Annotated in this window: 31 protein-coding genes; 10 read left to right on the forward strand and 21 right to left on the reverse strand. The window is 45.8% G+C overall.

Annotated elements, in window-relative coordinates:
- The first annotated feature begins 124 nt into the window (after positions 1–124).
- Positions 125–1,609, forward strand: coding sequence for a serine/threonine protein kinase (locus tag QUA62_RS22735; RefSeq protein WP_445301701.1), 1,485 nt, complete (start codon positions 125–127; stop codon positions 1,607–1,609).
- Positions 1,610–1,641: 32 nt separating this feature from the next.
- Positions 1,642–2,916, forward strand: coding sequence for a serine/threonine-protein kinase (locus QUA62_RS22740; protein ID WP_333406901.1), 1,275 nt, complete (start codon positions 1,642–1,644; stop codon positions 2,914–2,916).
- Here QUA62_RS22740 and QUA62_RS22745 read toward each other — a convergent pair.
- The 3 genes from QUA62_RS22745 to cynS form a co-directional block, all read right to left on the reverse strand.
- The gene (locus tag QUA62_RS22745) at positions 2,908–3,498 is read right to left on the reverse strand and encodes a type IV pilin-like G/H family protein (protein WP_333406903.1); all 591 of its coding nucleotides are present in this window, start codon (positions 3,496–3,498) and stop codon (positions 2,908–2,910) included. The two genes, QUA62_RS22740 and QUA62_RS22745, sit on opposite strands and share 9 nt — an antisense overlap.
- Before the next feature lie 55 nt (positions 3,499–3,553).
- Positions 3,554–4,936 (reverse strand): ATP-dependent protease ATP-binding subunit ClpX, encoded by a 1,383-nt coding sequence (clpX, locus tag QUA62_RS22750; RefSeq protein ID WP_333285050.1) that lies wholly within the window; start codon positions 4,934–4,936, stop codon positions 3,554–3,556.
- 227 nt (positions 4,937–5,163) lie between these two features.
- The gene (cynS, locus tag QUA62_RS22755) at positions 5,164–5,607 is read right to left on the reverse strand and encodes a cyanase (RefSeq protein WP_190662463.1); all 444 of its coding nucleotides are present in this window, start codon (positions 5,605–5,607) and stop codon (positions 5,164–5,166) included.
- Between the two features lie 454 nt (positions 5,608–6,061).
- Between cynS and QUA62_RS22760 the strand changes: the two genes are divergently transcribed.
- The 4 genes from QUA62_RS22760 (at position 6,062) to QUA62_RS22775 (ending at position 12,228) form a co-directional block, all read left to right on the forward strand.
- Positions 6,062–6,409, forward strand: coding sequence for a slr1659 superfamily regulator (locus QUA62_RS22760; RefSeq protein WP_333406905.1), 348 nt, complete (start codon positions 6,062–6,064; stop codon positions 6,407–6,409).
- 144 nt (positions 6,410–6,553) lie between these two features.
- Positions 6,554–8,692 (forward strand): ATP-binding protein, encoded by a 2,139-nt coding sequence (locus QUA62_RS22765; RefSeq protein WP_333406949.1) that lies wholly within the window; start codon positions 6,554–6,556, stop codon positions 8,690–8,692.
- Between the two features lie 543 nt (positions 8,693–9,235).
- Positions 9,236–9,511: a hypothetical protein gene (locus tag QUA62_RS22770; RefSeq protein WP_190662469.1), complete on the forward strand. Its 276-nt coding sequence runs from the start codon at positions 9,236–9,238 to the stop codon at positions 9,509–9,511.
- A 131-nt stretch (positions 9,512–9,642) separates the two neighbouring features.
- Complete coding sequence (locus tag QUA62_RS22775) at positions 9,643–12,228, forward strand: PAS domain S-box protein (RefSeq protein ID WP_333406951.1); 2,586 nt, start codon at positions 9,643–9,645, stop codon at positions 12,226–12,228.
- Between the two features lie 93 nt (positions 12,229–12,321).
- On the opposite strand, the gene QUA62_RS22780 is transcribed toward QUA62_RS22775, so the two are convergent.
- The 12 genes from QUA62_RS22780 to QUA62_RS22835 form a co-directional block, all read right to left on the reverse strand.
- Positions 12,322–12,783 (reverse strand): VOC family protein, encoded by a 462-nt coding sequence (locus QUA62_RS22780; RefSeq protein ID WP_333406953.1) that lies wholly within the window; start codon positions 12,781–12,783, stop codon positions 12,322–12,324.
- 492 nt (positions 12,784–13,275) lie between these two features.
- Positions 13,276–13,761: a glutathione peroxidase gene (locus QUA62_RS22785; protein WP_333285059.1), complete on the reverse strand. Its 486-nt coding sequence runs from the start codon at positions 13,759–13,761 to the stop codon at positions 13,276–13,278.
- A 290-nt stretch (positions 13,762–14,051) separates the two neighbouring features.
- Positions 14,052–14,945: a DUF2382 domain-containing protein gene (locus QUA62_RS22790; RefSeq protein WP_333406955.1), complete on the reverse strand. Its 894-nt coding sequence runs from the start codon at positions 14,943–14,945 to the stop codon at positions 14,052–14,054.
- Positions 14,946–15,166: 221 nt separating this feature from the next.
- Positions 15,167–16,021 carry a DUF2382 domain-containing protein gene (locus QUA62_RS22795; protein ID WP_333285063.1) on the reverse strand — a complete coding sequence of 285 codons (855 nt, stop codon included), beginning with the start codon at positions 16,019–16,021 and terminating at the stop codon, positions 15,167–15,169.
- 390 nt (positions 16,022–16,411) lie between these two features.
- Positions 16,412–16,927 (reverse strand): DUF1499 domain-containing protein, encoded by a 516-nt coding sequence (locus QUA62_RS22800; protein WP_333406957.1) that lies wholly within the window; start codon positions 16,925–16,927, stop codon positions 16,412–16,414.
- A gap of 68 nt (positions 16,928–16,995) precedes the next feature.
- Positions 16,996–18,654, reverse strand: a complete 1,659-nt coding sequence (locus tag QUA62_RS22805) for an adenylate/guanylate cyclase domain-containing protein (RefSeq protein ID WP_333406959.1) — start codon at positions 18,652–18,654, stop codon at positions 16,996–16,998.
- Positions 18,629–21,199 (reverse strand): response regulator, encoded by a 2,571-nt coding sequence (locus tag QUA62_RS22810; RefSeq protein ID WP_333406961.1) that lies wholly within the window; start codon positions 21,197–21,199, stop codon positions 18,629–18,631. The genes QUA62_RS22805 and QUA62_RS22810 overlap by 26 nt, the downstream gene beginning before the upstream one ends.
- Positions 21,196–21,588, reverse strand: coding sequence for a response regulator (locus tag QUA62_RS22815; RefSeq protein ID WP_333406963.1), 393 nt, complete (start codon positions 21,586–21,588; stop codon positions 21,196–21,198). Before QUA62_RS22815 ends, QUA62_RS22810 begins: the two co-directional genes overlap by 4 nt.
- Before the next feature lie 210 nt (positions 21,589–21,798).
- Positions 21,799–23,223 (reverse strand): response regulator, encoded by a 1,425-nt coding sequence (locus QUA62_RS22820; protein WP_333406965.1) that lies wholly within the window; start codon positions 23,221–23,223, stop codon positions 21,799–21,801.
- 7 nt (positions 23,224–23,230) lie between these two features.
- Positions 23,231–27,175 (reverse strand): PAS domain S-box protein, encoded by a 3,945-nt coding sequence (locus QUA62_RS22825; RefSeq protein ID WP_333406967.1) that lies wholly within the window; start codon positions 27,173–27,175, stop codon positions 23,231–23,233.
- Between the two features lie 606 nt (positions 27,176–27,781).
- Positions 27,782–30,523, reverse strand: coding sequence for a family 10 glycosylhydrolase (locus QUA62_RS22830; protein ID WP_445301702.1), 2,742 nt, complete (start codon positions 30,521–30,523; stop codon positions 27,782–27,784).
- A 408-nt stretch (positions 30,524–30,931) separates the two neighbouring features.
- A complete protein-coding gene (locus QUA62_RS22835; RefSeq protein ID WP_333406971.1) occupies positions 30,932–33,670 on the reverse strand; it encodes an RNA helicase in 2,739 nt (912 codons plus the stop codon).
- A 237-nt stretch (positions 33,671–33,907) separates the two neighbouring features.
- Between QUA62_RS22835 and QUA62_RS22840 the strand changes: the two genes are divergently transcribed.
- Positions 33,908–35,041, forward strand: a complete 1,134-nt coding sequence (locus tag QUA62_RS22840; protein ID WP_333406973.1) for a succinylglutamate desuccinylase/aspartoacylase family protein — start codon at positions 33,908–33,910, stop codon at positions 35,039–35,041.
- A gap of 553 nt (positions 35,042–35,594) precedes the next feature.
- Positions 35,595–36,731 (forward strand): NF041680 family putative transposase, encoded by a 1,137-nt coding sequence (locus QUA62_RS22845; RefSeq protein ID WP_333406988.1) that lies wholly within the window; start codon positions 35,595–35,597, stop codon positions 36,729–36,731.
- A gap of 58 nt (positions 36,732–36,789) precedes the next feature.
- Here QUA62_RS22845 and QUA62_RS22850 read toward each other — a convergent pair whose 3' ends face one another.
- The 3 genes from QUA62_RS22850 to QUA62_RS22860 form a co-directional block, all read right to left on the reverse strand.
- Complete coding sequence (locus QUA62_RS22850) at positions 36,790–36,984, reverse strand: hypothetical protein (RefSeq protein WP_333406989.1); 195 nt, start codon at positions 36,982–36,984, stop codon at positions 36,790–36,792.
- Positions 36,985–37,149: 165 nt separating this feature from the next.
- Entirely contained in the window at positions 37,150–39,411 is a 2,262-nt protein-coding gene (locus QUA62_RS22855; protein ID WP_333406975.1) for a phosphodiester glycosidase family protein, read from the reverse strand.
- A 178-nt stretch (positions 39,412–39,589) separates the two neighbouring features.
- The gene (locus QUA62_RS22860) at positions 39,590–45,064 is read right to left on the reverse strand and encodes an AAA family ATPase (RefSeq protein ID WP_333406977.1); all 5,475 of its coding nucleotides are present in this window, start codon (positions 45,062–45,064) and stop codon (positions 39,590–39,592) included.
- A 1,282-nt stretch (positions 45,065–46,346) separates the two neighbouring features.
- On the opposite strand from QUA62_RS22860, the gene QUA62_RS22865 reads away from it, so the two are divergent.
- Positions 46,347–51,125, forward strand: coding sequence for a glutamate synthase-related protein (locus QUA62_RS22865; RefSeq protein ID WP_333406979.1), 4,779 nt, complete (start codon positions 46,347–46,349; stop codon positions 51,123–51,125).
- Between the two features lie 62 nt (positions 51,126–51,187).
- Here QUA62_RS22865 and QUA62_RS22870 read toward each other — a convergent pair whose 3' ends face one another.
- From QUA62_RS22870 to QUA62_RS29485, 3 genes are read right to left on the reverse strand one after another with little or no spacing between them, the layout of a single operon-like run.
- Positions 51,188–51,607 (reverse strand): hypothetical protein, encoded by a 420-nt coding sequence (locus QUA62_RS22870; RefSeq protein ID WP_333406981.1) that lies wholly within the window; start codon positions 51,605–51,607, stop codon positions 51,188–51,190.
- Positions 51,608–51,610: 3 nt separating this feature from the next.
- A complete protein-coding gene (locus QUA62_RS22875; RefSeq protein ID WP_333406983.1) occupies positions 51,611–51,814 on the reverse strand; it encodes a hypothetical protein in 204 nt (67 codons plus the stop codon).
- On the reverse strand, positions 51,811–52,035 hold the full coding sequence (locus tag QUA62_RS29485; protein ID WP_445301700.1) for a helix-turn-helix domain-containing protein: 225 nt from the start codon (positions 52,033–52,035) through the stop codon (positions 51,811–51,813). Before QUA62_RS29485 ends, QUA62_RS22875 begins: the two co-directional genes overlap by 4 nt.
- A 300-nt stretch (positions 52,036–52,335) precedes the next feature.
- Between QUA62_RS29485 and QUA62_RS22880 the strand changes: the two genes are divergently transcribed.
- A complete protein-coding gene (locus QUA62_RS22880; protein ID WP_333406985.1) occupies positions 52,336–52,791 on the forward strand; it encodes a DUF6884 domain-containing protein in 456 nt (151 codons plus the stop codon).
- Positions 52,792–52,842: the final 51 nt, after the last annotated feature.

The raw sequence follows: 52,842 nt of genomic DNA on the forward strand, positions 1-52,842 counted from the left end.
AATCAGTTGACGTGCCATAACTTATCACCTCTAAACAGTATCTTTATTCTATGCAACTTCATGTAAAATTGGTATCAATGTTTATTTAGTAGACTTCGGTTTTGCACGAATTGGAGGCGGAAATATCGCGGCTAGCAGCGTTGTCAAAGGCACGATGGGATTCATGCCGCCGGAGCAAATGTTCAACCGAAAATTAACAAAAGCATCCGACCTTTACGGCTTGGGGATCACGCTGATTTGCTTGTTAACTGGTACGAAATCTGCGGATATCGGTAATTTAGTTGATGCCAATTATGGCATTCATTTCCGGCATTTAGTACCGCCGTTGCAGCAGGGTTGGATGAATTGGCTGGAAACGATGGTAGCGCCGAGGATTCAAGATAGATACAAGTCGGCTGTTGATGCTTTGACGGCTTTGAGGTCTCTTGATGTCAGCCGTTTACCTAAAGTGAGAATTGAGCGCGATCGCCTTCAATTCACCGCCACAGAATTTGGAGAAAAAGTAACACAAACCGTTACCGTAAGCAATCCAATTCCCGATACAATTTTAGCAGGTAGATGGGAAGTCGCACCGCATCCAAATGACCCGCCTCATACTCCTTACGACCACCCTTGGATTTTCTTTGAAACCTATAAATTTGAAGGCAATGAGTTTGAGTGTAAAATTACCGTAGATACGAGCAAATTGCTAGCGCGTCAAACTTATCAGCGCCAGATTATACTCCACGCGAATTCCGAGCCAGATTCCCATACAATTGCTATTCAAGTTAAAACTGCTCGTCTTCCCGAACCTAAAGAAACGCTATATTTATTTGGAGAAACACGGATTTTTATGTTTTTCTTTATCTTAGTCGGTTGGGTGCTGAGTGGCGAAATACAGCGACTAATTTTTTTGATTTCTGTAGCCGTGCTAGTCACTGGCTTTGCAGCAGCAGAAAAGACACTCAACGCAGAAGTGAATGGAACTGAAGTAAATTGGTTTGCGTCGGTCTTTGGATCAACTTTGGGAATTACAGCCATCGTTCTTGCAGCAATTACTTTTGAATCAATTTTTGGTAGTGGTTTTGGTAATACTACGGGTAAAGCAATCGCTTTGCTAGTTTGTTTTGTGGTGTCAGCTTTACTTGGTGCTTCAGTTACGAATAATAGAAACTTGACAATCGCGGCATTTGCAGTTCCTGGACTTGTGACTATGTTCTCTTCTTTGTTTTTCCTGATAGTGGGAGATATATCGGAATTACCTTTGTGGATTGCTATGGGAATGCTCTATCTTATTTTGGTTAGTTCTGGTTGTTGGCTGGTAGTTTATAAATTAGCTAAAGCTATGATTTACGCTCAGCTTAAAAGAGGTTTTTTTAAGCACGATGCTGTGGCTATCGCATTTCTTGCTGCTGGCTTTTGGATTAGTTTAGGAGCCGGACTTCAACAGTCTTTAAAGTGGGAAAATGAGATAGGATCGGTTGAGACTATGAAAATTTTAGCTGTAGCAGGAAGTGCGATCGCCCCTCTCATCGTCACTGCTATTCCATTACTTAATCTGATTGTTTTTAAAAGAAACAGAATCATTGCCGAATATCGCAAATCCGAGCCAAATTTGATTAAACCATAACCAACCGTACTTTTATAGTAGCAAATTATCTGATGAACGCATACCCCGATTTTTCCAACTACGGCTATCAAATAACTCGCGAACTCGGACACAATCGCGCTGGGGGGAGAGTTACCTATCTCGCTACCGAAATTAATACCCAACGTTCCGTCGCCGTCAAACAATTTCAATTTGCCCAAACAGGAGCTAATTGGACTCAATATCAAGCGTGCGAACAAGAAACTCAGATTTTGCGAGAACTGGATCATCCCAACATTCCCCGCTATTTAGATTCCTTCCAAACTGCATCGGGTTTTTGCATGGTACAGGAATACAAAAATGCCGATTCTCTCGCTATTTGGCGCCAGCTAACACCGCCGCGAACCAAGCAAATTGCTATCTCTGTTTTAGAAATCCTGAAATACTTGCAAAACCGCGTTCCGCCAGTAATTCACAGAGATTTAAAACCGGAAAATATCTTGGTGGACGATCGCCTGAATGTCAGCCTTGTCGATTTTGGATTTGCTAGAATCGGCGGGGGAGAAGTGGCCGCCAGCAGCGTTGTTAAAGGTACTTTGGGCTTTATGCCGCCAGAACAAATGTTCAACCGCCAGCTAACAGTTGCATCGGATTTATACAGTCTCGGCGCGACGCTAATTTGCTTGCTAATCGGCATCAATTCTACTGAAATTGGCAGCTTGATGGACGATACGGGGCGGATTAATTTTAAACACTGCTTACCGCAACTAACTCCCGAATTTCTTGACTGGCTGCAAAAGATGGTGGAACCTAATTTCAAACACCGCTATCCTTCCGCCGATGCAGCACTTAATGCGTTGATTCCCTTAGAAGTAGTTCAGCAGCGCCACAACTTAAAACCGGTACTGATATCAGTCGGAGTATTAACAGCAATTTCTGCTATTTTTATTCCGCTTTTTGGGAAATCTCCCGAACCTCAAACATCAGTAGATCTCAAACGAGTAATCAACTCAGCAAATTTGAACCCTAAGACTCAAGTAATGTTAACTGACGAATTAGAATCAACGAAACTTAGGGATGTTTGGTCTTTGAAACAAAACAAAAAAGTCTATTTTGCTGTGAGTGCTACTAACTTGGCAGAAGGAGAATATAGAAGTTATTGTAAGGTAGTCAATCCTCAAGGAACATTGGCAGCCCAGAGTCAATCTTATTTAAAAACGACGGGCGATCGATTAAATACTTGGTGTTGGTACAAGTTTCAAAAAGGTGACAAGCCTGGAAATTGGCAGTTTCAATTTTACTTAGACGGTCAAAAAGTGACGCAAAATAGTTTCAAGGTTTTACCTTAACTTAGTTGTTCCGGGCTGGCAGTGAATTTCTTTGCCGTCAAAAGTTGGCGGACTCCAAGTTTCTGCATAAGTTGCGTTCACCCCATTGCTCTCGCAAATGGCAGCAATCGTTGTTATCATATCGCTACCCTTTTCTTTGTAAGAAAATACTGCGCCCGTGTAGGATTTCCCGATACTCATATCATTAGGTTTGGCGATCGCGCTCGCGCTTTCAAATTGTGCCGGCTCGCGCTGATTCTGCAAGGTTTGAACTGGCCCCATTGACGATCCGATCGTGTAATTATGGTTATCTGCCTGTTCTTTAATTCCCAGACCCAATTTTGCAATGGAATCGCTAAATTGACCGTATTCTGCATAGTAAGCTTGCTGCCCTCGATTGATGCTAGCAATATATTGTTTTGCTTCCGAGAATTCCGTACCGCTGAAGATGGAGAGTGTACCGAGTCTAAAATCGTAAAATGACGCCATGATGCCAGCCACAACCGCGCTGTAAATTGCAATCCTCGGCAGCAAACTGGATACTGGCCATCTCGATTTTTTACTGGCTTTAGCTACATTGACTGACATTTTTTCAACTGTCATAAAGTAAATTTGCCAAGCTTGTAGGGTGCGCTGCACACACCCTACAAACTATAAATTATGCAGTTTCGTGCTGTTTGCGCCAAGCGGGATGCCACAGCAATTCGGCAGTCGATCGCTTCTCGACCATTTCAGGAGTAATCATACAGTGAGCCACATCCTTACGAGAAGGCAATTCGTACATCACATCGAGCATTAACTCCTCTAAAATGCTGCGGAGAGCTCTCGCGCCAGTTTTGCGACGATAGGCTTCCTGGGCGATCGCCCGTAGCGCTTCCGGCTGGAATTCCAACTCCACGCTGTCCATCTTCAACAGCTTTTGATACTGCTTCACCAGCGCATTCCGGGGCTCAGTCAATATCTGCATCAAAGCTGCTTCATCCAGCGGCGAAATCACCGTTACCACCGGAATCCGCCCGACAAACTCAGGAATCAAACCAAACTTGACTAAATCGTCCGGCTGTACCTGCTGCAAAATATCAGCCGCCCGCTTGTCTTTCGCCGGCAAAGTCGAGTTGCTGTCACTTTCCGTTGGCTGAATAAAGCCCAAGGATTTTTTACCCAAACGCTGTTCAACTATTTTTTCCAAACCGACAAAAGCACCGCCACAAACAAATAGAATTTTGCTAGTGTCAACTTGAATAAAATCTTGGTAAGGATGTTTGCGGCCGCCTTGCGGGGGCACGTTAACCACTGTTCCTTCCAACATTTTTAGCAGCGCTTGCTGCACTCCTTCTCCTGATACATCCCTAGTGATCGAAGTGTTTTCGCTTTTGCGAGCAATCTTGTCAATTTCATCAATATAAATAATGCCACGCTGCGCCGCTTCAACATCAAAATCCGACATTTGCAACAGCCGCAGCAAGATATTTTCTACATCGTCGCCGACATATCCAGCTTCTGTCAGAGTCGTCGCATCGGCTACCGCAAACGGCACTTCGAGCATTTGCGCCAAACTTTGCGCTAACAAAGTTTTGCCACAACCTGTGGGGCCCACTAGGAGGATGTTGGATTTTTGCAGTTCTACATCGCTGTCAGGGGAAGACTTGTCGCTATCTTTAGCTTGGTCAACGCTCAAGCGCTTGTAGTGGTTGTAAACTGCTACAGAAAGGACTTTTTTTGCTGAATGCTGGCCGATGACGTGGTTGTCTAAATGCTGCTTAATCTCTGTTGGTTTCGGAATTTGAGCTAAAACGATTTTCGATTTGTTCGATCGACCCGGGCGCCGCGTTCCTTGTCCCTGAGACTCTCGCACCTCTGATTGGGGAATCTGTTGACCAATTGTTTTACTGGAGTCAAAGAACTCCTCCTCTAAAATTTCATTGCACAGTTCCACGCATTCATCGCAAATGTAGACGCCGGGCCCAGCGATTAACTTGCGGACGTACTCTTGCGACTTGCCGCAAAACGAGCATCTGAGATGGGAGTCATATTTTGACATATTTGCCTCTTACTTTACGGTTGCGGTTGCTTGTTTCGACTGGGGAAGTTGCCGCGGGAGCGACCTTAGCTTTGCCCTAGAAGGGTTTCCCGAGCGGACACCCAAGCCAGTCAAGCTTCGCGATCTCTATTTCTAAGTTAACACTTTTGAGGCTTCAGTCATTAGTCATGAGTCATTCGAGCAAATTTGAATTTTTATTTTTCACTTGAAAGTAAAGCGGCCCGGGCTTACCATTTTTTGTATTCCAAAAATTTTCCCGACATAATTATTTTCACTCGATCGCCTTTTGGGTCTGCTTCTTTCTCGACATCCATAGTAAAGTCGATCGCGCTCATAATCCCGTCACCAAATTTTTCCTGTATCACTGCTTTGAGCGGCATCCCGTAAACCTGAATTATTTCATAGAATCGATAAAGCAGAGGGTCAACTGGAACCGAGGCATCCAAAGAACCTTTTAACGGAGGTTCACACAGAACCGCAGCCGTCTTGCTATCTAGTCCCAAAGCCGAGACAATTTTCTCGGCTTCCTCTTCTGATGCGGTAGCTTGACGGTAAATAACCGCAGCAATCCAAACTTCGTCGCGCCCCAAAACTTTTTCCAAATCTGCAAAACTAATTCCCTTAGCTTTTTTAGCCGCCAAAAGCTTTTCTGTAATTCCTGAAATTGCCATTAAATATTCTCCCTTTCACTTCAGTGTCAGATGTGCAATATTTCTCACATTTTGGTGATTTTGTCAATACTAATTTGAGAATAAAAATCGAATTGATAGCTCGGAACTTCAGCAAAAGTTGGTCTCGTTAACCCCCACAACTCATACAATTTGAGATTTGAGATTTGAGATGTTAGATTGGCAATGACTGATGACTACTAGGGTTGAGAGCTAGTCAACAGTTGCATTCTTTTTGCCAACTGGTACCACAACTGATACAACTGAGAAATCCTAAAATAACTCATAACAGCCCTGCGACAATGGTACAGTTGGCAGTATATGTAATAAAAGTTACACACGCAAAGGCCTTCGGCATTCGGCAAACGGCTGAATTTTGATCGTGCTAGCCTGAAGCTCAATCCTCGCTCACGCAGGCAAAGCCCCTTTACACTCAAAACCGGCAACTGACAAAAGTATGGAGATTCAGACCAAAGATTACACGATCCAGTACGATCGCGCTACGCAAACAGTCACCTGTAGCGGCTCGTTCCGACTCAGCCAGGTGGAAGAATACGCACCGATCGTCGATCTGCTCAACGAAGTGGCTGACTCCTGCCCAAACACGGTGACTCTAGACTTGCGAAAGCTAGAATTTTTAAATAGTTCTGGAATGAATATTGTCTCAAAATTTGTGATCAAAGTGCGCCAGCAAAAAAATATTCAAATCGCCATCAAAGGTTCTAAACAGATCCCCTGGCAGATAAAATCCCTGAAAAACTTGCAGAGGCTGATGCCTTCCTTGCACCTAGAATTGGAAGAGTAGCGAAAAAGGTAAAGATGAATCCCCGGCTAAGTCCGGGAACCAGGATGAGGGTGGCTGAAGTTAATCGGAATAAGTCATAGTTAAACTAGCACAAAACCGTAAAAAACTTCAGAACAGACTAAAAATTACCAATTTTCAATTGCTATGCAGGAAGAACCATCGACAGAACAGCTACTTTTCGACGTTCAGCGGCTGAGTGCGGAACTTGAAAACTTGAAGCGCGAAAAGGTTGACCTAGAACTTTTGCTGGAGACTACCACCGAACATTCAGATACGATGGAAGCTCACTTGCTGAGCAAAGCTGAGTTGGCGCTGCGTTCAAGCGAAGAGCAGTTTCGGGCGATCGCCTCGGCAACTCCCGTGCCGATATTAGTTTCTCGCCTCTGTGACGGCTTAATTATGTATGCGAACGCTCAATTGGCTTCTCTCCTGAACATACCCCTAGAAAAATTGATCGGCTGCAGCACTCCAGACTTTTACTTCAACCCCGCCGATCGCCCAAAGGTACTTGAGGCACTTGCTAAAAACGGATACCTCCAAAACTACGAACTCCACTGCAAAAAATCAGACGGCACCGCTTTCTGGGCGATGATCTCGGTTCAGTCGCTGGTGTTTAACGGGCAGCAGACGGCATTGTGCGCCTTGTACGACCTCACCCAGCGCAAGGAAGCAGAACAAACCCTCCAAGAGAGCGAAAAGCGGCTCCGCCGCCAGAGTTTGGCTTTGTTGCAGCTAGGTCGGCAGAGGACTCTCAATAGCGGTGCGCTGAATGTGGGAATTCGCGAAATTACCGAGGCTGCAGCCCGGACTTTGGATGTGGAAAAAGTCAGCGTCTGGCTTTACAACCAGGGAAGATTTGGAACTCGCTACCCGAGCGATCCCCAGCTAAATTTTACCGAGAGAGTGCTCGCCCACAGCCAAACAGGGCCACTCGATAAAGAGGCCGCTGCCCCAGAGCAAGACGAGGGGGTTAATCATTCTAAGTTTAAAACCCCCAACCTCAAATTAGTTTGTCTCGACTTGTACGATCGCACCCAAGAGAATCATTTGAGCCGGGAGTCCATATCGGCAAGCGATTTAAATTTATCAAGTTTAGATGTTGAAGGCGACGCACCGGGCGAAAATTTGCGATCGGACAATGCTTTAGAACCTACGACAAAGACTCAAAAATCTCTACAAACAGATTTGTCCCACTCATCTTCGGTAGCCGAACATTCCGCTGTGCTGCCAAATGCCAGCAAGCCCAATTCATCCATATTAAATGTAGCAATTAGGCTCGGCGGGCAGATCGTGGGCATCCTCTCTCTCGAACATATCGGCGCGCCCCGCCAGTGGGCTCTGGAGGAGCGCACCTTTGCTGATTCTTTGGCAAATTTGGTAGCGCTGGCGATCGAAGGATTTGAGCGCCAGCGGGCTCAGGAAGCACTCTCCAAAGCCAAAGCGCAGCTAGAAATGACCGTCGATCAGCGCACCGCTCAACTCACCGCCGCCAATAAACTGCTCCGCATCGAAATTGCCGAGCGCAAAAGAGCCGAAATAGCCTTGCAAGAAGCCTTACACAAAGCTGAAGCAGCTTCGAGAGCTAAAAGCACTTTTTTAGCCAATATGAGCCACGAGCTGCGGACACCGCTAAACGCGATTATCGGTTACAGCGAAATGCTACAAGAAGAAGCACGGGAATCGGGACTCGAAGACATCATTCCCGATACCCAAAAAATTTATAACGCCGGCAAACATTTGCTGACTTTAATTAACGATATTCTAGACCTTTCTAAGATAGAAGCCGGTCGGATGGAGCTTTATTTAGAAAAATTTGACCTCAGTAATTTAATAGAAGAAGTCGTTGCAACTTTGCACCCTTTGGTCGAAAAAAATCACAATCAATTGCAAGTTTCTTGCTCTGAAAATTTGGGAGTGATGTATGCAGATTTGACTAAAGTCCAGCAAATTCTGTTTAATTTGCTATCCAATGCCCTGAAGTTTACCGAAGGTGGAACGGTGCTGTTGAGCGCGACTCGCGAACCAGCAGGCGGGAGCGATTGGGTTTATTTGCAGGTATCTGATACGGGGATTGGAATGTCGGTCGAACAGCAGCAGGGTTTGTTTGAACCTTTTATTCAAGGGGACGCTTCGACTACTCGCAAGTACGGCGGCACCGGTTTAGGATTGGCCATTAGCCGCTTGTTTTGTCAGATGATGGGCGGCGATATCACGGTTCAGAGTCAGTTGGATGTTGGCTCTACTTTTACTGTTCAGTTAAAGGCAGAAGTTGATATTAGTTAAAAGCAAGTTGGGCAACTAGAAATGTAGGGGATTTAAGGGATTTAACGGGTGGGGTTTTGCCAGGAATTTTGTACCGGATTTAACGGATTTAACGGATGGCAAAAGAGGGAATAATTCCCCAATTACCCATTCCCCCCTTACCAATTAGCCATTACCAATTACCCATTCGCTTTTTAATTGTGACACCGATCGCGATCGACCTCTGTTGTCGATCACACAGTAGCATTTTTTTTCAGCCTAGAATACGTATATTATCCCAAAATTGTCCTGCAGGCACGATCGGGCGCCTCGCTGCATTTACAAATCCCACCTCAACCTAATTAAGGGGGTGGGGGGTTGCTTCCAGAAGGGCAATTTGGTAAAAGTAATGCTATGGTCGCGAAGCAGTAGAAGGCAAAAGTTAACAGGAAATCAGGAAGTTTCAAAAGTCTCTGGACGCAGAAACACAATTCTGCTTTTTACCTTCATACTGCTTCTACAGGCGAGATAGCACTGCTGCTGAAAGCAATGCACAATTTCTCAGAATCAAAGGAGTGCATCTACATGATTAAACCTTGCAGTCAACCGCTACAAATAAATCCTTTTACTTGTTATCGCGATCCGGCTACAGGCAGGTGGACTACTGTAGTTACAAGTGTTCCAAACACTTGCGAAACAGACTCTAGTTTAAAAGCAGAAGCCGAAGGCGAAAACGAAGGTAAAGCAGAAACGATCCTTTCTGCTCCGCCTGCTGTCTCGGTGTCGAAAAAAGTCCTTTCTTTCTCCGTGCCTCAGTTTAAACACCGTGCCAAAAAATCTGCTGTTAGTGTCAGCAGGTAGCTATCGCAGGGGTCTAATCTAGTTTCCACGGTTAGTCCCCGGCGCTCGTCAAACCAAACAAAACAAACTTATCCATAGCCTAAACAGCCAAAAAGCGATATACTGGCAGCAAACTTTCTCCTTCAATATCCGTGAAGTATTTGCTCGATCGCTGCCTCCGCTTTGTATGGACAGAGCGACCAATTCGCCAGCGGGGAACAGTCATCATTGCTATTCCCATGATTCTTCTGTTTGCTTCGCTGCTAGCAATTGCACGCCTCCGGGAGATTACTCTAGAGATAAGAGAGCGAGCAGATACTAATAGGGAAATACTTCAGGAAACTAACCGCTTGTTAACCCTCGTGGTGGATGCGGAAACGGGCATTCGAGGTTACGGGTTGACGAAGCGCCCCGAATTTCTCTCACCCTACTCAGAAGCCAAGAAGAGTTTGCCTCCGCTACTGGCTGAACTCAAGGTTATGCTTCAAGAAAACAAACTGCAAGCTCAGCGATTTGAAGGTATAAAAAAAAGTACCGAAGAGCATATAAATTTCTTGCAAAACACTTTGAATAAGCTCGACAGTTCGGCAACAAGCGTGCAGTCGCCGGAAATAATTGAGGTGTTCACTCAAGGCAAATTGAGGAGGGATAACCTGCGCGCAAAAATTAATACCTTTTATGAGGCCGGCGAAGCCTACCAGAAAGATCTAGATCAGCAAAGACGAGGTTTGATAGATTTCACTAATTTTGTGCAAGTTGCGGGTTTGCTTTCCGGCTGTTTGGGTGCAGGGGCTTCCTGGTATTTATTTGATAGTTTAGAGAAGGAATTGAGGAAGCGCGAAGCTGGCTTGGAAGAAAGTAAAACTCGCATTCAAGCTGTAGTAGACAATGCGGCTGACGGTATTATTACTTTGGACGCACAGGGAAATATTGAGTCTTTTAATAGGGCAGCAGAAAAGATTTTTGGCGAGAAAGCCGATCGAATAATTGGCTCGAACCTGCGGCGGCTGATAGCTCAACCGCAGCCGTACAGCAGCGTGGGAGATTATTCAATCGAATATTTTGTGTTACATCCCGATACTACGCTGAAGGCTTACCAGCAAGAAACAGTTGGACTTCGCCACGACGGGACTAAGTTTCCCATGGAATTGGCTGTCAGCGAAATGCGTCTGGCCGATCAACACTTGTTTATTGCAATTTGCCGCGATGCCAGAGGACGGAAACAAGCCGAGGAAACTCTGCGAAAGCAAGCGCAAATGCTGGATTTGGCAAACGATACCATCGCGGTACTAGACTTGAACGGGGCAATTTCTTATTGGAATTCGGGGGCAAAGTGGCTCTACGGCTGGCGGAAATCACAAGCCATAGGAAAAAATATTCACCAGCTTTTACAAACAGAATGGACTCAACCTTTTGAGGTAATTCAAAAAGTCTTTTTCGAGCGGGGTTCTTGGCAAGGGGAACTGGTGCGTACCAAGGCAGACGGCACAAAAATAGCGGTGGCAAGCCGATGGACTTTGCAGCATGACGATCAAAATCAACCCGTGGCTATTTTGGAAATCAGCAACGATATTAGCGATCGCAAACGCTCAGAAATTGCTTTGGCCCAAAGCGCGCAGCGGTTTCGCGCCACTTTTGAGCAGGCGGCAGTCGGCATGGTTCAAACCAGTGTGGAAGGCAAATTTCTGTTAGTCAATCAAAAACTTTGCGAAATTTTGGGCTACAGCCGCCAAGAATTGGGAGAGAAAAGATTTCAGGACATTACTTGGCCCGGAGATTTGGCAAGCGAACTGGAACTTTTGCGCCAATTGTTAGCAGGAGAAATTGAAAATTTCTCTCTGGAAAAGCGCTACATCTGCAAAGATGGAGACTTGGTGTGGGCAAACTTAACGGTTTCGCTGCTGCGAGAACAAGATGGCAGTCAGTTTCTGATGGGTGTGGTAGAAGATATTAGGGAGCGCAAAAAAGTAGAGGAATCGCTGCGGTTGCGCGCTCAAGAATTGAGGTTGACAGCCCAAAATCTGGCTCAAACCACGAATGTTTTAAGAAAGCGGAATCAAGAATTAGACCAGTTTGCTTATGTAGTTTCTCACGATTTGAAAGCGCCGCTCAGGGCGATCGCAAATCTCAGCAGTTGGATAGAAGAAGACCTCAGCGAGTCGATGACAGAGGATACTCTGCACCAAATGAACCTGCTGCGCGGCAGAGTTCACCGGATGGAAGGTTTAATTGAGGGACTGCTGCAATATTCCCGCGTCGGACGGATTCAAGTGCCTTCAGAAATGGTAAAAGTTGAGAATTTATTAGAAGAAATTATTGATTCGTTGGCGCCGCCGTCTGAATTTGAGGTGAAAGTTGAACCGGGAATGCCAAATTTTGTCACCGAAAAATTGCCGCTACAGCAGGTTTTTTCTAATTTAATTAGCAACGCAATTAAGCACAACCGAGCTGAATCGGGTTATGTAAAAATATCGGTTAAAGAGTTAGATAATTTTTACGAGTTTTCTGTAGAGGATGACGGGCCGGGGATTGCTCCTCAATATCACGATAAAGTTTTTGTGATTTTTCAGACCTTGGAAGCTCGCGATAAAGTAGAAAATACTGGGATTGGTTTGTCGCTGGTGAAAAAAATTGTCGAAGGTCAAGGGGGCAGTATTTCCCTCGAATCTGCCGAAGGTGAGGGAGCAACTTTTCGGTTTACTTGGCCGAAGCAACCTATTAGCCAAGAGGGAACATAAAACAACTTTAAAGGTAGGATGTTTGCGGATCGCCGCGCTCCACAGAGTAAATGTAGGGTGCACCCGGACTGCAAAGAACCAGATAGCGACTGTTTAAACTGCATCACAACGGATTTCGATGATAAATCCATCAGGATCGTAAAAGTAAATGCCGCGTCCTGTAGCGCGAGTGACGGGGCCGCTGTCGATCGCAATTTGATTTGACTTTAGCACTTCCAGAGCGCGATCGAACAAATCCGGCTCTATATCGAAGGCTAAGTGGTTGGCGCGGGTAAAAGCTTTCTCCGGGTCTGGGTTTGGCGGTTCTAAGTCGGGCTGCCAAAATAAGTCAATAACAGTGCCGTCAGGCGTAACGAAATTCGCGACTTGACCAGCGGCTACCATTTCTGTTAAAGTTGCGGGAATTTCTGCACCTGTTAGTTCGTGCAGGCCGAGAATTGTACCGTAGAAGTGACGGGAAGCTTTCATGTCGCGCACGTTTAAAGCGATATGGTGAACGCGGCGCAAATTCCCCGGCGCGAGAGCAATTTTGACGTTGTTTTCGGTAGTTTGCATGATTTTCAATTGCGAATGTTCAAATTGAATCTAGTTTGATTTATTCAGATCCTCTGCTGTAAAATAAGCATTTTAAGTGGGTAGTGAGGGCTGGAACCCTCCGATTTCTAGGAGGACTTCAGTCCTCGCTACAAAGACTTTTATTCAGGTCGTGCGATCGCACATCATATCGATTAGTATTATTTTTCTTTAGGAAACGATCGCACGCCTACAAATAGCATTGCCAGACCACCTGCCAGAATTGCGAAGGCAAGTAAACCTACCACTAAATCTAATCCCGATGTATTTTCCATTAAATTAAACCGTTCTCCAATTAAATACAATCATCGGTATTTGTTCATGGTTGAGTGCTTGCACACAATGGGGAAGATCGCCAGAAAAAAATTAGCTCTTAACTTCTTAGAAAAAAAGCCTATTAATTTCTTCCGTCTTCCCTAAACATCCATCCCTTAAATCCGTTAAATTCGGTACACTGCTTATTTGCCGAACTGCTTATTTTGCCAATTCTCGATCGATAGCAGCGATCAGTTCGGGCGAATCGGGGCCAACACTGCTGCGGAATCTAGCAACCACTTCACCCTGTTTGCTAACTAAGAATTTCTCAAAATTCCAGGAAACCTCACCCTTGGGATCGACTGCATTCGTAAGCTTAGCGTACAGCGGGTGCTGCTGAGTGCCTTTAGCGCGTACTTTGTCAAATAATTCAAAGGTGACGCCGTATTTTGTAGTACAAAAATTGACGATTTCTGGATTACTTCCGGGTTCTTGACCTCCGAAGTCGTTACAGGGAAATCCTAAAACACGGAGTCCAGCCGCGCTGTACTTCTGGCTCAATTCTTCGAGCCCTTTGTATTGAGGTGTATAACCACATTTGGAAGCTACATTAACTATCAAGAGTACCTGGCCAGCGTACTCTCCTAGCTGCTTGTCTTCGCCTGCGATCGTTTTTACTTTAATGTCGGAGATTGTGCTGGGCATTTTCAAATACTTTTAAATTTGACCACCACAATTTTACCGCAATTGGCTACCATTTTGTCTAGAGGTCGATTGCTAAAAATTTCAATATCCCGGTCGGGGCGGGTTGACCGAGCTCGCGCTTATATTATAGATATGGGTGAACCCGCCCCTACCAAAATTACGGTTAATTTACCGAACACGATCTTAGTAGAAGGCGGTGAACTTTCTCCCCAGCACGACTCGCCACAGTCCGCTCTTAGATTTAAGTTTCTCGCTAATAGCTAAAATCTAGACCGAAAAGGACGAATATTTTAACTTTCTGAGTGGTGTTCCGTCATCCATTTTTGGTAAGTATCCTCAAGTTGCTTGTCTTCCAGAACGAGTTCTAGGCGGACTTTGACGCAACCGTGACGGGGTTGAGAGGCGATCGAATTTAAGATCTTGCTAGCTTTCTGGACAGAGGTAAATTCAGCCTTAACTGTCGGTTCTTGCCGATCGCTCTTAATCTCCGTCAAATCTATACCGGTGATGTTTCCCTCACCTAAATCTATTTCGGCCAACACCTTCGGATCGTCGCCGACTTGTTCGACAATCAGCTTTTCCCACTGGATGGGTACTTGGACCATCCTAGTTTCAATTTCTTTACGCACTATGACTTCGCCGACTTTGCGCTTGCTGCGATTGATCACCAATCGTTCTTCTAGCAGGCGAATTACTTCTTGATCGACAATATCGAAGTTTTCCTCATCCTGATCTGTCTCCAAATTTGCATCTGTGCGATCGGCATCTGTTAGATTTGACATATCTGTTGAGGGATTGGTTAACTCACTGTTGTTAAATTCGCTATGCGTTTCAGAGGCATTTTCTAAATAGGGATTACCCCCATTTGCCGAAACTATCGGCAGCAGATCGACTTGATCCGAATTAATAGTTACAAACAGCGACTTTTGGTGATAATCGACTTTTTTGAGCAGCTTAATACTTAATAAAAAAGTGCGGGGATTTTCGCTACCTAGTCCGGCTACTACAAAGTTTAACTGACCTTTAGCATCAAAATAGACATCTTTAATTTTGCCTACCAAGTGACCTTTGTTGTCTTTGACGGTAAAACTTTTTAGCTTAGTTCTGACTTTTTCAGGCACCCGGTTGAGACGGGTGATTGATTTGGCAGTTGCTATCTTTTCTGCTGATGCTTGACCGTTCATTTTTTAAACTTTCCTGCTTAGGGATTTTTATTATGAAGTGGTAAGGGGAAATTGGTAAAGGCGGGGAAAGGGCATCAACTTTGCCAAAACTAGACAAGTGTTGTACCCCCGCCCCCGCTCACATAGGAATTGCGCGATCGCTACCCATCAAATCAAGCCCGCGCCCTGACAGAATTATGTCATTAAGGCGAAATTCCTATGCAATACCTGTTGCGGTTGGTTTAGATATTTTTATTATCTACAACCGCAGTTCCATCGGTCTTAACCTCTAATTCTTCACGACGCAAGGTTTCTTCGCCCTCAACAGTGGTGCGAACAACTTCTTTTCTGACGTTGACTTCTTCCCGGACGAAAGCTTCCTTGTGGATGTCGGCCGTTTCTTCGTAGACTTCCATGCGTGCAACTTCCCCTGATTGGAAGTCAGCCTCACCGACTGAAACTACTCGACCCGCTTCTACCGGGGTTACTCGATCGATTACGACTCGTTCTTTTTCAATGGGGACTGAAGCTCGCGCTGTTTCAGTTTCGACGCGCTTGCCCACTGTTACTTCGCCTGTTTTTGCGCGGTGTTTGTTGGCAATCAAGCGTTCTTCATAAAGCTTGAGATTTTGGTGCTGCTGTTCGTTGGTTTCGTAGAGGGGGCGGTCCATATCGTAGTTGTAGCTGCTGCGATCGTAGCTAGACGCAGTTGCAGTGCTTGGAGCGGCAGTTTCTTGATTGCGGTAGACGCCTCTTACCTGTTCTTCGCGATCGTAATCTACTGCTTCTAATTCATTGTAAGCCGGCAATTGTTCTGCTTGAGCTTTGTTGCGAAGGCCTGTGGCGTGGACGCGACGGGCTCCGTAGTCGAAGCGAGCCGAACCGATGGGCAACAATACTTTTTTGCCAAAAATCCAAATACCGGTATCAATTACCAGATAGCGGAAACGACCAGTGTCATCAACCAAAGCATCATAAACAGTGCCTACTTTTTCATCAGAGTCGCCAGCATAAACATCAAATCCCTTGATGTCGTCTCCAGCAAAGATCTCTTCCTGATAGTTAGGATAAAATTCTGCTAATTTTTGAAGTGCCATGTATTTTTTCCTCTTTGCTCTACTTACATTAATAGTAGAAATTAATTCGTTCAGTTCCCTCTCCCTAAAGTCAGAAGTGTATAATTTAGGTTGTTTAATACTATAGGAATACTACGGCATCTCTTCTGGTGTGGTAGCGCACTCAGCTATTTTAAAGATTCTAAAACTCTACAATCGTCAATCTTATAACAAGTATTAAAACTCAAAGCCAACCGTAGGGACACCGCATTGCTGTGTCCTACTCCCCCTCCAGGAGACTCCTTCGCGGTGTACCTACTGTTAATAATTGTTAACTAGATGGTGAAAAATCAACATTACATAGTAATAGCAAAATATCAAAGCCCCTCATCTTGCAGGAGAGGGGCTTGCGGAAAGCTAGAAATTTTAAGTTCAGAGTTGATTGAATTCAGTTCTAATAGCTTCTATCCGACTGCGGTTAACTCCCATATCCGACTCTCCCAGACGCGAAGCCGATCGCACATGGATGACTTTTGCTTCATCATCTACCAAAAATTCAACGTCATCAACAAACCCCATCAAAGCACTGGTGAACTCCGCATAGAGGTAATTATCAGTTGCCGTGATAATTTTAGTTTTTCCATAGGAGTCGATCGCCCCTTGGAGCTTTACCATCGCTTCACTCTGGGACGAAGTGTATGCCAAAGGCTCAATTTTGTGTTCGGCATCTTGACTGAAGCTGCTGACGCAGTTGGGGGAACTCGGGCACGCTGCGAGTTTTCCTGACTGAATGCCGATATTGGCAGGTCTTGTTCCAGCAAACATTGTTTTTTCTCCTGGAATAGCGATAAAACTAACGATCGACAGTACCGCTACTGCTAGCAGTGATATTAAAATAACCAGAACTTTTTTCCATGCTGTCGGGGATTTTGTTTCAAATGTTTGCAAAGGATTAGCCCTCCTGAAAGTATAAATGCGGTCTAATTTTCATCTTAATTTAAATTAACATCAAAAAATTAAAAAGATTTCTTTTGTTCTTCAATTAACCAGTAAGTCAGCATTCTTCCTTTACCTTTAATCGGGATATAACCCCGTTTTTCCAAAACAAACTGCTCTTTCAAACGCTCGTAAGTGGCCGCCGTCACTTGAATTTTACCAGGCAATCCGTTAGATTCCATGCGTGAAGCAACATTAACAGTATCCCCCCACAAATCATAGCTAAATTTACTAATCCCAATAATTCCAGCCACCACCGAACCGCTGTCAATTCCGAGCCTCAATTGAAAATTTTCTCCCATTTTGGCATTAAACCTCCTCAAAGCTGCCTGCATCTCCAAAGCTAAAAGTGCGATCGCCTCAGAGTGATCCTCCCGCGGCGTCGGCAAACCCCCAACCACCATGTAAGCATCCCCAATCGTCTTAATCTTTTCCAACCCGTGCAATTCAGATAACCTATCGAACTCCGAAAAAATCCCGTTCAAAATTTCTACCAACTGCGTCGGACTTTTGTGAGCCGAAAACTCTGTAAAACCCACCAAATCAGCAAACAAGACGCTCACCTCATCAAAATGATCCGCTATCAACTTTTGCTCTTTTTGCAAGCGATCTGCAATAGGTTTCGGTAAAATATTCAGCAGCAATTTCTCGGTTTGTCCTTGCTGCACTTTCAGCGCTGCTTCAGCTTGTTTCCGCTGAATCAACGAACCTAGCTGCGTAGCAACCGCGCTCACTAATTCCAACAAGCGCGGCTGACATTTCAGAACTTTTTCGCGATAGAAAATCAAAATAGCTAACACTTGGTTGTCCGCCAAAATTGGCACTCCAAAAGCCGCTTTCAATCCCACACTCACCGCAATTTCCGATCGTAAAAAAACTTGTTCCGGTGCAGTAGAAACATCATCGATCCATTCAGACTGCTGCGACTGCCAAATCCTGCCTGGGAGTCCCACACCGGGAGCAAAAATCAACTGCCAACTTGTTTGTCGGAATTGGGCAAACCTCAAGTCGCTGACGTACCTCCCTGTAGCGCATTTTAAAAAGCCCTCACTGCAAGGAATCCAAGCTTCGCCCAGATTCCATTCAATAGTTTTGCAAATTAAACCTAAAATCACATCTATAGCCGACTCAAAATCCTCAGATTTGCTAATAGCTTGAGTGGCCTGCAGCAGCAATCTTGTTTCCATTTCCACCTGGTGGCGTTCAGCGATTTCTTGGTGCAACTGGAGATTTTGAGCGGTCAATTTTTGATTTTTTTGTTGCAATTGTATTTGCAATGAACGCACAGTAAGCTGATTGCTCACTCGCGCCAATACTTCTTTCACTTGAAAAGGTTTGGTTATATAATCTGCTCCGCCAACTTCAAAAGCTTTTGCTTTATTTATTCCTTCTTCTAGCGCGCTGAGAAAAATGATGGGAATTTCCCTAAATTGCGGTTGTGATTTTAATTTTTTACATAGTTCGTAGCCGTCAATATCCGGCATCATAATATCGAGTAAAATCAAATCGGGTGCGCTAGATTGAATTGCATCTAACGCCGAAAAACCATTAGTAACTGGTCGAACTTTATAGCCATTTTTTTGCAAAAGTCTAATCAACAAACGCAGATTATCTGGCGTATCGTCAACTACTAAAATATCTGCTTGATAGTTTTCAGTTTGTTCCGCCTTCATCTGCATGATCTGATTCCTCCGCCTCGGCAATTAAATTGAGAATTTTCTGGTAATCAAAATTATCGAGATGACCCTGGAGGATTTCCGCCAATTCAGGATGAGGCTCCCTTATTTCGTCGATTGTCCTGACAATTAACTCAAAATCAGCACTGCGGATTACCTGCTTCATGTTGTCTATCCATTCTGCGGGAAGTGTAGGTAAATAAGCAAGCGCAGCATTAGGGAGGGAGTCAGATAAATTATTTCGATCGCCTGTTGAGATAAAGTCCGTTGAGTTAGAGTAGACATACTTCACCCCCAAGTGTTTGCTGAGGGTATCAAATATATCTGTTTTGCGGAAAGGTTTGCTAATAAAATCGTCGCAGCCGACTAATAAAGCAAACGATCGCTTTCCTTCAATTGTACTAGCTGTCAAAGCAATAATCTTCGGGATCGGGGAGTCGGGATGGGAAATATCCATTTCCCCATTTCCTTGCTGCTCTTGCTCTCTCTGCTTGATTCTAGCCTTAATTTGTGTAGTAGCTTCGTAGCCGTCCATCACTGGCATTCGCACATCCATCAAAATTAAATGCGGATGCCAATTTTCCCACATTTCTATTGCTTCCTGGCCGTTGGTGGCTTGTTCCACCACGAAACCTAAAGGAGAAAGCATTTTGACTAAAAGTTGGCGGTTGTCTTCGCGATCGTCCACAATTAAAATCCGGTAGCACGGTTGATTGGGTTCCAACCCACTAACTTGGCGGTTAAGTTGCGGATCGGGAAGCTCAGCAGCATAAACTGCACCGACTGGAATTTCAAATTTAAAAGTGGTGCCGAGTTCCAGTTGACTTTCTACCACAATTTCTCCTCCCATCAGGCGGACAAATTGACGGCTGATCTTCAATCCTAAGCCCGTACCTTTCTGATTTTTTTTACCGGAATCTGTTTGCACAAAAGCCTTAAAAATATTGCCCAATTCTTCCGGACTAATGCCAACTCCTGTATCTTCAATTTCAAACAGAAGGAAAAAAGCAGACCCACTTGAATCCTCAGCCTCATCCCTCCATGGAAGCGTTGCCAAATCACTGCTAGTTGTCGAAAAATCCCGAATACTTCTTGTGGTATCAAAGCAAGCTGTGGGACTATCCAATAAATCCAGAGATGCCGATTTTTCTAACTTTATAACTCTTAAGATGATTTCGCCTGTTTCCGTAAACTTAATCGCATTACTCAGAAGATTAATCAGCACTTGCCGCAGTTTAATATCATCGGTTCGCACGTACTGAGGAACCTCAGCATCGCGGTGGAAACGCAACTGCAACTCTTGATTCTCTACCCGCAGTTGAAACATATCTTGCAAATCGTCAAGCAAGCGGTAGAGGTCGAAGTTTTTCGGGTAGAGCGTCATCTGCCCCGCTTCGATTTTTGACAAGTCTAAGACTTCATTGATCAATGTCAGCAAGTGTTCGCCACTACGCCGAATAATTCTCATATTTTCTCGGTTTTCGACACTAAGATCCGGGCTGGGTTCCATGATTTGTGCAAAGCCGAGTATAGAATTGAGAGGGGTGCGTAACTCGTGGCTCATATTGGCCAGAAAGGTGCTTTTAGCTTTGTTGGCTGCTTCAGCAGCTAATGCGGCTTGTTGCAGTTGTTCTGTGCGTTCGTCAATTTGGGCTTCTAAGGTGTGGTGATATTCTGCTAGTATTTTTTCGGCTTGTTTGCGATCGCTAATATCTTGAAAAGCTGCGATCGCATAAACAATATTTCCGCTAGCGTCAAAAATCGGCGTGGTATTGATCTCGATCGCAATTCTTTTGCCCTCTTGACGGATTTCTACATCGTCAACCTTGACAGATTCTCCTTTCAGTGTCCGCAAAATTGGCAGATTATCCGGCGGGTACAGCTCATCAGTATTGGCAACATAAAGTTGATAAGTGGCAGCTAATTGTTCCGCAGTGCTTTCCGGGATAGTGTCTGCACCCAGCAAATCCCGCGCTGCCTGGTTGAAATAGGCGATCGAGCCATCGGAATGATAAACAGATACCCCCACTGGCAAAGCTTCTAAAAATTGACTCAGGCGGCTTTCACTCGCAGACAGCGCCTCATTTACTAGCTTTAACTCCTCGTTTGCTTCTTGGCGCTTATGAATTTCATCTGTTAACTTTTGATCTTGCAAGTAACTGTGAACCGCTTCTACTACCGTTAATTTTAAGTCTTCATTTTGCCAAGGTTTAGGAATATAACGGTACAATTTAGCATACTTGATAGCATTACTCAGGGCTTCTAAATCTGCTTGCCCCGTGAGCATAATGGTCAGAGTTTCCGGCGAGTTCTCGTGAATTCTTCTGAGCAGTTCATCCCCTTTAATATCCGGCATGATATAATCGGAAAGCACCAAAGCAATCTCGTATTCATCTGCCTGCAAATCGGCCAGCAACTCTAAAGCATCAGCCCCCCCTTCAGCGGTTTCAATTATACACCGATCGCCGATCGCCTTTTTCAGTTCTATCTTTAAACTATTTAAAACGTCAGGTTCATCATCAATACAAACAATCACAGGTTTTTTCATAACTTAGCCACCCCAGATTTTATAATCTCTATTAAGTCTTTGCTTTGCCAGGGTTTGTACAAACAACAGTATAAATCTGCTTCTTCTACTGCCCGCTGAACTGCCGCTGCATCAGCTTGTCCAGTCAACATCACTTTAATAATTTTAGGATACTTTTGGTGAACTTTAATTAAAAGTTCGTCACCTTTAATTCCCGGCATCAGCCAATCAGAAACAACCACAATAACCTGAGCTTTTTCTTGAAACTCCTCCAGTAAATCTAAAGCTTCATCCCCACTTTCAGCTAATTCATAAAAGTAATCATTTTTAAATTCATTTTTAAGCTGCATCTTGAGAGTATTCAAGATATCCGGTTCATCATCAACACAAAGAATTATAGGCTTATTCATCTTTTCTTATCTGCTTAAATTTTAGTAGGTTTACTGACATGACTTGCTTTTACATTATTTATTTCGGGCAAGGAAGCAGGATATCTGTCCCCTATCTTATTTTAATAGGACTTCCGAAGATAAACCCGGTTTCTTGTAATAAATCTTGTATTTGTCAGCGAGACAGCGACGAGTGTCACCGGGAATCAGCCCCCTGCAGGTAAGTTTTGTTTAATAAATAGGCAGCGAGACTGTAAAAGTTGTCTGCCCCGGTACAGAATCTACAGCAATTGTGCCTTCGTGTTTTTCCACAATTTTTCTCACAATATCCAATCCCAAACCGCTACCTTCGCCCGCAGCTTTAGTCGTAAAAAACGGCTGAAAAATTTTGGGAATAACTTCTGAGGGAATACCTTTGCCGTTATCAGTAAACTTGAGGAAAATAGTTGCCTCTTGTTGCCGAGTTTCAATCGTCAAAATACCTTTATAATCCATGGCTTGCAGGGCATTATGAACGAGATTAGTCCAAACTTGATTTAAGTCATCGGGATAGCACATAATTTGGGGTAAATCTCCATAGTTTTTAACTACTTCTATACCGTGTTTCAGTTGATTTTGATAAAGGGTTAATACCGTTTCAATGCCATCGTGTAAGTCGGCCTGGACTTTTTCTAGTTTGCTATCAAAATGAGCGTAAGTTTTTAAGGCAAATACTACTTTCCCAGACTTCGCTGTTGCTCTTTGGATCAGGCTAATACTTTTTTTAAAGCTCGCAAACTGGTAAGCACTATTTAAAACTACTTCCCAATCCGGCGATTTAAAAAGTGGCAAAAACTCTTCTATTTTTTCGTAAATTTCCATGTCAACTAAAGTATCGGCAATTTCCTCGGAGTTTTCAACAGATTCTGCCATCAAATCCGCCGCTAACTGCTGCTTAAATTTCCGTTTCTCTCTGCTTGTGAATAAAAATTCTTGATGGGTTGCTCTGTACAGTAAAGCTAAAAAATAAGCTTTGCTTTCGTCAGAAAGTTGTTGATAAATTTCAGGAAATTTTTCTAAAAACTCGTCAGAAAAATTAGCTATATTATTAACAGAAGAACCTATAATGCCCAGGGGTGTATTGATTTCGTGGGCAATGCCGGCAATAAGTTGTCCCAAGGCTGCCATTTTTTCCGATTGAATCAAATGCTCTTGGGTGGCTTGCAGTTGGTGCAGCGCCGTTGCTAAATCTTGATTTTTCTCTTGCAAAGTTTGTTGCAGCGAACAAATTTTTAAATGAGTTTCTATCCGGGCTAAAACTTCTTCAACCTGAAACGGTTTAGTAATAAAGTCAACTCCGCCAACTGCAAAAGCTTTAACTTTATCCAGCACGTCATTAATCGCACTAATAAAAATAACAGGAATGTCTTTTGTAATTTCAGAAGCTTTGAGTTGCTGACAAACTTGATAGCCGTCCATTTCCGGCATCATAATATCCAGCAGCACTATATCTGGGGGTATTTTTTGAGCAGCAGACAATGCTAGCTTGCCATTGGGTACGGGGCGAACTTGATAGCCTTTTTCGCTCAAAATTCCGGTCAGTAGCCGCAGGTTTTCTGGCGTATCATCCACTACTAAAATATTAGCTCGATTGGTTATAGGTAAAGTTGAAGTCATCGGGTACTTACTGTTTTTCGCTAATATCGATTAGGTTCAAAATTCTGTCATATTCAAAATTATTAATGCAATCTTGAAGCTTAGCCGCAAGAGAGGGATTGACAGTGCCGATTTGTGCGATCGAACTAGCGATCGCCTCCATGTCCACACTCAAAATACTTTGCTTGAATTGGGCTATCCAGTCTGGAGAAAGAGAGGCAAAAGCCTCGGGTGTCAGCACCTCCTGACTTGACTCATCTACACCTGCGGCACTTACTGCGGTTGGATCTTCATAAATATAGCGTACTCCTAAATGTTTTCCCATTGCCACAAAGATATCCTCCTCTCGGAACGGTTTCCGCATAAAATCATCGCAACCCGCCGAAAGAATCACCGCCCGTTCTTCCTCCAAAACGCTCGCAGTTAGGGCCACAATCGCCGTTGCTTGCCCGCCAGTTGTAGTTTTAATCTGTTTCGTTGCCTCATAGCCGTCCATGACAGGCATTCTCATGTCCATCCAAATCAGATGCGGTTCCCACTCCATAAAAATATCAACCGCTTCTTTACCGTTATTTGCTTCTCTCAACTCAAATTCGAGTGGACTGAGAAGTTTTACTAACAGTTGGCGATTCAAAGGTTTGTCGTCCACAATTAGCAAGCGATAACTCGGCTGATTCGGTTCGAGGGCAACAACTCGACGTTGAGTTTTTCTGCTTTCAATATCACTAGCTTCAACCAGATGAACTTGGATGTCAAACTGAAATAATGCACCCTTTCCGATGTCGCTGCTAACAGTAATTTCACCTCCCATTAATTGCACGAACTGGCGGCTAATAGCTAAACCTAAACCCGTTCCTTCCTGAGAATCTTTACCTGTTTTCGTCTGCACAAATGCTTCAAACAACTGATGGATTTCCTCAGCAGCAATGCCTGCACCAGTATCTTGAACTTCAAAATGCAGCCAGTAGCGGCCGGGCAATTGGTCAGTGCTGTTTTTATGTATATTCCGCCTTCCTCCTTTGACTTGCACCGACACTCCGCCTTCTGAAGTAAATTTAATTGCATTATTGAGCAAATTAATTAAGACTTGCCGCAATTTAACTTCATCAGTACAAATGTAATGGGGAACTTCTGCATCTGTGTCGAAGATTAGTTGCAAACCTTTTTGCTCAGCTTTGAGAGCAAACATATCTTCTAAATCGTCGATTAGTTGGTACAAATCGAAGCTTTTTACATTAAGCGTCGTGCGTCCGGCTTCGATTTTTGACAAGTCTAAAACTTGGTTAATTAAAGCCAGTAAATGTTCGCCACTCCGCAGGATAATTCCGACATTTTCTTGATTGTCCTGAGACAAAGTTTGACTGCGGATCAGGACTTGAGCAAAGCCGATGATCGCATTCAGGGGCGATCGCAATTCGTGGCTCATATTGGCGAGAAAGGTACTCTTAGCTTTGTTTGCTGCTTCGGCCGCTTCTTTCGCCTGCTGCATTTTGATTTCCGCTTGTTTGCTATCAGTAATGTCTTTAATAAAACCTTCGTAGTAAAGTAAATTTCCTGCTTCATCGCAGACAGCGCGACTATTTTCCGAAATCCAGATTATGCTGCCATCTTTGCGGTAAATTTCCGATTCAAAGTTTGATAGTATCCCGTACTCGTTCATCAGCGCTGCAAATTCGTCGCGGCGGTTGGGTTTCACGTAAAGCTGGTTATTGAAATTCGGCTGTGCTGCTATTAAATCGGCAGGCGAGTCGTAACCGTAGATGTTAGCTAAAGCGGGGTTAGCGCTGATGTATTTCCCGTCAACAGCAGTTTGAAAAATTCCATTCAAAGCATTTTCATAAATGTTGCGGTACTTTTCTTCGGCTTCCCGGAGGGCAGTTTCTGCTTTTTGGCGCTCGGTAATATCGCTAGACATCGACAAAAAACAAGCTTCTCCGTCAATATCGATGGTTTCTATAGACAGCAGTGCCGTTCTTTCTGTACCATTTTTATTGCGAAACGTCAGCTCATAATTGTGAATTGCTGTCTTGTCTTTTAACATTTGAATCATGCGGTCACGCTCTTTCAAACTCGCCCAAAAGTTGAGTTCAACCGCTGTTTTACCGATAATTTCTTCCTGGGTGTAGCCCATCATCCGGCAAAAACTATCATTAACTTCTAGGTGGCAACCGTCACGAATTCTTGTAATTGTAATCGCATTCGGACTCGAACGAAAAGCTTTAGAAAACTTTTCTTTTGCCTTAGCAAGATCTGCGGTGCGTTCTGCAACTTGCACTGCTAAATTTTGGTTGTATGCCCTTAATAATTTCTCCGCTAGTTTCCGTTTCGTAATATCTTGAAAAGCGCACATTCCGTAAATAATATTTCCTTGGGCGTCGTAAATAGGAGTTCCCCAAACTTGCAGGGGAACAGTTTTGTTATTCGAGGAGATTTCAATGTCATCAACAGTTACAGTTTTGCCCTGCAAAGCATTTAAAATTGGGTCGCGTTCCGCCGGGTAAATTTCCTGAGTTCCAGCTAAATAAACTCGGTAGAATTGGCGCAATTTTTCGGCATCGGCTGCCACAATTCCTTGAGATAAAAGTTTTTTTCCTGTAGGGTTAATGTAGTGAGGTTGACCGTTGGGCTCTGCAATAAAAATGCCTAGCGGTACTGCATTGAGAAATTGTTTGACTCGGCTTTCGCTTTCTGAGAGGGAAGTAAATGAATGCTGCAATTGCTCTGCCATGCTGTTAAAAGCAGTGGCAAGTTCTCCGAGTTCATCTTGGCGATTCAGAGTGAGCTTTGTATCCCATTCATTCCGCGCCAAAGCTTTCGCCGCTGCATTCAATCTTAAAATCGGCTGCACTACCCATTTCGCAGTAAGAATCCCCAGGATTGTCGCCCCCATCAACGCTGCAAGCGACAGTAAAAAAGTCGTGCGCGTGTTGAGGTTAATTTGCTCCATAAAGTCAGACTCTGGTACAACTACTACAATCAGCCAATCCAACCCTCGATCGTCTTTAAAAGGAGCTACCTGAATAAAATTCCGCTTGCGGTCAACATCAAAAGTAAGCTGTTGAGAATTATTGATTTTAGCTAAGCTGTCGTAGTGTTTATCTAAATGCTGTGCGGTTTGTCGAATTACCGGATTGTCGCTTTCTGAAGCTTTGATGCGTCTTGTTTCTTTACCTTCCACCACAAATTCTGCACTCGCCGTTGAAGTAGCAATTAACATCCCCGAACGCTCCATGACAAAAGTTTGTCCTGATTTGCCAATTTTGAGGCTGATGAGAAATTCTTTGATTCGAGAAAACAGCAAGTCGCTGCCCGCTACTCCTAACAATTTGCCAGCGTCGTCGTAGATAGGCAAAGCAGCAGTAATTGCCAGTTCCCTAGTCAAAAAATCTGTATAAATTGGAGTCCAAATAGGTTTTTTTGCCGCAGCCGCAGCTATGTACCAAGGGCGAGTTCGCGGATCGTAAATATCGGGTGAAATTTGCACTAATTGAACGCGGTTTCCCTGAGAGTCAGCAGTATAGCGAGCTAATTTATTGTTAGTAGAGCTGTCGGCAGCAGATATCAAAATCCGCTCTTTAGTGCGGATTGCTCCCGAATGTTCTCCATTTTCTTTACCTGTGTAAATGATGCTGATCGAATCAAAATATTGAATTTGTTCTAGGAAATGATGTTCGAGTTTTTGGTTGTCTTCTAGGTTCAACTGCCCCAATTTTATGCCTTGAACGTTCAGGTGATTGACAATGTGGGGAATTGACATATAATTTTCCATGCGGTCTTTGATGCGATCGCTAATTTCTCCCCGCAACTGAGCGGCAACCTCGTTGACTGCCCGCTGACCGTTTTGAAAAGATAGCCAACCTACAACTCCTACCGTGCCGACAATTTGCACTAAAAAAGGAACCACGAGCACCGTTTGTAATGGAGCTTTGCCGATAAATTTTGTAGCCAAACGATTGAGGGGTTTAGGAAACATATTCATCCTCAAAGTAATTAAAAGTGGCAGTTTAAATTAGTAGATGTTAAAATGTTGGAGCGAGAGACGAGCGAGTAATATCAAATCCGGTTAATCACTCAGGGTCAAATTGTTTGATCTCGACCTTTAAGAGTTTTGAGGACTTTCGTCGTCACTAAGTAAGTGCAAATAAACGTTACATGGTTCGGGCGGGTGAGAAGACTCTTCTACTCGCTTCGATCGTGGATCTTAACTAACCCTCTCTGATAAGATACTATGGTTATTTTGCGATGACCTACTTACGAACTTACAGTTGGCGATCGCACTCCGACCCAAGACAGCGGGTTTCGGCTTCGCTCAACCACCGGGTTTTTTACTGCATCTGCTGGATCGAACGAAGTATTGCTGTGAAAAAACCAAGCTGAGGATTACCCCTGGCATCGCGAACTAACTTAATTAGGGCTTACGCACTCAAGGGCGTTAAATCAAGGGTTTGAGAGTGCTTCCCTACGTTCGCTATGACACAAAATCTTAGTACGTGCGTAAGTTTTATTAATGAGAGTACGATCGCCCAAATGTTAGCACGATCGCACTATCCACTGCAGCACACAACCCAAAAATCTGTATTTACCTGCGATTCAACTCCATCCTTTCGCCGTAACGTAACAGCATATCCAAACTCTCCAAACGATTTTGCCAAGTTTGCACCTGATAGCTATTTTCGGCAGAATGCAAGCGCATCGAAGATTGAAATTGAGATTGAAAACCCCTTAACAATCTTTTAGCAGTTGCTAAACTTTCCGTAGAAGGATTGGCCGCCAATGTGCTCAAAGCTTGCGCCAATTCCTCCGATCGACTTTGCAAAACTTTTAGTTCAGATTCCGACACCCGCAACTGATTGTTAGCCAACAAAAAACTCCATTCCTGCTTGAGAGCAGTATACCGCGAAGCCGCCGCCGCAAACGGCTGTCGGTAAGGAATCGGCTCCGCAGCAGAAGTGGAACGCACCGGCGGGCCTTGAGTGCGGTTAAAAAACCCCTGCATCCCGCTGCTGATACTTTCCACCGCAAAAATAGCATAGCCCCCAGTCGGCAAATCGCGCAAAGCTTGAATTTGGTCGATCGCCACAACTTCCGGGAGAGTCAACAACTTAACCGACGGAGAAATCAAAGCCGAACCCAGAATTTGTTCCTTTACCAAGGGTTCGGTGATGCGCTGAAGTCGGTTCGTATCCAAAGCATAAGTCATCGGCACAATCAAATCTACTATGCCCTGACGAGCCCAAACTTCCCAATTTTGCTGAATTTTGTAAATCCGCTGACTTTCCGGGTGCGGAAACACCGCCACCGACAGAATTGTGCGCGGATAATTCTGCCGCAAAAGCTGAGAAACTTCAGCTACAAAACTATTAATTTGATTAGTTTTAAACTCAACCCACTGCCGCCACAAACTGCCGTCCCTGGGGGAAATATTCACCGGATCTGCACCAGTCAACTGCCTAAATTGCTGCCTCGCCGCAATACCGTAACCGTAAGTAAAATTCGCATTGTCATCTTGAAAAGGATAGCGAATATAGTCTAATTGCACCCCATCTACTTTGTAGTTGTTGGCAATTTCGCTGACAATTTGCAGCAAATAATTACGCGCTTCCGGGTTCGCCGGATCGAGATAAAATTTACCATCATTAGGATTTTGGGTGCGTCCTTTATTGTCAATATTCGCCCACTGTGGATGAGCGGAAAGTACCGGCCCGGGATAAGAACTAGGCTGACCAATTAAAGTATTGTGGCGCTTATTTCCTGTGGCAAAAACCCAAACCCAAGCGTGCAGTTCCATGCCTCGCTCGTGAGCTAATTTAACCGCAGATGCCAGCGGGTCCCAGCCAACTGTTAGGGGATTTTGTTGCGGTGCAACTTGACTGGGATAAATCGTATATCCGGCATTCAAAGTTTCAAAGAAAACGGTATTGATACCGGCGGCGGCGAGCCGATCGAACACTGCCGCCAAACCCTGTTCCGATCGCGCTGCGACGATCGTACCGCGATCGAGCCAAACCGCCCGAATTTCCGCCCCTACGCGCTGTCCTTCCTTCGGGTAATTTTGCCACAGCAACTGCCGCGCTTCCACCCACTGCTTTCTAGCCTCCGCGTAGTTTTGCTCTTGCAGGAGTTGGTCAAAAGTTTGCAAAACCTGCCGCGCTTGGGCGATCGCCCCCGTCCTGCTAGCTTGCAGAATAGTCAAGCGACTGGCTCCCGGGCCGCCGCCCCCCTGTTCTGCAGCCACCAGTTGAGGGGTGGTAGCAGCATTGAGATTGACAGCGGTATTGGCTGAATTAGATGCTGTCAGGGCGCTTTCAAACCGGCCGAGGAGGTTGGTGAGTTCTTGGCGCATCAAGTACGCTTCAATGCTGACGATCGGCTTATTGGAATTTGGCTGCACGTCCAAACCCGCCGCCGCCACCTGATCGGAAGGGTCTGTAAAAGTTGCAGGTACTGGATCGGGAACCGAGCCAGAGGGAGAAAGTCGGCTCAGCGGGTTACTGCGCGGCGAATTAGGGCTGTTTCTAGTGACTCGGGAGGGGGGAGTTGGCAGTGGGGTTGCGGCAGCAGTGGGCGGCGCAGAGGGCTGCGAAGCGATCGTGCCTCCCCAGCGGGCGATCGAGGCTTGCAGCCAAGCCTTATCTACATTTCCCGAACCGTCGCTACCCCAGCGCCAGCCGAGATAGGTAGCGCGATCTGTGGCGATGGCTGCGGAGGAACCGGAACTATCTTTCCAAGTAGCAATAGTTTGACTGTTCGCATCAGCCGGAATCAAGACACCACCTTGGACAGAAGCATTTTGTTGTGCAGTCGGCACCCAATTGCTAGAAGTAGTGCAAGCAAGATCCCGACAGCGGCTGCGCGGTTGCGGGGTAGCCGGCTGGGTTAACGGAAAAGCCCAATAGGCCCCGAGGAGCGATCGCAAAGATTGGCGCACCAAAGCCGGGGAACTGCGGCCGACTGGGCCCGAAGCAATCAAGCGGCCGCCCTGTTTTGTCCAAGCTTCTAAAACTTTAATTTGCGCCGGACTCAAAGTTTCAATGTTGGGCAAAAACAGCACGTTAACGCCTGCTAAATCCGCCAAATTTTTGATTTCTTCCAAATTGATTGGTTTGTAAGCAATGCCACTTTCCCAGAGGCGCGTGGTAATCTTTACCCAATCGGGAGAATTTTCGGAACTGCGAACAACGCCCAGAACTACTTCTGCGAAACTCGGAGAGGGAAATAAAATAAAGAGATTGAGTAATGTACTTGCTAGAGTGCCAATTAAGACTCTTTGCAAGAAAGTGAAAAAGCGAATTTTTTGAGCCTGAGAGCAGGCATCAGGCATTTGATGAGGCTTATTGATTTGTTGCATAAATATGAGAATTACCCACCACACCGCTAGAGAAAAATTCAATAACAATAAAGAGCGATCGATCCGCACCATACAATTTTCTATCCTGTTCTGCAACCTGAATCAGGAAAATGTGCGATCGATCGATTTTAGATTTTGGATTTTAGATTTTGGATTTTAGATTTAAATCTGGGTCTATTCCTCATGACAGTTGACTGTTGACTGTTGAGTGTTGACTGTTTGGACATTTGAACTATACCGATGCAACCGGAAACGATTTTAGATTAAAATCTGCGGGCATTTGGGTTGAAAAACCAAAAATACAATTTAGATGCCGGACAGTCAACACTCAACAGTCAACAGTCAACAGCCAACACTCAACACTCAACACTCAACAATTTTCTAACTTGCAGCTTCATTCACGGGGAATCGATCGATTAACTGCATCGCCCGACAAGCATTCCTCCGCAAAGAATCTGAAACATGAGGAACATGAGGAATTTGAGACAAGAAATCCAAAGTGCGGCGCAAAATCCGCACCACATCCCCTTCATCCAAACTCGTATGGCTAATCAGTTCCAGCCATTCAACGCCCAGAGCCCACTGTTCGACCAAAGTCACTAAATCCCGTTCCAGCCAAATCGGGATTGCAGCTTCATGACGGTACTGCACTTGAAACAACCGGCGGCGCAAGCCTTTTTGCAGATTGTCCAAAGGTGCCAAAACTTCTGGCGACAGCGAGTAGTGAGTCCAACTGTCGGGCCGAGAAACTTCTGTAACTAAGGCCGCACAAGCAGCAGCGAGGTGGTGGGGGTCGAGTTCGTCAAACTCGGCAGACATCAGGGACAAACCCAGCCACAGTTCGTTATCGCCGCGAATGGCGGCGCAAGCTTGACCCAAGACTGTGGGCACCAACCTGTCGGAGGAGTCATCTCGGTTTCCCGTTGCCGAAACTACTCTTTCCAAGCAGCCGAAATTAAGCAAGATGTCGATTAAGTTGAGAAATTGCTCCCAGTAGCGAGCTCGCTGCTTTTCTAATTCTTGTTCGCTTTTGCGGATTTCTTTTTTCAATTCTTCCCGGCGGCGCTGGCGTTTGAGCAAAGTACCGGGATTTCCCCATTCTAGAACCGGGTGAATTTCTAGCTGAGCTTCTAGGGCTGCGATTTTCTGCTGTTGCTCGATCGCCTCTGGGCTCGGTTCCGGTGTCGGCAATTGTGGGATCGATGCAGCAATTGAAGCAGTTTCTTCATTTCCCAAGCGGCACTGGCCCAGTCTCAGGGGCATTTCCGGCGGCGGGTTCAAGGTATCTGCAACACTCAAGCGAGGTAATTCGGCGTGCAGGGTAGCGACATCGCTAATGGCGACGACATACCAGCGGTTATCTTTGCCCAAGCACACCAAATTTGGTGCTTGGCCGGAACCTGCGATTTTGGCAACCAATACGGCGGGTACAGGATTTGTGTGCGATCGTTTGGCTGTCGGAACGTGCTTGCCTTTGAGACTCAGAACCGTGCCGAGCACTGCAAAAGCGACAGCTACGGACATCTCCTTAAATCTGGCTTCTTCAGCTTGCTGCAATAGAATTTTGAGCAAACGTTTGTCTTCTTTGAGTCTTGCCTGCAATTTTTCGTAATGGGCGAGGTTTTTTTCCAGGGTGGAGACATTTCCTCCGGCCGCCAGGGACTGTTCAAGCACCGCCAATTCTGTTTGCAATCGGTCTAATTCTTCTTGCTGCGGCTGCAAGTACAAGGTAGACAGGTATTGACCAAAACTCCGCTCTACCAACTCTTGAGCTTCGTCGAGAGTGTGTGTTTGCAGCAAATTCAGCACCATGCCGTAGCTGGGCGTAAACTGACTGGCGAGGGGGTCGGCTTTGGCTGTTGCCAAATATGAGGCTTCTTTTGCGCCTTCAAAGCGCGTCTGAACTGCGACGACGTGCCCCAGCTTGTCCATGCCCCGCCGGCCCGCCCGACCGGCCATTTGCAGGAATTCTGAAGCGTTTAGCAGTCGGTGTCCCTTGTCGGTGCGCTTGGACAGGGTGGAAATGACTGTGGTGCGGGCGGGCATATTAATCCCGGCTGCTAGGGTTTCGGTGGCAAATACGACTTTAATCAAACCTCTGCCAAAGAGTTCTTCTACTAAACCTTTCCAAGCGGGCAAAATGCCTGCGTGGTGGGCGGCGATGCCTTTTAAAAGTGCTTCTTTTTGACCGAAGCGTTCTGCTTCTGGGTTTCGCTGTAAAAAATCGTCAATGATGCGTTTGAGTTCGGCTGTTTCGGCTTCGTTAACCAGGGAGAAATTGCCGACTTCTGCGACTGCTTGGTCGCACCCGCGACGGCTGAAGATGAAGTAAATTGCTGGTAGCATATCTCGATCGTCCAACCGCGCCAAAACATCGGTCAAACTCGGAGTGGGAATGCTGCCTCTTTCTACTTTTTGCCCCTTCTTTTTGGGGACTAACCGGCCATTAACTCTTTTGCCGGTCTCGTCTAGCAGGGGAAATATCCCTTTTTGGTTGGCGAAGTGAAATTGCAGCGGCACTGGCCGAAAGTCTGAGTAGACGAGCTCTGTGGGCCCGTGGACTTTGTTAATCCAGTCTGTGAGTTGCTCGCTATTGGCAACGGTTGCTGAGAGGGCGAGAAGTTGAATTTCGCTCGAACAGTAGATGATGGATTCTTCCCAGACGGTACCGCGCTGGCGATCGTTCATGTAGTGACACTCGTCGAGCACCACGGTTTCGACTCCGGTGAGGGAAGTACCGACTGCTCCGATCGGCGTACCGTAGAGCATATTCCGAAATATTTCGGTAGTCATCACCAAAATCGGCGCATCTCGATTGACGGAGATGTCGCCCGTCAGCAAACCTACGTTGTCGTCTCCAAATTGACTGCGGAAGTCGCGCAGCTTTTGGTTAGAGAGTGCTTTGAGGGGAGTGGTATAGAAGACGCGCCGCCCCCTGGAGAGTGCTTGATGGATGGCGTATTCCCCGATTAACGTTTTCCCAGAGCCTGTGGGAGCACACACGACAACCGATTTACCTGCATCGAGGGCGGCGATCGCCTCTCTCTGAAAGTTATCTAGCTCGAAGGGAAATATGGTCTTCAGATCCAGCTCTGGGCGGTTCTGGGCAGTGTCTGACACAAGGATTATTATAAGGTTGCAGGATAAGTATGCTTAAATCTTGCTGAAAGCAAGTCAGCAGAGGACTGTATTGATTTTAGACCTTCGTCAGCAAATCGGCTATTAAGGAATAAGTCAGTTGGCAGTTGGCAGTTGGCAGTTGGCACAATAAAGAAAAAAATTTTTGCCTTCTTCCCTCTTCCCTCTTCCCTCTTCTCTCTTCCTTCTTCCTTCTTCCCTCTTCCCTCTTCCTTCTCTATGATTCCTGTTATTTCGACTATTCCTGTGGTGCAGCTTGCTTCGGGCGATCGGCTTTCACTGCAAGTCTATCAGTTCCAAGGTGCGATTCCCGGCAAAAAAGCTTATCTCCAATCTAACCTCCACGGCGCTGAGATTAGCGGTAATGCTGTGATTTACCAATTAATTGAGTTTTTAATGTCTTTGGACAGCAGCCAGTTAAGCGGGGAAATTTGGCTAGTTCCTGTTTGCAATCCTGTCGGTGTCAGCCAGCGATCGCACCATTTTTCTCCTGGTCGCTACAATCTTTATGATGGGGTAAATTGGAACCGAATTTTCTGGGATTTTGAAAAACAAGGGGAAGATATTCTGGGTTTTGCTAAGTCTCACATCCATCTCGATGCGGATACTGTCAAAGTTAATTACAGAAAAGCGATTGCTTTGAGTTTTGCCAAAGAGTTGGAAAAAATTAACGCTCCTAGTTGCCGCCCCTACAGCGAACTTTACCGATATCAGCTACAATCTTTGTGTTTGGATGCTGACTATGTGCTGGACTTGCACAGTTCTACGAATCAAAGTTTAGATTACCTTTACTGTTTTAATTCCCGCGAGGAGAGTGCGAAAGCTTTTTTGCTCGATCGCGCAATCTTGATGAACGAGTACGACGGCGATGCTTTTGACGAGGCATTTCTCAAGCCTTGGCTGGCTTTGGAGAAGATTTTGGCAGAGTTGGGAAGTGCGATCGAATTTGACGTGGAAGCTTGGACTTTAGAATTAGGTTCGGGGATGGAAATTCATCCCGAGTCGGTGGCGAATGGCTTGCGGGGCATCAAAAATTACTTAGCAAGTAAAGGTTTATTGAAAATAGATGGATTTCCCCTGCCGGAAACAGCGGCGCATCAAGTTATTTTCACTCCCAAGAATTCAGCGATCAAATACTACGCGCCGGCTGGCGGGATGATTCAAAATCGAGTGGAGTTGGGGAGTTATGTCAAAAAGGGCGATCGGCTTTATCAAATTCTCAGCTTTAATAAGAATGGGGAATTTCCGAGTTTGGTTGATGTTGGTGCTGAGTCGGATGTTTTCATTTTTGATGTTTCGACAAATCAGTCAGTAAATCAAGGAGAGTATGTGTTGTCTGTGATGGCAGATTGAGAATACCAAGAAACCCGGTTTCTTCAATAAACCGGGTTTCTGAAAACCTATGGGTAGTCGAACCATAAATTACGATATACTATTGAATAGGGCTTGTTTAAATTCCGCTGCACTTTTATAATAACTGGAGTTTAGACTAAAAAAGAGAGAACGGTGGCAAAAGAAAAACTTGAGCCACCGTTAAGGAGAGAATGAGGGTGAAAAATAAAACCCATCCACTCCCTAAATGAACAGTGAACGATTAAAGGACTTTCGTCAAGCAGCATACGAATTATTGGTGCGAGCGAAGGATGCAACATTCGAGCTGATAGATGCAGTGATGACCACCAGGAATGCGTCATGTTTAGCGGAATTTTCGCTCAGTCCGTTATTCAGTCGTCAATGGTCAAGCATATACCAGGGTAAACGCATCTTGTCAATAACGAGGGGTTTTAGAGCAATAACTCGGCTTTATTGTTGTTTATTGAGAACAGTTTTTCCACCTGTAGCGCTTTTGTCTCTACTCAAACGCTATATATGGGAATTTAGAAATTAGATGCGTTTACCCTGAAGCATATACGAAGCCTTACAAGACAGTAGGCCAGACCGGAGAAAACTAATGGAGTTGTATATTAAGCAATTAGAGCAGGAAGCACCTGCAATGGAACATATGTTAGTAGCAATCGACCATACCGCATGGGGGAGACCAGATGCTAAAACATTAAAAGACAGAACCCATGAATATCAGGGGGGCGTAATTATTGGACAAGGATACAGCACAATTGCGTGGATACCCGAAGCAGAAGGAAGTTGGGCACTACCGTTGCTGCACGAACGGATTAGCAGTGCACAATCCCCAATACAAAAAGCGGCAACACAACTGAAGCTGGTCTGCCAACAGAGCGTCAATCCAGTATTAGCAGTTTTAGACAGAGAATATGGCAATGCAAGTTGGGTACTAGCGATAGCAGATATTGAAGCTGATTGTTTAATGAGAGTCCGAAGCAATGCCTGCTTGTGGTCAGCACCACCAGCCTATAGTGGTCGCGGCAGACCACGGAAACACGGGTCCAAAATCAAGCTCAACGACCCAACCACATGGCTCGAAGCGGATACTGTGATTGAAATTGACGAACATCCACAGTTGGGACAAGTCCGAGTTAGGCAATGGCTTGACTTACATTTTTATCGTGCTGCAGGACAGAGAGTCAATTTAATCCTTGGGGAAAGAATGAATCTCATGTCAAGCGGTCAGCCGTTTCCACCCTTGTGGTTGGCTTGGGTCGGAGAGCGCACTCTACCCTTAGAAACTGTTTGGTTTAAGTATTTACGACGTTTTGGAGTGGATCATTGGTATAGATTTGCTAAGCAACGATTACATTGGACATTACCTAACTTAAGAACTCCCGAACAATCAGAGCGGTGGAGCGATTTAATCCCGTTGATGAGTTGGCAACTCTGGCTGGCTAAGGACTTAGTGGTCGAGAATCGACTGCCTTGGCAATCTGCTAGTATCAATTTAACTCCTGGACGTGTTGCCCAATCAATGTTGTCGATTTTAGTTGACATTGGTACTCCGGCTCAACTGCCTAAACATAGGGGAAAATCCCCTGGTTGGGAAAAAGGAAAGGCACGTACTAAAGCACCGTACTATCCCACTGTTAAAAAACGGGTTTCTCGACGCAAAAAATCTTCAAAATTAGCTGTTTAATCTTCTACCTCTTGAGTTGTTGAGTAACAGCTTGCCTTCTAGTAAAAGGCAGCTACTTTTAGCTGCGGCCATTGTTTAGTCTAAACTCCAGATAATAAATATCAGGATTGTCAATTAAAGCGCGATCGATAACGGTGGCTAGCGCTTGAGGAATTGCAGAAGTGCGATCGCGCACAGGAACCGCATCATTTTGTAAAACCGCCAAAAACGGGTCTTGACCCTGCAAATTTCGCGGGGAATATCCCGTTATCATCACATACAAACAAGCCGCTCGATTTGCGATTTTGGATTATAAAAACTTCTACTCCCCCCCTTAGCAAGGGGGGGGACAAGAGTTTGTAAGGTGCGTCAGTGCGGAGATTCTAGATTGTTGAGAAGATAACGCACACTGACTCACCCTACAATTTAAGGTGACGGTTTATGGTTGAATGAAAATACCGATCGCATTATGAACTCTCGCAGCAGTTGACGGAGGTCGATCGAGCAAACTACCTCCCAAATACAAACTCGTCGAACTTCCCCCATCCAGATTTAAAGCCTCCACAGCACCCATTTGCTGCAATATCTGCGCCAGTTCTGCGAAATTGGGCCCCGCCCCGCCCGCGCGATTGTGCACCGCTACAATCAGCAAATTCCCCGCAGCATTTCGCCCGATCGCACTTCTAATTGCTGTCTGTCGAACATACGCATCGCTAAACCCTTCCGCCTTAGCATCCAGCACAACTTGACTGTTTTGTACCAACACCGGCCCGCCGCCGAGAATGTAAGGAAAACGGTTAAAATCCGCAGGAAAAGTGTTAGTTTCTAAACGCAATAAAGTGCCGATGGAGAGTTCAGATGCAGGGAATAAATCCGAACGCAAAGCCAAAATATAACCGTTAGCTGGAATGGGAAAAGTTGTTGTTCCCGCCGCACCTCCGGGCGAGTGGCTGACAACTCGCTCGCCCGCAACTGTGACAACTATTTCATTGCCAGACAACGGAGTATAAGTTGTTCCCCACTCAGAATTGTAGCGACCGATTCCCGGTTGTACATAGGCACTATTGAGATGAGAAACGGGCAAAGGTTGATTTGCCGGAGTGATCACAGTTTCTTGCAAAGTTAAACGATCGATCGCAAATTCTCCCCGATCGTTCCAGCCGATCGCCCCCCGGTTCAAAATCGGCCCGGAAAGCCATTTATTGTCGCGCCGAATTGCCCCTAAAGCTAAGCGATTAATTCGATTGAAAAAACCTGCATTAATCGCCGCAGCCGCACCCGACACTTCTGCTGTTTGCAATAAAGGTGCAGTTCCTTGATCGGCAGGGGGATTGCTAAGAATTGGTCGAATTTTTACACCGGGTTGACGCGGATTAACTTCTAACCAAACTACAGGAAAACGAGCAGTTCCTAAATTTTGATACTGCTGCCGCCACTGCACACCGGGCGCCCAAACAATATTTTTTTCTACTAACGAATCTGGCCGAATGTCGATAACTAATCGATTGGGATTTCCCAGGCTGAAAACTTGCGGCCGCCAACCTAAAGGAATCTTCACCTTGACTTTAGTTTGAGCGCCGTCAGGTTCGACTTTTAGTGATAGCAATTGTTGGCTGGTTTGAAAAGTGTCCTGAAGTAAGGCGGGAGCGACTTTGGCATCGATCGCGATCGACCATTCTTGACCGGCGATCGGCGCTGCGGGCGTTATTTGCAGCGGGAGGGCGGGTTTAGTCGGGTCGTCTGGTGTTTCGAGGTTTGGCGCTGCGCGGAGGTTTTGCAGTGGGATAGCGGGCTTTGTGGGGTCGTCCGGGGGGTTGGGTGTGGGTGTCGGCGACGGGATCGGCGTATTGACAAAGTTAACTTGCCAAGGGGCGGGCCGATCGAGATCTACAACAATGCGATCGCCCGATTCTATTTCTGCTTGCCGAATTCCCGTAACACTTGCAGTTTGAGAAGTAATTTTTAGAATATTCCCATCGGCAGATATCTCCCAGCCCGCAAGTCTAGCAAAATCTGTAACATCTAAGTAACGATACGGGCCTGTTGCCCGCGCTGCTAAGCTTTGATCGGCGGTTAAAGATACCGAAAACCACTGCACCGGTTGTTTGGCACTGTCGGCGCTGCTGAGCAAATCCACTCCCGCACTTTGCATCAATCCAACGTCAGCAATCCAAGTTCGGAAATTCGCAGAAGTGCTGTTTGCCGGCTGCTGAGTCCAAGCTAGCGGCAGAATACGGCCGTTTAGAGACACTTGGCGGCCTTGTTTGATTGTGGAAGCTGGCGGTAGGGATTGAGTCAAAAGCCTAGAGTCCGACAGAGGTTGAAACCCCTGTCTCATAGCGGAAGTCCTCTCAAGAGGACTATAGGTCAATATTTCAGTCGGTTTTAACTGAGATGTTGCACCATTCTCAAGAACAGGCAAGATGCCTGTTCCACAATAAAATTCATCTCTTGTGGAACAGGCATCTTGCCTGTTCCTAAACAAGTAATTGACAATCGTGCAACATCTCTGTTTTAACCGACTTTCGCTATCAGCCAGGGAATTCATTCCCTGGCGGGAGATCGAAGCATGAATCAGCCCAGCCCTCTCCCCCTGTTGCGATCTTCCGGGTTGATTCCAGAGCAAAGACGGGGCGATCGCCAGTACGGGTAAAATCGAAACTGACAATATTGGACGCCAAGAGGACAAATTACGTTTCACAGCTTACAACTCACAATTTCACTTCTAAACGCATGGGTGTCTAGAAACCCGGAATATCCGTATGTTTCTTCCTACTAAACCCAATATTTTTGACGGTGACTACGATCGGCATGAAGCTGTCGATCGAGTCTAGGTTAGCCGATGGCGCTAATTGCGCTAAAGACCTACTGCGAACTGCTCACCCCGGAATACAAATAACAAACTCCGAACCCTGCCCTAGGGAGGAATTCACTGTTAACGTACCTCCATGTTTTTCCACAACAATCTGGTGGGCGATCGACAATCCTAATCCGGTTCCTTGACCGACAGACTTGGTTGTGAATAAGTGGTTAAAGATGTTTTCCTTGACTTCGTTCGACATCCCCACTCCATTATCCTTAATGCGAATCAAAACCTGATTTTGGTCTTCGCTCAGAACAGTTTGAACCGTTATTTGATTAGCTAGGGCTTTAATTTCACTAAAACGGAGTCCCTTATTTGACTCCTCCAGAGCGTCAATGGCATTGGCCAGTACGTTCATAAATACCTGGTTTAACTGTCCGGGAAAGCATTTCACGAGGGGCAAGTTACCATACTCTTTCACAACTTCAATGGCAGGGCGAAACTCGCTCGCTTTTAAACGGTGCTTGAGAATCAGGAGAGTGCTTTCGAGTCCGTCATGAATATTGAAAGCAACTGGTCGATCGCTATCTGCCCTCGAAAACGTTCTCAAACTTGTACTGATATTGCGAATGCGCTCGACTCCCTCCTGCATCGAGCCAATCAATTTGGGCAAATCTTCTCGCAAATACTCCAAGTCTATGGCCTCGATTTTTTCTTCAACTTTAGCTCCTGGCTGGGGAAAACTATCTTGATATACATCGATTAGCTCGAACAAATCTTGTAGGTATTCTTGAGCCGGTTGCAAGTTGCCGGCAATAAAGCCTACGGGATTGTTAATTTCGTGGGCTACTCCTGCGACTAAATTTCCGAGAGCAGACATCTTCTCATTCTGTACCAGTTGCAGTTGCATCTGTTTGAGATCCTTGAGATAAAACTCTAGTTTTTGGGCATAATCCTGGGATTGCTGATACAGTCGCGCGTTCTGTAAGGAAATTGCAGCTTGGGAGCACAGAATGTTGAGGATGGCGACGCGATCGCTCGTGAATACCCCTGTTGCTAAATTATTTTCCAAATACAAAATCCCGAGCATTTTCCCTCGCTCGCTGATCGGAGTGCAAAGCAGGCTCTGAGGTTGCTGTTGGATAATGTAGGGGTCAGATGCAAATCTTGGTTGATTGCTAGCATCATCAAAAATCAGGGTTTCTTTTGTACGTTTGACGTAGTTGATTATGGTTAGAGGAACTACATCGCTCTCCTCAACCGGAATTGATTGCAGAAGGCAGTCTTGACGGTTTGTGCAGTGAACGTTTATCCTCCAGTTTCCCTCTTCATTCAAAATTAATGCTCCGGTTTGTGCTCCGGCATTCTTCACCGCCACTTGCATGAGGGTAGTGAGCAATTGATCGAGTTTAATTTCGCTAGATAGAGTTTGAGAAGCTTTGATAACTGTCGGCAAATCTACTAACCCCCAACTGGTGGTGCTACCGATAATTGTTCTAGTCGTGTTAGATAGGGATGATTCACTATGGGTGGATGTGTGAATTGTTTCGCTCGGATTCTGGCGAGTTCGCTCCTGTTGCAGGATCACAGCAAGCAATTGGGGATAACGCTGTTCTAGATAATCAATCTTTGCTTTTGCTCCCCAACGAGCGTAAGCATAGTAAGCATCAATTAAATAGGGTTTGGCAATTTTTTCTTTGCCCCATTCCAAATAGAATTTGGCGGCGAGTTCGTGAGCAAGAGCTTCTTCGTTGATGTACTCGTTTTCTTTAGCAATATTGATCGCTTTGTCGTACATCTCGATCGCTTCTATTTTTTGGTCTAAAACCCGATGCCGTTCAGCCTCCACTAGATAGAATTTATGCAGATGATTCATGGGGGCATGATGCGCCCATTTCTGCATTTTTTCTTGATTAGCTTGTACTCTGTCAAGAATCCCCTGTTGCTCTGACTGTGGAGTGTCAGAATACACCGCCAACCACACCAAAGAATCGTAGAAATAGAAGATAGCAACAACGGGCATTCCTACCACTGCATCTAAATACTTCTGTGCTATAGCGATATTCTCAATCGCTTCTGAGTAATTTTCAAACCAATAACAAAGTAAAAGTTTGTTTAAATATATGTATGCAACCCCCACTTTATCGTTCGCTTGCTGGTAAAATGGCAACTTCATCTGCTCATCGCAGGCTTCACCCTTTAGAAGGCAGTAATTCTCACTTTTTCCCAGCAAATTCAAGATAGCCTGCCAATAGATTTCTATATAATTAAGCGCTGTTTCTTGCTTAATTTTATGAAGAGCATCTCTGTTTCTTGCTATCTCTCTTTCCAGGACAGTCAGTTCTTTGCCACTATAGTAAGCTGAACAGGAGGACTGTAATAAATTATAGCCTGCATATTCTAAATCTCCTGCCTCCATTCCGCTAGAGTAAGCTGACACCAAAGGCTCTAAGGTTTCTCTGAGATGCTCTTTGCAATGTCGGATAAATAAATTTACTATGAAGGCTGTCTTGGCTTTGATTTCTTGAGAATTTAACTTTGACACTAGACTTAAAGCCAATTGACCGAACTGATAACCTGACTCAATATCTCCCACAACTCCACAAAGAAGAAAACCATAATTGGCGTAAGCAAAGGGAGAAACAGAAGCATTCCCATATTGGACGGATAATTGTACTTGTTTGCACACCGTCAAAGGCAACAGTGCAGGAGCAGCAATGTATGCAGGAGCAAAGATACTTGATAAAAGTCTCATAGCTGCTAGTTTATAGGAATCGCTCATTTGAGGCAGGTCAACTAAATCTTCAATTCGCAAGCCATTCAAAATTACCGAAGTTTCCCCTAGTGCCTGCCCGATATCTGACGAGTTTGGCTCCGAGGGAAACTCTACCCCCAACTGCTTTAAAAATTGTAGTCCCGTATTCAGTGCTTCCTGTAGATTATTTTGCGCCATATAAGCTTGCATCTGTACTTCATATACCTTCACTTTGTCCAGTAGCGTTTTGGCGCAGTTTTCCACGACAGATGCTAATTTTTCCATCAGGTCAAAGTCACCGCTTAGATATGCCGCCTCTGCTGCTTCGGTATGCAGCGCTAATGTTAATTCGTATTGATGGAGCCAACTATTTACTGCCAGTAATTCCCGGCCCATATTGAAATATTCAACCGCAGCAGAATAGGCAGTAGCAGCTTTGGCTTTCTTTCCAGCAAATAGATTCAATCGTGCTAATTGTTCCCGTTCTACTTCCTGGGTAATTAGCCCTACTCCCACATTTAAGTGGTTTACAATATCAAAAATTCTTTCTTCTCGATCTGCTTCTGGCGTATTCTCTAACAGCAGTTGACCGATTTTTAAGTGAGTCGATCGCTTTTGCTCTTCGGGAATCAGGGAATAGGCTGCTTGTTGAACCCGATCGTGTAAAAACTTATATTTGGGTAATTGGTCATGGGTAATTGGTAATTGGTCAGATACCTTCCCATTACCGATTACCGACTTGCTATTCCCCTCTGCTTGATAAAACTTATAAACTTCGCTTATGGGTAAAATTAGCCCTTCTTGTAGTGCCTTCCATAAAGCGGATGCGGTTTCTACGGCAACTTTTTCATTAATAATTGCCAGGGTCGCCAAATCGAACTGATTGCCAATACAGGCTGCCAGCTTCAAAACTTCTTGCGTTTGAGTTGGCAACTTTTGCAACTGAATCGCCACAAATTTAACCACATCATCGGTGAGGGCTAGCGATCGCACTCGTGCAATATCGCACTGCCAATAGCGGGTATCTAAGTTAAAAGTGATCGATCCATCTTCGTGTAAAGACTTGAGGAATTGAGTTACAAAAAATGGATTACCTTGAGTTTTTTGATAAACCAATTCGGTCAAGGGTTCCGCTAACGGTTTAGAACAAGCTAGAGTGTCGGCAACTAAACAATTTACGCCCGCTCGATCGAGCGGCGCTAAGGTAATAGTGTTCACCTTTGCTTGAGTTTTTTGAATCTCTGCTAACGTTAGCATGAATGGATGTGCTGGAAAAACTTCGTTATCCCGATAAGCTCCTATTAATAATAGATAGGCGTTATCAGTAGCACTTATCAGCAGTTGAATTAATTTTAACGATGCTGAGTCTGCCCATTGCAAATCGTCTAAAAAAATCACTAAAGGATGTTCTTTTCTTGCGAAAATTTGAATAAATTTCTCAAACAATAAATTGAATCGATTTTGAGCGGCACTGCCAGAAAGTTCTGGGACTGGCGGTTGCTGTCCGATAATACGTTCTAGTTCGGGAATGACTTCAATTATCGCCCCAGCGCTATCGCCCAAAGCTGCCAAAATTTCCAACTTGCATTGTTCAACTTTAGCATCTGTTTCCGATAGCAATTGTCTCATAAAGTCGCGAAAAGCTTGGACAAATGCTGAAAAGGGAAGGTTACGTTGGAATTGGTCGAATTTGCCTTTAATAAAGTATCCGCGCTGTCTCACAATTGGTTTGTGAACTTCGTTGACAACAGCGGTTTTGCCAATGCCGGAGAAACCGGCAACGAGCATCATTTCGGCGCTGCCGGCACTCACGCGCTCAAACGCCGCTAGCAGGGAGAATACTTCGCTTTCTCTACCGTATAATTTTTCGGGGATGATGAAGCGATCGCACAAATCTCGCTGCCCTAAATCAAAGTTAGCGAGCTTCCCTGTCTCTTGCCACTGGGATAAGCAAGTTTCTAAGTCGTACTTGAGTCCTAGGGCGCTTTGATAGCGAGCTTCAGCATTCTTCGCCATCAGTTTGCTTACCATCTCAGACAGCACCAATGGAACGCTTTTGTTGACACTTGAGGCTGGGAGTGGCTGTTTGGCGAGGTGGCAGTGTACCAAATCTATGGGGTCATCCGTTTGGAAGGGTAACTTTCCTGTTAGTAATTCGTAGAATGTTACTCCTAGCGAGTAGAAATCTGTACGGTAATCAATGCCTCGGTTCATTCGCCCAGTTTGTTCGGGAGATATGTAAGGTAAGGTGCCTTCAAGGACGTTGGGATTTTGAATTTCTTGGGTTTCGCGAGGCAGCAGGGAAGCGATGCTGAAGTCAATCAGCTTCACTTCTTTGCTGGTGGGGTTAATTAAAATGTTGGCCGGTTTGAGGTCTTTATGGATGACGTGGTGGCGATAAAGTCCGTCAAGGGCGTTGGCAATTTGAATTGCAATGGGAAGAAACTCGTTAATGGGCAAGCCTTCTAGGGGCTCCTTGCTCTCGACTGCTAGACGAGCGAGGTAGCTACTCAAGGAGATTCCGCCAAAGTCTTCCATTACCAGAGCATAGTGGTTATGGTAGTTTTCCAGGCTGTATGCCTTGACACTGCCGGGGATCTCTAAGTTTTTAGCAATGACGTACTGGTTGCGGAAGTGAACTAGCTCGTTGAAGCGGGGAAAGTCATTCCGCAGCAGTTTGATCACGACGGGCTCCCCATTTGAAGTGCGAAGACCGCGATAAACTAGAGTGCGATTACCTACGTATATTTGCTCGTTAATGTGATATCCTAGAAAAAGATTTGTTATGCTAGCCATATCTACGTATTCCTACTGCTTCTTTCAAGCATGAAGATTCTTAGAGTTCATATCTACTATTTTCGCTCTATCTGCGGTGCTATTCATTAATTACATTTTTCTTAATATATTTTGAACAACCAATTATGAAAGAGCGATGTTAAGAGCAAGACTTAATCTTTTATGTAAGAGATGTTGAGACGGGAGTTGAGACTTAGTAGAAAATGACTCCGCGATCGCTGATGGAACGACAGCAGTTCATTGAAGAGGAACTTAAGAAGCTCATTAATAGGGGTGGCATCATTATGGATAGAAAGGAAATGTCCCAAATGCCAATCCACTCAAATCCGTAAGAACTGCCACCGTTGAGCTAAACAAAATTACTGCTGCCAAGTTTGTGGGCGTCAGTCGATTTGAGATTTGAGATTTACTGCACAAATGAATCTGGGAGATTCAACAAGAGTCTAAAACTTTTGCCTCTCCACCACTCGTGTCAGCAAGTAAGTATCTGTTTTTGGGCGCGGTAAAAAAGGCTGCGCTGGCTCTACCAGATGCTCCCAAGGTGTCATAAATCCTTGAAATAGGCTTCGTTGATGAGTTACAAACGTTTGTGGCTAAAAAAATACAAATTAGGGTTATGCACAACTGCCAACATTTTTCGGCCAGGCATCTTAGCGTGAGTTCTGGACGATCGCTGACCAGACTTGCGCGCAAACTCTGACTGTAATCGGTGAAATTTTATCAATTTCTTGATACAATTGATGTTCGCGGCCCGAGGGTTGACTTCACAATAAGACAGGTTTCACCAGTTGTGAACCGCGCTGCTACATTGCACCTACCGACTGAGCGGGCAGGTGGCTTTTGTGTCTGCGGGCGCTGACGAAAGCAACTCAACAGCGCAGTAAGCAAAATAACGCTAAAGTTACTATCTACCCGAGTCCGCTGCAAGGCTACCCTTGCGGACTCAGGAAAAAAACACCCAAAAAACTCGTGAAGCGCAGCTATCCCGTAGAGAATCGCCTGCAATGTATCTAGTTGCAGGGCGGCAATTTCCCAAAGAATCACTGCCTTTTAACAGCAGGGTATTCTAGGAGACATCTCCGAGACGATGCGAGCGAGATAATTTAAAATCTGCAAACAGGGTTTCAGTGCTAAGTAGAGGCAGTAGCGAGGTAAATTTTTATCAATCAGCTTCCAATATGCTGTTTTAAAGTTTACTAGGCTCCCACCGCTCGGCAGCCTTCTCTCTCCGAGCTCTAAAAACGCATCCACCACACAATCACGGAAATAACATTCAATCAACATGGGTAACACGATCGATCCAAACAGAAACAGAAACGTGCATCAGACTGAGCGAGGAACTCCCTATGCCGGCCAAAGCTGGTTGGTGGAAGAAAGAGATGCCTGCGGTGTGGGGTTTATTGCCAACCAAAGCGGTGAAGCCACCCACTCGATTATTGAGAAAGCGCTGCCAGCTTTAACTTGTCTGGAACATCGCGGCGGTTGCAGCGCCGACCAAGATTCCGGCGACGGTGCGGGTTTGATGACCGCGATTCCTTGGGAATTGCTGGATACTTGGTTTGCCGAACAGGGAATTGTGCCTCCCGCGCGGGAAAATTGCGGCGTGGGAATGCTGTTTCTGTCTCAAGATAAATTTCAAGCGACTATAGCGCGGCAGGTGGTTGAGCAAGTTCTGACCGATCGCGGGCTGACACTTGTGGGATGGCGCAAAGTTCCCATTGTACCGTCGATTTTGGGCGAGCAAGCGCTAGAAAATCAACCTCAAATCGAACAAGTAATTGTCAGTTCACCGCACTTAGCCGGAGACGAACTCGACAGACATCTATTTCTGGCGCGCCGCACGATCGGACACGCGCTGTCAAATCGCCCCAACTTCACCCGCGAAGACTTTTATACTTGCTCTTTCTCCTGCCGCACGATCGTCTATAAAGGCATGGTGCGATCGGCCGTACTGGCAGAATTTTACCCAGACCTGAAAAATCCCGCTTATAAAAGCTCTTTTGCCGTCTATCACCGGCGCTTCAGCACCAACACCCTGCCCCGCTGGCGCTTAGCCCAGCCCATGCGCTTGCTGGGACACAACGGAGAAATTAACACGCTGTTGGGCAATATTACCTGGATGAAGGCGCGGCAAGCGAATTTAGCTCACCCGAATTGGAGTCAAGCTGATATCGACACGTTTAACCCAATTGTCAATCCTGAAAGCAGCGATTCGGCAAACTTGGACAACGTGATGGAGTTGTTGGTACACTCCGGCCGCACCCCCCTGGAATCCCTGACAATTCTGGTGCCCGAAGCTTACAAAAATCAGCCGGATTTGGCTGACTATCCAGAAATTGTCGATTTTTACGAATATTACAGCGGCATTCAAGAACCTTGGGACGGCCCCGCACTGCTGGTATTCAGCGACGGGAAACAAGTAGGTGCTACGCTCGATCGCAACGGTTTGCGGCCGGCCCGCTACTGCATTACTAAAGATGGTTTGGTAATTGTGGCTTCCGAAGCAGGAGTTATCGATATTCCCGAAGCAGATATTGTCGAAAAAGGCCGTTTGGGGCCAGGACAAATGATTGCAGTTGACCTGCAAACTCAAGAAATTCTCAAAAATTGGCAACTCAAACAGCGAATTGCTAAGCGGCATCCCTACGGCGAATGGCTGCAACAAAACCGCGAAACCTTGGAACCGCAGCCTTTTGCAGAAACAGCAACCCTCGACTCGCAAACGCTGTTAGCAACCCAAACTGCTTTCGGTTATACAGCCGAAGATTTGGACATGGTGATCGTCGAGATGGCGAGTTCTGGAAAAGAACCGACTTTCTGCATGGGCGATGACGTTCCCTTGGCTGTGTTGTCAGAAAAGCCTCAGTTGCTGTACAACTATTTCAAACAGCGGTTCGCTCAAGTGACAAATCCGCCGATCGACCCCCTGCGCGAGGGGATGGTGATGTCGCTGACGATGAATGTGGGCCTGCGGGGCAATTTACTGCAAGCAATACCAGAAAATGCCAAGCGGCTGAAAATTGATTCCCCCGTACTCAACGACGCTGAACTGTCTGTCTTGAAAGACCAAAAGTCTTTCCTAGCTACCGAATTGTCAACGCTTTACAAAATTGCGGCCGGGCCTGGAGGTTTGAAAACCGCAGTCGAGCAACTTTGTCAAAACGCGGCTCAAGCGGTGCGCGAGGGTTCAAGGATTCTGGTTTTGAGCGATCGAGCATCGAAGGAAGAAGGAAGAAGGAAGAAGGAAGAAGGAAGAGGGGAGAAGGAAGAGGGAGATTTATCGGCTGTGGGATTGAGTGCAGAATGCACTTATATTCCGCCCTTCCTGGCAGTTGGTGCGGTTCACCACCACTTAATTAGCGTGGGCCTGCGGATGCAAACTTCGCTGGTTGTGGATACCGCCCAATGTTGGAGCACTCACCACTTCGCTTGTTTGCTGGGTTACGGGGCGGTGGCTGTTTGCCCTTATTTGGCATTGGAAAGCGTGCGCGCCTGGTGGTCTGACCCCAAGACTCAAAACTTGATGCAGCACGGCAAAGTTCCCAATATTACCGTGACGCAGGCTCAAGCTAGATACCGCACAGCGGTGGAAAACGGCTTGCTGAAGATTATGTCGAAAATGGGGATTTCGCTGCTGTCTAGCTATCAGGGGGCGCAAATCTTTGAGGCGATCGGCATTGGCGGCGATCTGCTCGATTTGGGTTTCAAAGGCACTGTTTCCCGCATCGGCGGTTTGAGTGTGGCGGAACTGGCTAATGAGGTAATGTCTTTCCACAGTCAGGCTTTCCCAGAATTGGTTCTGAAAAAGCTGGAAAATTTCGGCTTCGTGCAGTACCGCCGGGGCGGTGAATATCACATGAACAGCCCGGAAATGGCGAAGGCTTTGCACAAGGCTGTGACTACTTTTAAGGCTCACACTAACGGTAACGGCAATGGGGCAGAACCAAAAATGGAACCAATTGGTTCCAAAAATTCTGAAACGGCTTACGATCACTACGAGGTTTACAAGCAACTGCTCGAAAACCGCCCGGTAACGGCTTTGCGGGATTTGCTGGATTTTGTGAGCGATCGCCCTTCTATTGCGATCGAAGAAGTAGAATCTGTAGCAGATATTGTCAAGCGGTTCGCCACCGGCGGTATGTCCCTCGGCGCTTTGTCCCCGGAAGCCCACGAAACTCTCGCGATTGCGATGAACCGCATCGGCGGCAAATCCAACTCCGGCGAAGGCGGCGAAGACCCGGTGCGCTACAAAGTGCTAAACGATGTGAGCGCGGCCGGTCTCTCACAAACGCTACCTCACTTAAAAGGTTTGCAGAACGGCGATACAGCTTCTTCATCCATCAAACAAGTAGCTTCGGGACGCTTCGGGGTGACTCCCGAGTACCTGATGAACGCCCAACAAATCGAAATTAAAATCGCACAAGGTGCGAAACCAGGTGAAGGCGGTCAATTGCCAGGGGCGAAAGTGAGCGAGTACATTGCTTATTTGCGCCGGTCGAAACCGGGTGTGACGCTGATTTCGCCTCCTCCTCACCACGATATTTATTCGATCGAGGATTTGGCGCAGTTGATTTTTGACTTGCACCAAATCAATCCGCAAGCAGGAGTTTCGGTGAAGTTGGTGTCGGAAGTCGGCATCGGGACTGTAGCGGCGGGTGTCGCCAAGGCAAATGCTGATGTGATTCAAATTTCCGGCCACGATGGCGGCACCGGTGCTTCGCCACTGAGTTCGATTAAGCACGCAGGTTCTCCGTGGGAACTCGGATTGACAGAAGTTCACCGGGTGCTGATGGAAAATAAATTGCGCGATCGAGTTTTGCTGCGCGTTGACGGTGGCTTTAAAAGCGGCTGGGACGTGATTGTAGGCGCTTTGATGGGCGGCGAAGAGTACGGTTTCGGCACGGTGGCAATGATTGCAGAAGGCTGTATTATGGCTCGCGTTTGCCACATGAATACTTGTCCGGTGGGGGTGACAACTCAACAAGAACACTTGCGGAAACGGTTCCCCGGAACGCCGGAACACGTTGTTAATTTCTTCTATTTCGTAGCACAAGAAGTGCGGAGTTTGCTGGCGAAATTGGGTTATAAGTCGATCGCAGATATCATCGGCCGCGCGGATTTGCTGAAAATGCGCGATGGGGTGACACTAACTAAAACCCAAGCGATTAATTTGGATTGTTTGATTAAGTTACCGGATACTAAGAACGATCGATCTTTCTTGGTGCACGAACCCGTCCACAGCAACGGCGCGGTTTTGGATGACGATTTGCTGGCGGATGCTGAGATTCAAAGTGCGATCGCCAATCACGGCACTGTTAGCAAGAATGTAAAATTGGTGAATACCGATCGCACTGTGGGAGCGCGTTTGGCAGGTGCGATCGCACAGCAACACGGCAACACGGGCTTTAGCGGTCAAATCACCCTCAATTGCACTGGTAGCGCGGGCCAAAGCTTCGGCGCGTTCAATTTGCCGGGGATGACGCTGGTACTGTCAGGCCAAGCCAATGACTACGTTGGTAAAGGAATGCACGGCGGCGAAATCGCGATCGCACCGCCGGCTGGTGCGACTTATGATGCTTCCGAAAATGCGATCGTCGGTAACACTTGTTTGTACGGCGCGACGGGGGGAACTCTGTTGGCTGCGGGTAAAGCTGGCGAACGGTTTGCGGTCCGCAACTCGATGGCGAAAGCTGTGATCGAGGGTGCGGGCGATCACTGCTGCGAGTACATGACTGGCGGCGCGATCGTGGTGTTGGGAAAAGTCGGCCGCAACGTCGGCGCTGGAATGACTGGCGGCTTGGCTTATTTCCTCGATGAAGATGGCAGTTTCCCGGCTCACGTCAACGGGGAGATTGTGAAGGTGCAGCGCGTTTGTACGGCGGCTGGGGAGGCGCAGTTGAAGGAGTTGATTGAGGCTCAGCGCGATCGAACCGGCAGCAAGAAAGCTGAAAAGATTTTAGCAAATTGGTCGGAATATTTGCCTAAGTTCTGGCAAATTGTGCCGCCGAGTGAAGCGAATTCGCCGGAGGCTTCGGAACAAAAGATTGCTGTGGAAGTTTAATTTTCCAGTTGGTTAAATAGATCGGGGGCGACGCGAGTTGCCCCTTTTTTCATCTATTTAAGTTACACTAATGTGTAATCTTTAACTGCCTCGCTCTGAAGGAATTCTTGATAAGCCGATTCATCTCCAAAAGAGTCGATCGAAACCTGAGATTTTGGCATGGGTATCAGCGGAGTTTCGACGGGGACATATTTGCAGTATCCAACTACAACCGCCTCAAACTCGTTATTCGGTATTGCTGTCGGGTACTCCTCCACCCTCACCACTTCCCAGTCTCCAGTGCGGTAATGGGTGGTAGAACCGGAACCGTCAGCGCTGTGAAACTCCAGCAATCTGTACCCCGGTGCGGGGATAGGTGCGTTGGATGAGTCAAAATACTCTGCAAGGATATCAGTGTATGCCCCTGTGTGGGCTAACAACCTATTATCTGCCCCCTCTTCTTCAGTCCATTCAGCACGAAAAATCATGTATTTTCTACCCATTGGTCAATCCTCCTCGGTTTCTTCCAGGTAATCGGGGAATTCGGTTTTGCCATTGAAAACGCAATCCCACTTGAGAATGGGATTGTTTTGGTTGCGCTCAATCCGTAACAACTTCCAACCATATTTTTTTTCCATTGCTGTACATCGCCAGCGATCGGTAACGGAATGGTTAGAGGTGACTTGTTCTGGCTGTTGGTTTTCACTCACAATGCTTCTAAATCTCGATCGCTAACCCGAACTAGCAAATCACCGACTTCGCAATTTAGAACCTCACACAGCCGATCTAAAGTGTCCAGGGGAATAGATTTTGCCTTGTTTCTCTCGATTTTTTGAATGTTAGCCAGCGACATCTCCAGTATTCTAGCTAACTCGTTTTGAGAGATCGATCTTGATGTCCTGACATCTTTAAGCCTGATTTTCACAACCATTAATTAATAACTGCTCAATTAAATACTTTAGCTTACTCACAGTAGTCTAACCATTGGTATCTCTTATGTAAAGAGTACCAATGAATATGTAATTATCATGAGGCTAATCAGTGATAGTGTTACTAATGGTTGGCATACTAACTGTAGTGCCAAGCAGGAAACGTGACTGCGTTGCCCTGCCTGCTGCTAAACATTACCGAAAATCCTTGCTATCAAGGACTTTGAAGATTTGGGGGAACATCCAGAACCCACGTATAGGGCAGATACAGCCACAGTGCAGCAACGACACTCCCGCAGCAGGTGAGACAGGAAGTGAGAATTAGTGGCGATCGCTTCTCTACAATTGTTTTTAGGACAGGCGCGATCGCCCATAAAGATAAAATAGTGAATTCAGAATCTCCATATTTGATAATTATTGCCTGTTCTCGGCGCAAACTATTTGACACAAACTTGTTGCCTGCCATAGAAAGATACGACGGCCCCACATTTCGTCTGTTACGGCGTTTTCTGCGAGATCGACCGTCAGCTTCCTTGGATATTTATATTTTGTCAGCGAAGTTTGGACTGATACCCAGTGACTATCCGATTCCAGATTATGACGAAAAAATGACAAGAGCTCGATCGCGCCAACTGCAACCAGAGGTGATTGCTAAACTCAAAAATATCCTCAACGCCAAGCCATATCAACAACTTTGCATTTGTTTAGGTCGAGATTATTTCCTTGCACTGGATATAGCAATTCCATTTGAGATGTAAATATGGATTTCTCTGGTAAAATAGGAAAGTTTGATAATAAATGAAAGGGAA

This window comes from Microcoleus sp. MON1_C1, from assembly GCF_036701945.1.
In the GTDB taxonomy this organism is placed as follows: domain Bacteria; phylum Cyanobacteriota; class Cyanobacteriia; order Cyanobacteriales; family Microcoleaceae; genus Microcoleus.

Coding starts and splice junctions, on each gene's coding strand:
- QUA62_RS22760 (WP_333406905.1), top strand. CDS start 6,062: ATGGAGATTCAGACCAAAGATTACACGATCCAGTACGATCGCGCTACG.
- QUA62_RS22770 (WP_190662469.1), top strand. CDS start 9,236: ATGATTAAACCTTGCAGTCAACCGCTACAAATAAATCCTTTTACTTGT.
- QUA62_RS22745 (WP_333406903.1), bottom strand. CDS start 3,498: ATGACAGTTGAAAAAATGTCAGTCAATGTAGCTAAAGCCAGTAAAAAA.
- QUA62_RS22870 (WP_333406981.1), bottom strand. CDS start 51,607: ATGGGTAGAAAATACATGATTTTTCGTGCTGAATGGACTGAAGAAGAG.
- QUA62_RS22825 (WP_333406967.1), bottom strand. CDS start 27,175: ATGTTTCCTAAACCCCTCAATCGTTTGGCTACAAAATTTATCGGCAAA.
- QUA62_RS22820 (WP_333406965.1), bottom strand. CDS start 23,223: ATGACTTCAACTTTACCTATAACCAATCGAGCTAATATTTTAGTAGTG.
- QUA62_RS22840 (WP_333406973.1), top strand. CDS start 33,908: ATGATTCCTGTTATTTCGACTATTCCTGTGGTGCAGCTTGCTTCGGGC.
- QUA62_RS22865 (WP_333406979.1), top strand. CDS start 46,347: ATGGGTAACACGATCGATCCAAACAGAAACAGAAACGTGCATCAGACT.
- QUA62_RS22790 (WP_333406955.1), bottom strand. CDS start 14,945: ATGAACGGTCAAGCATCAGCAGAAAAGATAGCAACTGCCAAATCAATC.
- QUA62_RS22810 (WP_333406961.1), bottom strand. CDS start 21,199: ATGAAAAAACCTGTGATTGTTTGTATTGATGATGAACCTGACGTTTTA.
- QUA62_RS22740 (WP_333406901.1), top strand. CDS start 1,642: ATGAACGCATACCCCGATTTTTCCAACTACGGCTATCAAATAACTCGC.
- QUA62_RS22860 (WP_333406977.1), bottom strand. CDS start 45,064: ATGGCTAGCATAACAAATCTTTTTCTAGGATATCACATTAACGAGCAA.
- QUA62_RS22815 (WP_333406963.1), bottom strand. CDS start 21,588: ATGAATAAGCCTATAATTCTTTGTGTTGATGATGAACCGGATATCTTG.
- QUA62_RS22795 (WP_333285063.1), bottom strand. CDS start 16,021: ATGGCACTTCAAAAATTAGCAGAATTTTATCCTAACTATCAGGAAGAG.
- QUA62_RS22805 (WP_333406959.1), bottom strand. CDS start 18,654: ATGCAGATGAAGGCGGAACAAACTGAAAACTATCAAGCAGATATTTTA.
- cynS (WP_190662463.1), bottom strand. CDS start 5,607: ATGGCAATTTCAGGAATTACAGAAAAGCTTTTGGCGGCTAAAAAAGCT.
- QUA62_RS22765 (WP_333406949.1), top strand. CDS start 6,554: ATGCAGGAAGAACCATCGACAGAACAGCTACTTTTCGACGTTCAGCGG.
- QUA62_RS29485 (WP_445301700.1), bottom strand. CDS start 52,035: ATGGTTGTGAAAATCAGGCTTAAAGATGTCAGGACATCAAGATCGATC.
- QUA62_RS22785 (WP_333285059.1), bottom strand. CDS start 13,761: ATGCCCAGCACAATCTCCGACATTAAAGTAAAAACGATCGCAGGCGAA.
- QUA62_RS22850 (WP_333406989.1), bottom strand. CDS start 36,984: ATGATAACGGGATATTCCCCGCGAAATTTGCAGGGTCAAGACCCGTTT.
- clpX (WP_333285050.1), bottom strand. CDS start 4,936: ATGTCAAAATATGACTCCCATCTCAGATGCTCGTTTTGCGGCAAGTCG.
- QUA62_RS22830 (WP_445301702.1), bottom strand. CDS start 30,523: ATGCCTGATGCCTGCTCTCAGGCTCAAAAAATTCGCTTTTTCACTTTC.
- QUA62_RS22780 (WP_333406953.1), bottom strand. CDS start 12,783: ATGCAAACTACCGAAAACAACGTCAAAATTGCTCTCGCGCCGGGGAAT.